The organism is Dysgonomonas massiliensis, from assembly GCF_900240225.1.
GTDB classification, from domain to species: Bacteria; Bacteroidota; Bacteroidia; order Bacteroidales; family Dysgonomonadaceae; genus Dysgonomonas; species Dysgonomonas massiliensis.
In genome coordinates, this window is record NZ_OEPV01000005.1 from 1 (window position 1) to 57,671 (window position 57,671).

51 protein-coding genes, 2 tRNA genes and 1 rRNA gene (1 of these 54 running past the window's edge) are annotated in these 57,671 nt (G+C 37.9%); 33 read left to right on the plus strand and 21 right to left on the minus strand.

Annotated elements, in window-relative coordinates:
- From rrf to C1A06_RS06090, 5 genes are all read left to right on the plus strand, one after another.
- Window positions 1–88, plus strand: a 5S ribosomal RNA gene (rrf, locus tag C1A06_RS06070); the annotation flags it as partial.
- Window positions 89–226: 138 nt separating this feature from the next.
- Window positions 227–631 (plus strand): hypothetical protein, encoded by a 405-nt coding sequence (locus C1A06_RS06075; RefSeq protein WP_101689362.1) that lies wholly within the window; start codon window positions 227–229, stop codon window positions 629–631.
- A gap of 141 nt (window positions 632–772) precedes the next feature.
- Window positions 773–1,282 carry a ferritin gene (locus C1A06_RS06080; RefSeq protein WP_101689363.1) on the plus strand — a complete coding sequence of 170 codons (510 nt, stop codon included), beginning with the start codon at window positions 773–775 and terminating at the stop codon, window positions 1,280–1,282.
- A 98-nt stretch (window positions 1,283–1,380) separates the two neighbouring features.
- Window positions 1,381–2,493, plus strand: coding sequence for a 4-phosphoerythronate dehydrogenase PdxB (gene pdxB, locus C1A06_RS06085; protein WP_101689364.1), 1,113 nt, complete (start codon window positions 1,381–1,383; stop codon window positions 2,491–2,493).
- 184 nt (window positions 2,494–2,677) lie between these two features.
- Window positions 2,678–3,601, plus strand: a complete 924-nt coding sequence (locus tag C1A06_RS06090; protein ID WP_101689365.1) for a PepSY-like domain-containing protein — start codon at window positions 2,678–2,680, stop codon at window positions 3,599–3,601.
- Window positions 3,602–3,675: 74 nt separating this feature from the next.
- Here C1A06_RS06090 and C1A06_RS06095 read toward each other — a convergent pair whose 3' ends face one another.
- Window positions 3,676–5,316, minus strand: coding sequence for a fumarate hydratase (locus C1A06_RS06095; protein WP_101689366.1), 1,641 nt, complete (start codon window positions 5,314–5,316; stop codon window positions 3,676–3,678).
- Between the two features lie 262 nt (window positions 5,317–5,578).
- Between C1A06_RS06095 and C1A06_RS06100 the strand changes: the two genes are divergently transcribed.
- Both C1A06_RS06100 and C1A06_RS06105 read left to right on the plus strand, forming a co-directional pair.
- The gene (locus C1A06_RS06100; protein ID WP_101689367.1) at window positions 5,579–6,106 is read left to right on the plus strand and encodes a hypothetical protein; all 528 of its coding nucleotides are present in this window, start codon (window positions 5,579–5,581) and stop codon (window positions 6,104–6,106) included.
- A 119-nt stretch (window positions 6,107–6,225) separates the two neighbouring features.
- A complete protein-coding gene (locus tag C1A06_RS06105) occupies window positions 6,226–6,912 on the plus strand; it encodes a hypothetical protein (protein ID WP_101689368.1) in 687 nt (228 codons plus the stop codon).
- A 77-nt stretch (window positions 6,913–6,989) separates the two neighbouring features.
- Here the strand turns inward: C1A06_RS06105 and purN are convergent, their stop codons facing one another.
- Window positions 6,990–7,562 carry a phosphoribosylglycinamide formyltransferase gene (gene purN, locus C1A06_RS06110; protein ID WP_101689369.1) on the minus strand — a complete coding sequence of 191 codons (573 nt, stop codon included), beginning with the start codon at window positions 7,560–7,562 and terminating at the stop codon, window positions 6,990–6,992.
- 158 nt (window positions 7,563–7,720) lie between these two features.
- On the opposite strand from purN, the gene C1A06_RS06115 reads away from it, so the two are divergent.
- The 3 genes from C1A06_RS06115 to rnc are packed head-to-tail and all read left to right on the plus strand — an operon-like array spanning window position 7,721 to window position 10,072.
- A complete protein-coding gene (locus C1A06_RS06115; RefSeq protein ID WP_101689370.1) occupies window positions 7,721–7,954 on the plus strand; it encodes an acyl carrier protein in 234 nt (77 codons plus the stop codon).
- Window positions 7,955–7,976: 22 nt separating this feature from the next.
- Window positions 7,977–9,239: a beta-ketoacyl-ACP synthase II gene (fabF, locus tag C1A06_RS06120; protein WP_101689371.1), complete on the plus strand. Its 1,263-nt coding sequence runs from the start codon at window positions 7,977–7,979 to the stop codon at window positions 9,237–9,239.
- 14 nt (window positions 9,240–9,253) lie between these two features.
- A complete protein-coding gene (gene rnc, locus C1A06_RS06125; protein WP_101689372.1) occupies window positions 9,254–10,072 on the plus strand; it encodes a ribonuclease III in 819 nt (272 codons plus the stop codon).
- Window positions 10,073–10,102: 30 nt separating this feature from the next.
- Here rnc and C1A06_RS06130 read toward each other — a convergent pair whose 3' ends face one another.
- From C1A06_RS06130 to lpdA, 6 genes are all read right to left on the minus strand, one after another.
- Window positions 10,103–11,773, minus strand: a complete 1,671-nt coding sequence (locus C1A06_RS06130; protein WP_101689373.1) for a nucleoside kinase — start codon at window positions 11,771–11,773, stop codon at window positions 10,103–10,105.
- Between the two features lie 89 nt (window positions 11,774–11,862).
- Window positions 11,863–14,733 (minus strand): aminomethyl-transferring glycine dehydrogenase, encoded by a 2,871-nt coding sequence (gcvP, locus tag C1A06_RS06135; RefSeq protein ID WP_101689374.1) that lies wholly within the window; start codon window positions 14,731–14,733, stop codon window positions 11,863–11,865.
- A gap of 36 nt (window positions 14,734–14,769) precedes the next feature.
- On the minus strand, window positions 14,770–15,408 hold the full coding sequence (locus tag C1A06_RS06140) for an MBL fold metallo-hydrolase (protein ID WP_101689375.1): 639 nt from the start codon (window positions 15,406–15,408) through the stop codon (window positions 14,770–14,772).
- Between the two features lie 95 nt (window positions 15,409–15,503).
- The gene (gene rsmG / locus C1A06_RS06145; RefSeq protein ID WP_101689376.1) at window positions 15,504–16,133 is read right to left on the minus strand and encodes a 16S rRNA (guanine(527)-N(7))-methyltransferase RsmG; all 630 of its coding nucleotides are present in this window, start codon (window positions 16,131–16,133) and stop codon (window positions 15,504–15,506) included.
- 20 nt (window positions 16,134–16,153) lie between these two features.
- The gene (locus tag C1A06_RS06150; protein WP_101689377.1) at window positions 16,154–17,017 is read right to left on the minus strand and encodes an RsiV family protein; all 864 of its coding nucleotides are present in this window, start codon (window positions 17,015–17,017) and stop codon (window positions 16,154–16,156) included.
- Between the two features lie 28 nt (window positions 17,018–17,045).
- Entirely contained in the window at window positions 17,046–18,398 is a 1,353-nt protein-coding gene (lpdA, locus tag C1A06_RS06155) for a dihydrolipoyl dehydrogenase (RefSeq protein ID WP_101689378.1), read from the minus strand.
- Between the two features lie 134 nt (window positions 18,399–18,532).
- On the opposite strand from lpdA, the gene C1A06_RS06160 reads away from it, so the two are divergent.
- Window positions 18,533–19,375, plus strand: coding sequence for a hypothetical protein (locus C1A06_RS06160; protein ID WP_145996354.1), 843 nt, complete (start codon window positions 18,533–18,535; stop codon window positions 19,373–19,375).
- Between the two features lie 90 nt (window positions 19,376–19,465).
- On the opposite strand, the gene C1A06_RS06165 is transcribed toward C1A06_RS06160, so the two are convergent.
- Window positions 19,466–20,458, minus strand: coding sequence for an adenosine kinase (locus C1A06_RS06165; RefSeq protein WP_101689380.1), 993 nt, complete (start codon window positions 20,456–20,458; stop codon window positions 19,466–19,468).
- 79 nt (window positions 20,459–20,537) lie between these two features.
- Between C1A06_RS06165 and C1A06_RS06170 the strand changes: the two genes are divergently transcribed.
- From C1A06_RS06170 to C1A06_RS06185, 4 genes are all read left to right on the plus strand, one after another.
- A tRNA-Asn gene (locus tag C1A06_RS06170) sits at window positions 20,538–20,611 on the plus strand.
- A gap of 31 nt (window positions 20,612–20,642) precedes the next feature.
- Window positions 20,643–20,716: transfer RNA gene (locus tag C1A06_RS06175), tRNA-Asn, on the plus strand.
- Window positions 20,717–20,999: 283 nt separating this feature from the next.
- Window positions 21,000–21,422 (plus strand): hypothetical protein, encoded by a 423-nt coding sequence (locus C1A06_RS06180; protein WP_221405677.1) that lies wholly within the window; start codon window positions 21,000–21,002, stop codon window positions 21,420–21,422.
- A gap of 19 nt (window positions 21,423–21,441) precedes the next feature.
- Window positions 21,442–22,071 (plus strand): pentapeptide repeat-containing protein, encoded by a 630-nt coding sequence (locus C1A06_RS06185; protein ID WP_101689381.1) that lies wholly within the window; start codon window positions 21,442–21,444, stop codon window positions 22,069–22,071.
- Window positions 22,072–22,085: 14 nt separating this feature from the next.
- On the opposite strand, the gene C1A06_RS06190 is transcribed toward C1A06_RS06185, so the two are convergent.
- The 3 genes from C1A06_RS06190 to C1A06_RS06200 form a co-directional block, all read right to left on the minus strand.
- Window positions 22,086–24,557, minus strand: a complete 2,472-nt coding sequence (locus C1A06_RS06190) for a bifunctional UDP-N-acetylmuramoyl-tripeptide:D-alanyl-D-alanine ligase/alanine racemase (protein ID WP_101689382.1) — start codon at window positions 24,555–24,557, stop codon at window positions 22,086–22,088.
- The gene (locus tag C1A06_RS06195; protein ID WP_101689383.1) at window positions 24,554–25,546 is read right to left on the minus strand and encodes a GSCFA domain-containing protein; all 993 of its coding nucleotides are present in this window, start codon (window positions 25,544–25,546) and stop codon (window positions 24,554–24,556) included. Before C1A06_RS06195 ends, C1A06_RS06190 begins: the two co-directional genes overlap by 4 nt.
- A gap of 99 nt (window positions 25,547–25,645) precedes the next feature.
- Window positions 25,646–26,140, minus strand: coding sequence for an outer membrane protein (locus C1A06_RS06200; RefSeq protein WP_101689384.1), 495 nt, complete (start codon window positions 26,138–26,140; stop codon window positions 25,646–25,648).
- A gap of 378 nt (window positions 26,141–26,518) precedes the next feature.
- Between C1A06_RS06200 and mutS the strand changes: the two genes are divergently transcribed.
- The 12 genes from mutS (at window position 26,519) to C1A06_RS06260 (ending at window position 41,544) form a co-directional block, all read left to right on the plus strand.
- A complete protein-coding gene (gene mutS / locus C1A06_RS06205) occupies window positions 26,519–29,104 on the plus strand; it encodes a DNA mismatch repair protein MutS (protein WP_101689521.1) in 2,586 nt (861 codons plus the stop codon).
- A 62-nt stretch (window positions 29,105–29,166) separates the two neighbouring features.
- Window positions 29,167–30,093 (plus strand): glycosyltransferase family 2 protein, encoded by a 927-nt coding sequence (locus tag C1A06_RS06210; protein ID WP_101689385.1) that lies wholly within the window; start codon window positions 29,167–29,169, stop codon window positions 30,091–30,093.
- Window positions 30,090–30,614: a GNAT family N-acetyltransferase gene (locus C1A06_RS06215; protein WP_101689386.1), complete on the plus strand. Its 525-nt coding sequence runs from the start codon at window positions 30,090–30,092 to the stop codon at window positions 30,612–30,614. The genes C1A06_RS06210 and C1A06_RS06215 overlap by 4 nt, the downstream gene beginning before the upstream one ends.
- Window positions 30,615–30,626: 12 nt before the next feature.
- Complete coding sequence (locus tag C1A06_RS06220) at window positions 30,627–30,854, plus strand: acyl carrier protein (protein ID WP_101689387.1); 228 nt, start codon at window positions 30,627–30,629, stop codon at window positions 30,852–30,854.
- 7 nt (window positions 30,855–30,861) lie between these two features.
- Window positions 30,862–31,914, plus strand: a complete 1,053-nt coding sequence (locus C1A06_RS06225) for a ketoacyl-ACP synthase III (RefSeq protein WP_101689388.1) — start codon at window positions 30,862–30,864, stop codon at window positions 31,912–31,914.
- Between the two features lie 8 nt (window positions 31,915–31,922).
- The gene (locus tag C1A06_RS06230) at window positions 31,923–32,678 is read left to right on the plus strand and encodes an SDR family NAD(P)-dependent oxidoreductase (protein WP_101689389.1); all 756 of its coding nucleotides are present in this window, start codon (window positions 31,923–31,925) and stop codon (window positions 32,676–32,678) included.
- 6 nt (window positions 32,679–32,684) lie between these two features.
- Complete coding sequence (locus C1A06_RS06235; protein WP_101689390.1) at window positions 32,685–33,686, plus strand: 3-oxoacyl-ACP synthase III family protein; 1,002 nt, start codon at window positions 32,685–32,687, stop codon at window positions 33,684–33,686.
- Window positions 33,687–33,793: 107 nt separating this feature from the next.
- Window positions 33,794–35,356 carry a hypothetical protein gene (locus C1A06_RS06240; protein ID WP_101689391.1) on the plus strand — a complete coding sequence of 521 codons (1,563 nt, stop codon included), beginning with the start codon at window positions 33,794–33,796 and terminating at the stop codon, window positions 35,354–35,356.
- Between the two features lie 71 nt (window positions 35,357–35,427).
- Window positions 35,428–37,050, plus strand: coding sequence for a hypothetical protein (locus tag C1A06_RS06245; protein ID WP_101689392.1), 1,623 nt, complete (start codon window positions 35,428–35,430; stop codon window positions 37,048–37,050).
- Window positions 37,037–38,170 carry a dTDP-4-amino-4,6-dideoxygalactose transaminase gene (gene rffA, locus C1A06_RS06250; protein WP_101689393.1) on the plus strand — a complete coding sequence of 378 codons (1,134 nt, stop codon included), beginning with the start codon at window positions 37,037–37,039 and terminating at the stop codon, window positions 38,168–38,170. The genes C1A06_RS06245 and rffA overlap by 14 nt, the downstream gene beginning before the upstream one ends.
- Window positions 38,171–39,841, plus strand: coding sequence for a DUF6044 family protein (locus C1A06_RS06255; RefSeq protein WP_101689394.1), 1,671 nt, complete (start codon window positions 38,171–38,173; stop codon window positions 39,839–39,841). It begins immediately after the preceding gene.
- 5 nt (window positions 39,842–39,846) lie between these two features.
- Window positions 39,847–41,544, plus strand: a complete 1,698-nt coding sequence (locus tag C1A06_RS06260) for a DUF6044 family protein (RefSeq protein WP_101689395.1) — start codon at window positions 39,847–39,849, stop codon at window positions 41,542–41,544.
- Between the two features lie 8 nt (window positions 41,545–41,552).
- Here C1A06_RS06260 and C1A06_RS06265 read toward each other — a convergent pair whose 3' ends face one another.
- Entirely contained in the window at window positions 41,553–42,776 is a 1,224-nt protein-coding gene (locus C1A06_RS06265) for an MFS transporter (RefSeq protein WP_245872015.1), read from the minus strand.
- A gap of 182 nt (window positions 42,777–42,958) precedes the next feature.
- Between C1A06_RS06265 and C1A06_RS06270 the strand changes: the two genes are divergently transcribed.
- The 6 genes from C1A06_RS06270 (at window position 42,959) to C1A06_RS06295 (ending at window position 48,718) form a co-directional block, all read left to right on the plus strand.
- Window positions 42,959–43,966, plus strand: coding sequence for a pirin family protein (locus C1A06_RS06270; protein ID WP_101689396.1), 1,008 nt, complete (start codon window positions 42,959–42,961; stop codon window positions 43,964–43,966).
- A gap of 24 nt (window positions 43,967–43,990) precedes the next feature.
- Complete coding sequence (locus C1A06_RS06275; RefSeq protein WP_101689397.1) at window positions 43,991–44,272, plus strand: GNAT family N-acetyltransferase; 282 nt, start codon at window positions 43,991–43,993, stop codon at window positions 44,270–44,272.
- Between the two features lie 22 nt (window positions 44,273–44,294).
- Window positions 44,295–44,525, plus strand: coding sequence for a (4Fe-4S)-binding protein (locus C1A06_RS06280; RefSeq protein ID WP_101689398.1), 231 nt, complete (start codon window positions 44,295–44,297; stop codon window positions 44,523–44,525).
- Window positions 44,526–44,593: 68 nt separating this feature from the next.
- On the plus strand, window positions 44,594–46,651 hold the full coding sequence (locus C1A06_RS06285; RefSeq protein WP_101689399.1) for a dipeptidyl-peptidase 3 family protein: 2,058 nt from the start codon (window positions 44,594–44,596) through the stop codon (window positions 46,649–46,651).
- Window positions 46,652–46,769: 118 nt separating this feature from the next.
- A complete protein-coding gene (locus tag C1A06_RS06290; protein ID WP_101689400.1) occupies window positions 46,770–47,591 on the plus strand; it encodes a DUF3943 domain-containing protein in 822 nt (273 codons plus the stop codon).
- 26 nt (window positions 47,592–47,617) lie between these two features.
- Window positions 47,618–48,718: a tetratricopeptide repeat protein gene (locus C1A06_RS06295; RefSeq protein WP_101689401.1), complete on the plus strand. Its 1,101-nt coding sequence runs from the start codon at window positions 47,618–47,620 to the stop codon at window positions 48,716–48,718.
- 75 nt (window positions 48,719–48,793) lie between these two features.
- Here the strand turns inward: C1A06_RS06295 and C1A06_RS06300 are convergent, their stop codons facing one another.
- The 8 genes from C1A06_RS06300 to C1A06_RS06335 all read right to left on the minus strand — a co-directional run.
- Window positions 48,794–49,111 (minus strand): heavy-metal-associated domain-containing protein, encoded by a 318-nt coding sequence (locus C1A06_RS06300; protein ID WP_245872016.1) that lies wholly within the window; start codon window positions 49,109–49,111, stop codon window positions 48,794–48,796.
- Between the two features lie 11 nt (window positions 49,112–49,122).
- Entirely contained in the window at window positions 49,123–51,393 is a 2,271-nt protein-coding gene (locus C1A06_RS06305; RefSeq protein ID WP_159461384.1) for a TonB-dependent receptor, read from the minus strand.
- A 236-nt stretch (window positions 51,394–51,629) separates the two neighbouring features.
- On the minus strand, window positions 51,630–52,448 hold the full coding sequence (locus tag C1A06_RS06310; protein ID WP_101689403.1) for an SH3 domain-containing protein: 819 nt from the start codon (window positions 52,446–52,448) through the stop codon (window positions 51,630–51,632).
- A gap of 4 nt (window positions 52,449–52,452) precedes the next feature.
- Window positions 52,453–54,315 (minus strand): BatD family protein, encoded by a 1,863-nt coding sequence (locus tag C1A06_RS06315; RefSeq protein WP_101689404.1) that lies wholly within the window; start codon window positions 54,313–54,315, stop codon window positions 52,453–52,455.
- A gap of 35 nt (window positions 54,316–54,350) precedes the next feature.
- On the minus strand, window positions 54,351–55,184 hold the full coding sequence (locus C1A06_RS06320; RefSeq protein ID WP_159461385.1) for a BatD family protein: 834 nt from the start codon (window positions 55,182–55,184) through the stop codon (window positions 54,351–54,353).
- Window positions 55,185–55,234: 50 nt separating this feature from the next.
- Complete coding sequence (locus tag C1A06_RS06325) at window positions 55,235–56,086, minus strand: tetratricopeptide repeat protein (RefSeq protein ID WP_101689406.1); 852 nt, start codon at window positions 56,084–56,086, stop codon at window positions 55,235–55,237.
- 6 nt (window positions 56,087–56,092) lie between these two features.
- Window positions 56,093–57,118 (minus strand): vWA domain-containing protein, encoded by a 1,026-nt coding sequence (locus C1A06_RS06330; RefSeq protein ID WP_101689407.1) that lies wholly within the window; start codon window positions 57,116–57,118, stop codon window positions 56,093–56,095.
- Window positions 57,119–57,153: 35 nt separating this feature from the next.
- Window positions 57,154–57,671, minus strand: partial view of a vWA domain-containing protein gene (locus C1A06_RS06335; protein ID WP_101689408.1) — the 3' portion only. Its footprint extends 460 nt past the window's final position; the window shows 518 of its 978 coding nt (coding positions 461–978); its start codon lies beyond the right edge, outside the window; the stop codon is at window positions 57,154–57,156.

Consider the following 57,671-nt stretch of genomic DNA (forward strand, 5'->3'; position numbering starts at 1 on the left):
CCACCTCTTCCCATTCCGAACAGAGAAGTTAAGCCCAATAGCGTCGATGGTACTGCCCTACAGGTGGGAGAGTAGATAGCCGCCAATTTTACCTGAGGAGGTCATTAGTTTATACTAGTGACCTCCTCTTTTTTTGCTAAGAAACATACGATTTTTATTCATATTTTGATAATATATTCCCTAATAAATTATCTTTATACCTTAAATATAAACCTAATGCTATTATATGATTCAAAGAGACTATATTATAAGGCTAATACAGCAACTTATCGATTCATTGTTTATGTTGTTTGATAAGAAGGATTTGAGCGAAGAAGAGCTTTCAAATCAATTAGAAAATATGTATATAGATTATTTAGATGAGTCAAAGATATTTTATCGAGAATCCTCTATGGATGATGTTATTTCTTTTTTACAAAATAGATATGGAGACGATGAATATTTATATAGAATAGAAATGCTCACAGAAATAATGTACCAAGATGGAATGCATGATAATGATAAATCAGAAAAACAGGAAACTTTATTAAAGGCATTAGAGCTACTAGTGTATCTAGATAATTATAGTAACGTGTATTCTCTTGTTAGAGAAGGTAAAATGGAAGCTATAAAAAAAGAATTAAAGCAATAGATAATACTCTGCGATCTGATTTCACACATTATATACATACTCTATTCCCATTATTAAATTTTTATCACATGTATATATATAGATAAAAAAGCGTATATTTGTTATACTTTAATCGACATAAAACATCAAAAAATATATATTATGCTAAGCGAAAAAATGGAAAGTGCATTGAATGCACAAGTTAATGCGGAATTTTGGTCTGCATACCTTTATTTGTCTATGTCTGTTCATTTTGCAGCAGATGGAAAACCTGGTTTTGCGCATTGGTTTAGACAACAATTTGATGAAGAACAACTTCATGCTCTTAAAATAGTTGATTACATCAACGAAAGAGGCGGTAAGGTAGTTTTGAAACCTATTGAAGAAGTTACTCAGTCATGGGAATCACCATTAGCTGCTTTCGAAGACACATTGAAGCATGAAAAAATAGTTACAGGTATGATAAACAAACTTGTAACATTAGCCAGAGAGGAAGGTGACTATGCTACAGAAAGTATGCTTACTTGGTTTGTTGACGAACAAGTAGAAGAAGAGTCTACTGCTCAAGGTTATATTGATGCTCTTAAGATGATCAATGGAAATGGATTCGGAATCTATACATTAGATAAAGAGCTAGCTGGAAGACAAACCGATACAGCTACAGAAGCTTAATCGATGGAGTAAGAAAAATAGTGATAAATCACTTTAGAAATTTTCTAAAGTGATTTATTTTGTTTAACTAGCATCATAGAACAGATTTAGACAATTTAATGAAGATTATAGCAGATAAAAATATACCTTTTTTGAAAGGAGTAGCTGAAGAATTTGGAGATGTAGAATACTTAGCCGGATCAGAATTTACGAATGAGCGCATTAAAGATGCAGAAGTTCTCATAATCCGAACGGTTGCCAAAATGGATGAGCAAATGTTGCATAATACTTCGGTGAAGTTGATATGTACTGCAACTATAGGTTACGATCATATTGATACTGCGTATTGCGAAGCTAATGGTATATTATGGAAGAATGCTCCAGGTTGTAATTCATCATCAGTACAGCAATATATTACATCAGCATTGCTACTTATGGCAGATAAAAAAGGGCTTAATCTCGCAAATACAACAATCGGTATTGTCGGTGTGGGGAATGTAGGTAAGAAAGTAGCTCGAGCATGTGAAGCTTTGGGGATGCGAGTCCTATTGAATGACCCTATACGCGAGAAAGAGGAAAATTCATGTGATTTCGTCTCGATTGATATAATCAAAGAAGAAGCGGATATCATAACATTCCACACGCCTTTGACTAAAGATGGTATCTATAAAACATATCATTTGGCTGATGATAATTTCTTTGCGTCGTTAGCTAAGAAACCTATTATAATTAATTCGGCACGTGGAGCTATTATTGATACCGAAGCGATAAAAAGTGCTATAAGAACGAATAAAATCAGCGGAGCAGTGATTGATTGTTGGGAGAAAGAACCTGATATCGATTTGGAATATATGGAAATGGTTGATATTGCAACACCACATATAGCAGGATATTCAGCTGATGGTAAGGCTAACGCTACACGAATGTCTCTCGAAACGATTGCTCGTTTTTACGATCTCGATAGAAAACCGATTGACTATATAAATCCTCCAGCACCAGCTGAATCGATAATAGATCTAAACAAGTTTGATTCAAGTAAACGGTTTGTTTCGGCTATGTTAGCTACTTATAATCCGATGACAGATTTCGAAGCTCTAAAGAGTATGCCTGCTACATTTAAAAACCTAAGAAACGAATATCCTTTACGTCGTGAATATTTAGCGTATACAGTGTTGAATGCTACTGAGGATGAACGACGTTTACTTAATAAGTTTGACTTTAATTTAGCTTAAGCTTGTATATTACCTTATATTATAAAGGCAAATCAGATATTTTTTTGATTTGCCTTTTCTCTTTTATTAGCCAATGAAAAATCAATGGTTGCTCAAAATTGCCAATTCTTTCCAGATTTGCTCTCCTATATTTGCTTTATATAATCATAATACAAATTTAACTAACACAATCAATTAGAAAAGTATGAGAAAAATAGTTTTTATTTTAGCAGTAGTTATGTCTTCATTTATTATTGCTTCTTGTAGTGATGATGATAATGATAACAGTAAAGCAATTGAATTTTCAGAAATGCCAGCCGATTCTCAGGATTTTATAAAAAAGCATTTTGGTAATGAAGGAGCTTTTGATGAATCAGAAATTCGAAGAGTGGAAGTTGAGTCAAATGGCGAATATGAAGTTCTTTTTGTAAACGGCATTGAAGTGGATTTTTATGCAAATGGAGTGTGGAAAGAAATAGACCTGAATGGTAAACAACTTCCTAATTCTATTGCAATGTTACTTCCATCTAACGCATTGAATTATATTAGTTCAAAGTACCCAAATTCTCAGATTGAGGAGATTGAAAAGCAAGGTGTGTATTCTGAAACACAAGGTTTTAAAATTGAGCTAAGAGGTGATAGAGACATTTATTTTGATTATTTGGGTAATGTGTTGAAAGATAAGGGAGAAACTAGCCAAGGCGAAAATAACGTGGCGAAAGAAGATCTTCCTGAGTCAATACAGCTGTTTTTGTCAACCTATTTCGCAGATCAGCAACCTAGTAAAATAAAATTAGAGTGGGATAAATATGAAATCGTTTATAACGAGGATAAAGCTGACGAGATTGAAGTGGAATTCTTTAAAGACGGATCATTCAAGAGTGTAGATCTAGAGTCTGAAAATGCAGTAGTAAAAGACATTATCAAAGGAGTAACTAAATCCAATTTGATCCTTGAGTATCTTGATGCAAATCATGCAGGATTGCGAATCGAAGAATTCAGCATGGCTCCGGCAATTCTAGGTGCTAAATATAAAGATGGTTACATCGTAGAACTTGATGGCGGTAAGACTGATTATAAAGTGTATTTCAATGCAAGCAGCGCGCACATAACAACAATCATCGATTAAGAAGTTTATAAGTATTCAAAGTAAAAGCCGGACTCAACGAGTCCGGCTTGTTTATGCTTATATAAATAAGAGCTTTAGAAGCAAGTGCAATTTAATGGTTTCAATTGTTTGAAGAAATCATTTCCTTTGTCATCCACCAGGATGAATGCAGGGAAATCAACTACCTCAATCTTCCAGATTGCCTCCATACCCAATTCAGGATATTCTAAGCACTCGAGGCTCTTGATACTGTCTTGAGCAAGAATTGCTGCAGGACCACCAATGCTACCAAGGTAGAAGCCCCCATGTTTCTTGCAAGCATCTGTTACTTGTTGGCTGCGGTTACCTTTTGCAATCATAATCATGCTGCCTCCGTGCGATTGGAATGAATCAACATACGAGTCCATACGGCCTGCTGTAGTTGGTCCCATCGATCCTGAAGCATATCCTTTCGGAGTTTTTGCAGGGCCTGCATAATAGATCGGATGATCTTTGATGTATTGAGGTAGACCTTCGCCGCGGTCGATTCTTTCTTGTAGTTTAGCGTGAGCTATGTCACGGCCTACAATGATTGTACCAGTAAGCGATAGGCGAGTAGAAACCGGATATTTAGACAATTCGGCAAGGATTTCCGGCATCGGACGATTCAAATCAATCTTTACTCCGCCACCTTCACCGGCTTGACGATATTCTTCTGGGATAAGACGTCCTGGATTGTCTTCCATTTTTTCTAACCAGATGCCTTCTTTGTTGATCTTTCCTTTGATATTACGGTCAGCCGAACAAGAAACACCCATTCCTACCGGACAAGATGCTCCGTGGCGAGGTAGACGAACCACACGAATGTCGTGTACAAAGAATTTACCTCCAAATTGAGCTCCAAGGCCTAGGTCGTAGGCAGCTTTAGTTAGTTTTTTCTCCATCTCAAGGTCGCGGAAAGCTTGACCGCCTTCGTTACCTTCAGTCGGTAAATTGTCGTAATATTTAGTTGAAGCAAGCTTCACTGTCTTAAGATTTGTTTCGGCAGAAGTACCACCAACTACAAATGCCAAGTGATAAGGAGGGCAGGCAGCTGTTCCCAATGATTTCATTTTGTCGATCAAGAAAGCCTCCAGTTTCTCAGGATTAAGTAATGCTTTAGTTTCTTGATATAGGTATGTTTTGTTGGCCGAGCCACCACCTTTTGCTACGAAAAGGAATTTGTATTCGTTGCCCTGAGTTGCATATAGATCGATCTGCGCTGGAAGGTTACATCCGGTATTCACTTCATCGTACATATTCAATGCAGCATTTTGCGAATAGCGCAAATTATCGGTTGTAAAGGTATTGTAAACACCTCTCGATAGAGCTTCTTCGTCATTAGATCCAGTCCAAACGTTTTGTCCTTTTTTACCTACAATGATCGCTGTACCTGTATCTTGGCAGAAAGGAAGAATACCTTTTGCCGATATTTCAGCGTTGCGCAGGAATGTTAGAGCCACAAATTTGTCATTATCCGAAGCTTCAGGATCAGACAAAATTTTAGCAACTTGCTGTTGGTGTTCAGGGCGAAGTAGGAATTCTACATCGTGAAAAGCTTTTTCAGCAAGTAAAGTAAGTCCTTCAGGAGCAACTTTAAGTACTTCCTGACCATCGAACTCTACTGTCGAAACATAATCTTTTGATAGTAAATAGTACTCAGTAGTGTCTTTTCCCATAGGGAACATTTCCTGGTACTTGAATGGAGGTGTTGCCATAATCTTATATTCTTAGTGTATAATAAATGATATTTTTAGATAGTATCTACAAATTTACAAAAAATACAACGGTTTAGTAAGATAAAACGGCAAAACCTTGGTGTCGATTTCTCTTTTGTTAAAAAGTAACACTTGTGTACACATTTTCTATTAATTTATTCTGTAACTCGTTCTTTTCGGAATATAGCTTTTCTATTATAGATAAAGTAGTTATCTTTTGATCAGATATTTTACTATTCGTCTAAACTTATATAAATCGGATATGAAAAAGCTCTTAATACTGTTTGTGTTACTTTGTATTGTTAAGTATTCTTTCTGCCAGCAGACTAAGGATTATAAAGCAATTGCTGATAGTATTGAGTATGTGCAAGAAGTTCCGTATATGGATAATTGTACTGATTCTGTATTGTGGCGTATTGTTGGAGAAGGCCTCGACATTATTCCATATTTAATAGATAAAATACATGACTCGCAAGAAACAGAGGTTAATGTTTTGTTTTTTGGAGGTAATTATACAATTGGAGACTTGGCATATCTTGCCATTCAAGGGATAATCAGAGGGATTCCGACATTCGACTTATTATGTGTCGAATTTGATGCATTAGGATGTGGTTATTGTTCTTATTGGTATCATTTGAGAAAAGATACGGCTAATCGGCTAAGATTTCAAGAAAAATTACGAAGCTGGTATGAAGAGAATAAAGATTCCTTAGTATGGGTTGAGAGCAGATTGTCAGCAATAGGAGATTGTGTCTCTCCAATCAGTGGCTATTACGAAGTTGCAAAATGAATGTGCTAAATTGTTTGATGTTGTTAAATGTATTGGCAATCATCTGCTTTATTCTGAAAAACATTTATCTTTGTGCTTTGATAACATGAATTTTATAAATTAATTGGTTCATTACCTGTATGAGATTATCTGTAAAACATATTCTTCTATTTATTATACTTCTTCTCCCTTTTGGGCTGTCAGCTCAGACGAAAGAGGACTTTCAGCGCATTTATGAAGAATTGAAGGCAAAGGGTTATGATATAGATGAAGATAAAGCCAGGTCTTTCTTTGAAGAAAATATAGAAGATATCTCGGTGAATGATTCCATTTCTAAAATAATGTTGATTTTAGATAAAGAACGTACTAAGTATAAGACGATGGAAGAAGCTGAGATGGAGGTGGAACAACTTCTGAGTAAAGTAGCTAAAGATCGAAATTCTTATCAGCGTCGTAATGGTGCGTTAGCGGTTCGTATCGGCGAAAATGCTATTATAAGAAATAAGGAACGTGATCGTGTAGCCCGCGATGCGTGGACCGATTTGGTGAAGAAGAAAGAAGCAAGTACTGAGGATTTTGTTGCTCTTTACGAGAAATTTGGGGATCGTCCGACATACTATGTTAATGGTATAGAAGTGGATCAGCATATCTTAAATAAACTGCGTGATTCGGATGTGATGGAACGCGAATATCGTGTGAAAAATACAGCATCAGGGAATCCAAATGGAGAAGTATGGTATACTATTACGAAAAAAGCAATGAAACGAATCGGGCTTTATACAGAGGAAGAGTTACCTGTCGAAAAGGGAAAAGAAAATATCGGCTAAGTATCGTCATATAGATAAAACAAAAGGAGCAAATATTTGCTCCTTTTGTTATTTTGTTAATATTGAAGCACTTATTCTTAAGAATGTTTCTTGAGTATATCATCGATTACTTTAGGAAAATATTCGTATTCCAATGCATGAACTTTAGCCGCAACATCTTCGTAAGTGTCACTTGGTAATACTTCGCATTTCGCCTGAAATATGATTGCCCCTTCGTCATAGTTTTCATTGATGTAATGAATCGTAATGCCCGATTCATTTTCTCCACTAGCCACAACGGCCTTGTGAACATTGTCCCCATACATACCTTTTCCTCCAAATTTTGGGAGTAAAGCCGGATGAATATTGATGATTTTGTCGGGATATGTTGCCAATAAATTGTCCGGAACTTTCAGCAAAAAACCGGCCAATATAATAAAATCGATATCCTTATTTTCCAGATACTCTAAGACATCAGATGTCGAATCGAACTGCTTTTTTGTAAATGTTTTCGACTCAATATTTAGTTTTTTTGCACGTTCGTGCACAAAAGCATCAGCTTTATTCGATATAATTGAAGCTATTTTAACATTCGGATTGCCTTCGAAATATTTGCTGATATTTTCAGCATTGGAACCCGATCCAGAGGCGAAGATGGCTAAGTTTATCATTTTTTATTATGGTCTTTCAAATGCACACAAAATTCGAAAATGTGCAGTTTTTGTGATTTTATATGTAAAATATTTTTTTTATCTGAATAAAAAGCTTTTACTTTGCACCGACAAAAATAAAAAGAATAATTTAACATTATTAATTAAAACCTAAAATTATGTCTGAAGTAGCATCAAAAGTAAAAGCAATTATCGTTGAGAAATTAGGAGTAGACGCATCTGAAGTAACAGATACTGCTAGCTTCACAAACGATCTAGGAGCTGACTCGCTTGATACAGTAGAATTGATTATGGAATTTGAAAAAGAATTCAGCATCTCAATTCCAGATGATCAAACAGAAAAAATCGCTACAGTAGGAGACGCTATCTCTTACATCGAAGCAAATAAATAATTTTTATTCCACACGAACATTTATGGAATTAAAAAGAGTTGTTGTAACAGGTCTAGGTGCAGTTACACCTCTTGGCAACGATGTCGCTACGACATGGGAAAATGCTAAGATGGGGGTAAGTGGAGCTGGGCCTATTACTCTTTTCGATGCCTCAAAATTTAAAACACGTTTTGCGTGCGAGGTTAAAGATTTTGATATAAGCAAATATCTTGACCGTAAAGAGTCGCGCAAAAGTGATAGATATACACACTTGGCTATTGCAGCTGCACAAGAAGCGATGGAAGATACTCAATTCGACCTTGAAAAGGTTGATACCGATCGTATCGGAGTTATTTTCTCATCAGGAATTGGTGGCCTCAAAAGTTTTGAGGACGAAATCGGAAGCTATTTTACGCACGAAGAACTAGGCCCTAAGTTTAATCCTTTCTTCATCCCTAAAATGATATCGGATATTGCCGCAGGGCATATCTCGATGCGTTATGGTTTGAGAGGACCTAACTTTGGAACAGTATCGGCTTGTGCTTCATCAACGCACAGTGCGATTGTAGCATTCGACCTTATTCGTCTAGGTAAAGCTGACGCAATAGTTGTAGGAGGATCAGAGGCATCTGTAACAATATCAGGAGTTGGAGGTTTCAATGCTCTGACTGCATTATCTACTCGTAACGATTCACCAGAAACAGCATCACGTCCATTCAGCGCAAGTCGCGACGGCTTCGTTGTAGGAGAAGGAGCAGCATGTCTTATTTTCGAAGACTTGGATCATGCTTTAGCGCGTGGAGCTAAAATCTATGCTGAAGTAGTAGGCGGGGGAATGTCAGCAGATGCATATCACTTAACAGCATCTCATCCCGAAGGATTAGGAGCCAAGTTAGTGATGGCAAGTGCATTGAAAGATGCCAATATGAAACCTGAAGAAATTGATTATATCAATGTTCATGGTACATCGACTCCGGTTGGTGACCCTTCAGAATTGAAGGCTATCAAAGAAGTCTTTGGCGAGCACGCATATAATATGAACATCAGTTCGACCAAATCGATGACTGGTCATCTACTGGGAGCTACAGGAGCGTTAGAAGCTCTATTCTGTATAAAATCTATTACAGACAGTATAGTTCCACCAACAATTAACTTTACAGAAGGTGACGAAGATGAAAACATTGATTATAAACTGAACCTAACTTTCAATAAAGCACAACAGCGAGAAGTAAGAGCAGCCTTGTCAAATACATTCGGATTTGGCGGTCACAATGCTTGTCTTATCGTTAAAAAGTACGAGAAATAGGAAAGGAACGAAAAGTGTTTAAAAAACTATATCGCAAAATAAGGCTACTTCCCAGATATGGGAAAGAGCCTTATTTTTCTTTTTACAAGATATTAGGTTTTTATCCGTACAATATAACTTTGTACGAGCAGGCTCTATTGCACAAGTCTTCATCCATTAAATTGAAAAATGGTAAATGGATCAATAATGAAAGACTTGAGTTCCTTGGTGATGCAATTCTGGATGCTGCAGTAGCAGATATAGTATTTAAGGGTTTCGAGTACAAGAAAGAAGGTTTCTTGACAAATATTAGAGCACGTATTGTTCAACGCGAAACTCTGAATAGACTTGCTTTGGATCTTGGGGTAGATAAACTTGTAAAGTCATCGGCAAGAACTTCGCATAATACCCATATGTATGGAAATGCACTGGAGGCGTTGATCGGAGCAATTTATCTTGATCAAGGTTATCGTGTAACGAAACACTTTGTATATGATAAGCTGATCAAAGAACATCTTGATATTGAAGAAGTAGCGCAAAGTGATCAAAACTATAAATCACGATTGATAGAGTGGGGACAGAAAATGAAAATTCCTGTTACTTTCGATTTGATTGATAGTAGTATTGATAAAAATAACAGCCCTTTCTTCCGTTCGGCTGTAAATATTTACGATTTACAACTAGGTATAGGAGAAGGATATTCTAAAAAAGAATCACAGCAGAAAGCGGCATCTGAGGCTTTGAAACGAATAGATAATGATGCTGAATTGTATGACTCTATTATGCAACGAAAAAAGAAAGAAGTTGCTGAAGAGGCTGAAAGGAAAAAGAAATCGGAAGAAGAGAAAATATAAAAGGGGATTGATGAAATCCCCTTTATTGTTTTAGTATCTGAAACTACTGCCACCTAAAAATTCACGAAGTAAAGATGTAGGAGGAAGTTCTTCGTCCTTGATGGGAACGAAATAGCGCAAAAATTTAAGCAGCCTGTATGCTTCCGAATATTCAGGAGCATTGTTCGGAACTTGTGCCAATATGGGTTCGGCATGACTTCTTAAAGTGGCTAATTCGTATAGCATGGCCGAGTTGAACATAACATCTGCATTTTCCTGATATGGGAATATCCATTTTTCTTCACCTTCACGAACTTTAGGCCAACGCGATAGAGTATCTATCGGAGAATAGTTGCGGAAATTGTAATCGCGCACCAAACGGCGCAGAAGTCTGTTGTCGGATGCAGGTATCCAGTTGTGATCGTCTAAAGAAATAGCAGTCAATGCAGATACATAGATTCTGAATTTTTGATTTGCAGGAATGTGCGGAGTTAGGTTAGGATTTAGACCATGAATACCTTCGATAATCAAAATACCGTTTTCTCCGATCTGGAGTTCTTCTCCATTATATTCTCTTTTTCCGGTTGTGAAGTTGTAAGTAGGGAGTTTTATTCTTTCTCCTCTCAGAATCTTCTCCAGGTCATTGTTGAATAATTCCAGATCAAGCGCATAGAGTGATTCGTAATCATAGTCTCCGTTTTCATCCAATGGAGTATTTTCTCTTTCTACGAAATAGTTATCAAGAGACAGACCTATTGGTTTTAATAGATTTACCATTAGCTGAACTTCCAGTCGCATACGACTGGTTGTCTTGCCCGATGATGATGGACCCGATATCAGTACCACTCTTGTTCCGTCTTCGCGGTATCGTTTGGCTATCTGTATTGCTGTTTCTGCTATGACTTTTTCTTGCCAAGCTTCGGAGACTTTGATAACATCCGAAACGTTGCCTGTTAGATTAGCCAGATTTAGATCTCCTACATTATCCAAGCCGATAACGTTCAAGAATTTGAGCTGATCTTTGTAAACCTGAAACATTTTAGGCTGTGGTATTACGGGCTCTAGTTCTTTGGGGTTATCAATTCGCGGAATACGAAGTAGCAAGCCATTTTCGTATGGCAGAAGATCAAATAGTTTTATATATCCGGTTGAAAGGACCAGGCTGCCGTAAAAGTAATCGATAGATCCGTTTAGGGAGTAATATTTAGAATATAATTGGCCAGATGTCTCTAAAAGGAGAGCTTTATCTTCAAATCCTTGTTCGCGAAACATAGCCACGACTTTTGTTGTTTCCTCCTCTTTGTGAGTAAAAGGAAGGTCAGCATCTATAATCTCTTGCATGCGAGATTTAATGCGATTGACGCTCTCCTGATCTACTGATTCGCGTTGTTGAAATTTACAGAAATATCCTTTCGATACTGCATGTTCCAGATTCATCCTTTCGTTAGGAAACACATCAGCAACAGCTTTGGCTAGTATGAAACATAGCGAACGCAGATAGGTACGTAATCCCGATTTTGAACTTATATCAAGAAACTCGACATTCTTGTTGTTGTAAATCTCGAAATCGAGTGATTCAACTTTATTATTGACTTTTGCCGATACTATTGTATTTCCAGTATCGATTTTTAGTGTATCCAGAATTGTTTTCAGATCAGTTCCGCGAGGAAAATCTGTGTATGTGTCGTTGTTTAAACAATGTACAGTAACTATACTACTCATATATAAACTTGTTTTGTTAAATGAATACTCCTCCTGATATGATGATATAGCAGGAGGAGTAATATCTTAAAAAGGGTTCGTTTCAATTTTTATTTGTTCCAATCTCCTGTCGGAAGTTCGCACAAACAGCTGATTAAGTTACGATCTCCGTATGCATCGTCAACGCGTGCTACATTTATCCAGAATTTGTTCTCTTTTAGGAATTCAAGTGGATAAGCAGCTTTCGAACGAGGATAGCTATGTGCCCATTCGTCATCACAGATTTCATACTCTGGGTGAGGTGCATTTGTCAATACGTTATCTTCTTTGCTGTATTTGCCATTCTGAACTTCTAAGATTTCTTCCCAGATTTGGTTTAGTGTTGCAATGAAGCGATCAAGTTCTGCAAGGCTTTCACTTTCAGTAGGCTCAATCATTAATGTTCCATGAACCGGGAATGAAAGAGTAGGAGCGTGATAACCATAATCCATCAACCGTTTTGCAATATCACCTTCGCTTATACCCGATGCGTTTTTAAGATTGCGGCATTCAAGAATCATTTCGTGTCCTACACGACCAGTTACACCGCGATAAGTAATGCCGTAGGTGTCTTTAAATGCTTCAGCCAGATAGTTTGCACTCAAGATAGCGATGCTTGTAGCGCGAGTCAATCCTTCTGTACCCATCATGCGGATGTATGCATAGGTAATAGGAAGAATTCCAGCACTTCCGTATGGAGCAGCAGCAACAGTGTTCAAAGAACTGCCATCTTTCATCGGGTGGTGAGGTAAGAATGGAATCAAATGTTCTGCTACACAGATAGGACCTTGACCCGGTCCGCCACCTCCGTGAGGTATTGCAAATGTTTTATGCAGATTCAAGTGGCAAACGTCAGCTCCAATATAGCCAGGGCTTGTAAGGCCTACTTGTCCATTCATGTTTGCACCATCCATGTATACCTGACCTCCGTTGTCGTGGATAATATCACAGATCTTGCGGATTTCTTTTTCGAAGATACCATGTGTTGATGGATATGTAATCATCAGCCCAGCTAAGTTGTCTTTATTAGCTTCAGCTTTTGCTAAAATATCTTCTACTACAACGTTTCCGTTTTCATCGCAAGCTGTAATTATGATATCAAAACCTGCTTGAACTGCTGATGCTGGGTTTGTTCCGTGTGCCGATGAAGGAATCAGAATAATATTTCTGTGCCCTTGACCTATGCTCTTTTGATATTCGCGAATAGTCATCAATCCGGCATATTCGCCAGCAGCACCCGAGTTTGGTTGGAAGCTTACTCCTGCAAAACCAGTGATTTCAGCAAGATATTGTCCCAATTCATTGATCAGTTCCTGATATCCCAATACTTGATCGGTCGGTGCGTATGGATGTATGTTTTGTAAACCGGCCAAATTGAGTGGAAGCATTGAGCTAGCCGAGTTCAATTTCATTGTACATGACCCTAGCGAGATCATTGAGTGTGCCAACGAAATATCTTTGCGGTCTAGGCGTTTGATGTAACGCATCAATTCGGTCTCGGTATGATATAATTTGAAAACATCATGTTGTAAGAATTCGCTCTTACGGATGAATTTCGGATCGATAATACATTTTTCGTCCAAATCATCAATCATGAATACTTTCGATGATCCTTTAGCCAAAGCAAATACAGCTAACAGCTCATGAGCTTTGAAATCGGTGATCGTTTCGTCGATACTGATTCCAACTTCTCCCGTAGCGAAATAGCGTAGGTTGATATCGCGCATTTCAGCAATATCGCGTAAGAAATCGACTTCTACACCGTCAGCAAGTTTAACTTTCAGTGTATCGAAGAATTGTTCGTTTTCTACCACGTAACCCATTTCTTTCAATTCGTCAGCTATTAAGGCTGTTGCAGAGTGGATGTTACGCGCTATTTTGATCAAACCTTCTGCTCCATGATATACAGCATAGAATCCAGCCATTGTAGCAAGCAATGCTTGTGCTGTACAGATGTTTGATGTTGCTTTTTCGCGTTTAATATGTTGTTCGCGAGTTTGCAGAGCCATACGAAGTGCAGGCTTGCCGTTTCTGTCTTTCGAGATACCGATGATACGTCCCGGAACCTGACGCTTGTATTCTTCCCTTGTTGCGAAGAATCCTGCTGAAGGACCTCCATAGAACATCGGAATACCGAAGCGTTGGCTGCTACCGAAAGCTACATCAGCTCCCCATTCTCCTGGAGGAGTGATTAGTGTCAATGCCATTAAGTCCGTAGCTACAGCTACCTTGCAATTTGCAGCGTGAGCCTTTTCAGTGAATTCGCGATAATCTTCGATACTTCCGTTCGAGTTAGGATATTGTACAATAGCACCAAAGAATGAAGATTCGAATTCGAATGTTTTGTAATCGCCAATAACGACCTCAATACCTTGCGGAGCCATACGTGTGTTGATTACGGCAATCGTTTGAGGAAATATATGTTGATCTAAGAATAGTTTATTTGCATTTGCTTTTATCTGATCGCGTGATCGCAGATTGAACATCATAGTCGCAGCTTCAGCTCCACCTGTCGCTTCATCTAGCAACGAGCAGTTTGATAGTGGCAGGCCAGTCAGCTCGCTTACCATTGTCTGATAGTTAAGCAGGGCCTCAAGGCGACCTTGCGATACTTCAGCCTGATATGGAGTATATGATGTGTACCAAACCGGATTCTCGAAAACATTGCGGATAATCACAGATGGTGCTACGGTGTCGTACCAACCCATTCCGATGTACGACGAGTATGCTCGGTTTTTAGCAGCAAGTGCTGTTATTTCTTCCAGATATTCATGTTCGCTAAGTGCCGGAGGTAGATTCATTGGTTTTGGCAGACGAATGTCAGCCGGGATAGTTTGGTCAATTAGTTCATCTAATGACTTAACTCCGATTTTTTTTAGCATGATTTGTTCGTCGGCTTCATTTATGCCTATATGACGAAGGTGAAATTTTTCAGTCTCCATATTGATTTTGTATCTGATGGTTAAACAATGATCTGATTAAAAAAATGGGTTTGTCTGTTTCTCTTTTCCGATAGTGGTTGCCGGACCATGACCGGGATATACAACCGTATCGTTGGGCAGAGAAAACAATTTAGTGCGTATACCGTTTAGCAACTGATTCATGTCGCCACCCGGCAGGTCGGTGCGTCCAATGCTTCCGCTGAATAGAACATCGCCTACGACAGCGTATTTATCGGCTTCGTTGTAGAATACGATACTTCCTGGCGAGTGTCCCGGAACGTGAAATATCTTCAATTTTTGATTGCCGAATTCGACAGTGTCATTTTCTGTCAGATATTTTCCTATTTCGGGAATCGGTTCGGTGTATTCGCCAAAGCCAAATGCTATATACTGATTCGGTAATTGTTTGAGTAAATACTCATCTCCCTGATGTGCTTCGGTCTTGAATCCTAGTTCGTCAGCCAAATAGTTCAGGCCAAACGTATGGTCGAAGTGTAGATGTGTGTTGATTATCTTTTTAACAACCAGATTGTTGTCTTTGATAAAATTCATCAACTCTTTCTTTTCTTCAGGGAAAAAGCATCCCGGGTCAACTATCACACACTCCTTTGTGTCGTCATATAAAACAAAAGTGTGCTCTTGAACGGGATTAAATGTAAATATTTTGATGCTCATTTATGGATTTTTGTAATGTTTTACTTACATAAAGATACAATCTTTTCTTTCAGCAAACTAGGTTTAAATTATTTTTAAGAAATAGTTTGCAAACTTTATATAAGTACATAGACAATCTTCTTTGTCTTGAAGAATTCTTCCTCGAAATACATTGACAAATCATCAGCTTCTGCCGATTTTTTGAATGGTTTCAGTTCGGCATCCAAGTTGCCTCCTTTCAGGCATATTAAACCATTTGGTAATGCGTTCTTTTTGTCGGGAGAAATGTTCTTACGAATAATTTTCACCAAATCAGGTAATGGCATTACAGCACGACTGACTACAAAATCGAATTTGTCTTTTATATCTTCCGCACGGCTGTGTATGCAAGTTACATTTTTAAGACCCAATTCTTCGGCTATTCCTCCTGCAACTTTTATTACTTTCTTGCCAATGCTGTCTACAAGGGTAAACTTACAATTCGGGAAAAGTATTGCTAGCGGTATGCCCGGAAAACCTCCGCCTGTACCCATATCCATAATATGCGAGCCATCTTTGAATTTGATGAGTTTGGCGATGGCTAGCGAATGAAGCACGTGATGTACGTAAAGATTTTCGATATCCTTGCGCGAGATTACGTTGATTTTAGAATTCCAATCTGTATAAAGAGGTTCCAGAGCAATGAACTGTTGTTTTTGCTCCTCAGTAAGATCGGGGAAATACTTGAAAATAATTTCTACTCCCATTAAATAAATTTGATAAGCGTTTACTGTTTTTGATATAAATGTGAAATAGGTGAATTATCTTTTAGAATCATAAATAGACTCTCGAATGGGATAAACACCTTTGTAGCTCCTACTGTTGGAGGTGCAATTTCACTACTATTGAATATGTAAGTCAAGCCTTTGCTATCGACCGAAAAATTGCTGTTGTCTGGCAATTCTTCGATTCCGAAATATCCGTTGATAAGACGGAGTTCTTCGATGTCTTTAGCATCGTTCTGTTTTAGAATGTCGTCTACCATCAACTGACTCAGGGTTTTGTAATAACCATCTTTCAGGATATCCTCGTTGTAAAGGCGTTTGCCGGTTTTCAGGTCGAATACAAAATTGATGTAGTAAGTCGTCGAATTGGCTCCACCGCGATAATCCCATGTCTTAGCTTGGTAGGATAAGATATTGCCCTGATCGAACAAAATTTCACTATTCAGTTTCTTGTAATATGAATAGTAATCTGCCGATTCGTGTGTTTTATCCCAAGCTGGAATTAGTGAGTCAATGTCTTTTTTGTAGTTTTTAATATACAATTCAGCAAATTTCTCACTGGCTTCTTTTGGTGGCAATGCAGCTAACCCTTCGTTTTCGAAGAATACATAGTTTAGCTCGTTTTGCACTTTAGCCAGAACTTCTTTGTTGTCGAAACCAATTGGTGCAATGTAGTTGATTTGCAGTGAGCACGAAGGTTTCGTCGAATCATTATCCAAATGATAAATATCGACAATGTTGATGGTGTCGTATTTGATATTATTTGGTTTATCAACGTTTACTTTTTCTTGGCATGAGCTGAATATGATCATGCTTGCGAAGAAGAAGTAGATGAATCCTGGGTACTTAAATCTATTAGTTTTCATAAGAGGGTCTCAATTAGTGTATAATCTTTCAGAAAGCAAATAAGCCTTCGTGTATAATTTCACCTACTGTAGGATGAGGAAATACGATTTTTCTGAATTCATCGATCGTATAGCCTTTTTCAATTGCGATACCAGCAATGATAATTAATTCTGATGCCGGATTGCCTAGCATATGACAGCCAATGATCACATCGTTCTCGTTGGCAATGAGTTTGCAGATGCCATTTGTCATTTCGTTTTCGGCAACAAATCGCCCCGAATATGCCATCGGTAGCTTGCTTACTTTGTATTTTATGCCTTTGGCTGTCAAGTCTGCTTCAGTAGCACCAACACCTGCTATTTCAGGATTGGTATATACAACACCCGGAATAGCTTTGTAACTCATGTGGTCTTCTATACCGAGAAGATTGTTTATAGCTACTTCACCTTCGCGAACGGCTGTGTGCGCAAGAAGTGAATAGCCCGTAACGTCGCCACAAGCGTAAACATTAAGATTTGATGTCTGCATTTTTTCGTTTACCTGCAGTCCGCGACCGAACATTTCGAGGTTTAGATTTTCCAATCCGAAACCTTGAGTAACAGGTCGGCGACCTGTACTAAGAAGTATTTGTTTAGCTGGAATAGTTACTTGCTCACCATCTTTCTCTATAATCACGCCTTCGGTGTTAACTTCGGTTACTTTCACTTCCATGTAGAAGTCTATTCCTGCTTTCGTATATTCAGCTTTCAGTGTTTCAGAAAGCTCGTTGTCCATATTCCCTAGTATTTGAGGAAGCATTTCTATGACACTTACTTTCACACCGAGTGTGTTGAAGAAATAAGCGAATTCCATCCCTATGACCCCACCGCCGATGATAGCTAGTGATTCCGGTAGTTCTTTCGCGCTTAGTGCTTCGCGTGATGTCCAATAGGGAACGTCTTGCAGTCCTTTGATTGGAGGGATAGATGTCTCGGAACCAGTGCATAACAATAGTTTTTTACATGCAAATTTTTCGTCGTTGCAAGCAATTTCTATTTGTTCGTTGTTTTCTCCTATTATTTCAGCTTGTCCGTTGATGATTGTTACTTCGTGAGCAGCAAGTTTCTGTTTGATGCCTGCTACAAGCTTGCGAACTACTTTGTTCTTTCTCGAAATGATTTTAGCTATATCAGCCGATACTGTGCCTTCGGTGTTTACTCCGTATTTTGCCGAATTATTTATACTTGCAAGAGTTTTTGCCGAGTATAATAAAGTCTTTGTAGGTATACAGCCTTCGTTGAGGCAAACTCCACCTAAAGCGTTGCACTCGAATAAGATCGTTTTTAATCCGCCAGCGGCAGCTCTTTCAGCAGCAGTATATCCTGCAGGGCCTCCCCCGATTATAGCCAAATCGTAAATCATAGCATTTGTTTTTAGAGTTAGTAGTCTAATACAAAATTAAACATTTAAACGAATCCGTCTAATTTAGGACAGACTTTATTTTGTGCGGTAGAATTAGATGAATGTTATATCTTTGTGTTCTAAATATGTTAGTTATGAAATATAGCATATATAAATTTTTTATAATTGTTTTTCTTGTTCTTGTAAGTGACAATATTGATGCTCAAAATAGACAAGAATTGAGTAAAATTGCTCTTGAGATAGAGCAAGAAGGTAAAGAGTTGTTCATACTCGAAAAAACGGCTTGGCTAGGTAGTGATATTCTTCGGGAAGTTCATAAAAATCCAGAGAAAGTAGGAGGGTACTTTTCTTATCTGAAAGATGGCGGTTCTGTGTGCGTGTTCTTTTCACGTGATAAGAATCCGAATGTAATAGCTTCTGTTAGTTTTGATCCGCTTTTTACTGAATCGAATACTGTTGTAAATTTGACAGAGCGCACTCTGTATCGTGAAGAAAAAGAGTTGTATCAGATTCGTAAAAAAGCGCTTGAGATGGTAAATACCGATTCGCTTTTTAAGACTTACTCTAACTCGAATCTGAATATCATTCCAATGGTTTATAAAGGAACACCGAAGGTTTATGTGCTGACTAGTCCCGAACAAGCAGGTGTTATTTTGTTTGGAAATGATTATGAAATTATATTCAATCAAAACTCGGAAATGGTTTCGAAAAGAGCTTTACATAAAGGCTTGATACCGATCTATTATGAAGGACGTAATGGGTTGGCGAAAGCTTCGGTACATTCGCACGTATCAGGTAAAGACGAATTTATCACTCCGACCGATATTTGTAGTTTGATGCTTTATCAGGATTTTATTCCTTGGGAACGTCATTATGTGATGACTCCGAAGTTTGTCAGTGTATGGAATTGTAAGCAGAATAAACTGAATATACTTACTCGTGAAGAATTTGATAAAAGTGTAAATTCTGGTAAATAGAAAGAAAAAGTAGATTCTGTATTAAAATAGCAGGAGTTTTGATGACTTTTTTATCAAAACTCCTGCTCTCCTTATATGATTTTGTGTTACTTATACTTTTACTGTCGCTGGTTTTAGAGTTTCTTTGATGGTTGCCCATTGTTGTTCCTCTATTTTGGGACCGATAACTTGTATTACATGTTCGGCAAGAAGAGTTCCTATATTGCCACACTCGAGCAAAGGCATGTTGTGTGTCAATCCGTAGATGAATCCAGCGGCATACAAGTCGCCAGCTCCGGTTGAATCGATTCTCTTAACAGGATTGGCAGAGACTAATACCTTGTTGTCTCCTTTCTGAATCCATGATCCACAGTTGCCTGCTTTGACAATTGCTATTTCGGTGATAGCTGCCAGTTTCGATACGGCTTCTTCGGGTGTTATATCTTGATGATACATGGCCTTGGCTTCTTCTTCGTTGGCAAAAATAATGTCGACTAATTCGGGGATAATTTCGAGTAGGAAATCGCGGCTGCCTTCTACTACATTGTAGCTTGCGAAGTCTAGAATTACTTTCAAACCTGCTTTTTTAGCCAGTTTCATTGCTGTGCGTATAAGGTCATAGTTTTGCACAAGATAGCCTTCGATGTAGAAATAATCATAGCCTTCGAACATGCCTTCTTGCAGATCTTCTGGTGTCAGCAATGCTGCTGCTCCTAGATATGTTCCGAATGTGCGTTCTCCGTCTTTCGAAATAAATGTAGTTGCAACTCCAGAAGTCTCTTCTACTGTCGATAATAGTGGATTTACGCCATAGCGAATGAGGTCTTGACGATATAAGTCACCAAATGAATCGTTGCCGACTCTTCCGATAAATCCCGTTTCGACTTCCACGCAAGCAAGACCAACTATTGTGTTTGCAGCCGATCCTCCGGATACAATTGTTGTGTTAAGCTTATTTATTTCTTTCGATAGCTCATGAAATCTTTTTTCATCAATTAATTGCATACTCCCTTTCGGAAGATTCAGTCTATCAAGTGTTTCGTCGTTGTCTATGATTGCCAGTACATCGACAAGGGCGTTGCCCATTCCTAATACTTTCATTATTTTTCAAAAATTTTTGACAAAGATATTGTATAATTCAGAAATATGCCCTACTTTTGCATCACTTTTGATAAGAAAATATTCTTCCTTAGCTCAGTTGGTTAGAGCACCTGACTGTTAATCAGGGGGTCCTTGGTTCAAGTCCAAGAGGAAGAGCAGCTGGAAAGCATCTTCGTCAGAAGTAAATTCTTCTTTAGCTCAGTTGGTTAGAGCACCTGACTGTTAATCAGGGGGTCCTTGGTTCAAGTCCAAGAAGAAGAGCTGAAAGCCGTAGAACGAAAGTTTTGCGGCTTTTTTGTTTTTCTCTTTCCTGCCGTTAAAAAGTGACACTTGTGTACAGATTTCTTCCTTTTTGTAGAGTGAGTTTTTTGATAATGTAATCAGTTTACCAATTTACTTTCTTTATAGATAAACTTTCTTAATTTTATCGCTACTACTTCATCGATGTTGAATTGGTTCTATCGATATGGAGTATCTTGGAGTGAAAATGCTTCAAAATGGGCTTGAAGTCCGAAGTTTAGGCGTTCAAAAAATACGTTGTTATATGGCTAAGATGAATGAGTCTATAGGAGATTATAAGTCTCCGGATAAAAATTACGGTATCGATTTTGTCTGGGAAGGTGAAATACGTTTTGGTCCGGCTTATTATAGTATAGTTTTAAATGGCTCTCCTCTTGTTGATAAAATATTCGGATTTGAATTTAAGTGGCGTTCCGACTCCTCATTCTTGGCTTTGCAGCAATGGTTGACTGTCGATTATAGAAAGGGGCCCATTACTGCTTTGTTGTTGGTTGATCTGAAATGTGGTAAAATGGCTCAAGTATCAATTGCTGAAAAGGGTTTTGTAAATCCGCTTAGATTTGAGGGCAATCTTGTTATTTTTGAAAAAGAATATTACTCATCTGGGTTGACGAAAGAATATGAGATTGATCTTAGAACTGTAGATAATTGGGAAAGTATAAGGTGAAATAAAAGTTTGATTATATATGGGGACGCAGCTTTTTTCTGAAAAGATAAGAGAATATGAGAATGTGCAATTTACGAATGAATCGCTGTCGGAGTTAGAAATTGCAAATGTGTATTTTGATGATTGTCGGTTTGAAGGATGCGATTTTAGTTATACCGTTTTCGTCGATTGTACTTTTGTGAATTGTGTTTTTCGTAATTGTAATATGTTATTGGTTAAAATACCAAATACGAATTTCAACGAGGTAGCTTTCGAAAATTGTGATATGATCGGTGTAGACTGGACTGTGGCTCGATGGTTTCGCTCATCGAAGAGGACAAAGCAGAATTTTCCGATTACGTTTCGATCCAGTCGTTTGAATAACTCTATTTTTATAGGCTTGGACTTGACGAATGTTCTTTTTGATGATTGTATAATCAAAGAAGCCTTTTTCAAAGACGCTTCAATGGAAAATGCTGTTTTTGGGAAATGTGATCTGGATGGAGCGATTTTTAATAATACCTATCTCAGAGGGGCCGATTTTTCATCGGCTAGAAATTATACGATAGATATTCGTCAAAATAATATAAGCCGGGCAAAGTTTTCTCTGCCCGAAGCCATGTCGTTGATTTATTCGCTTGATATTGAATTGCAGGATAGTGAAGATTGATCGATGCTGTTTGATTATTCTTTGAAATAAACACGTTTTACGCGATGTGACACAGATGTGAGTATTTCGTATGGAATCGTACCGATCAAGTCGGCTAGAGTAGTTACAGATGGATCTTCACTAAAAATAACAACACTATCGCCCTCTTTGGCTTCAATACCTGTAATATCAATCATTGAAAGGTCCATGCAGACATTGCCTACATAAGGAACTCGGTGTCCGTTAACTACTGCGTAGGCTGTGCCGTTGCCTAAACGGCGATTCAAACCGTCGGCATAGCCAATACGAATGGTTGCTATGGTCGAATCTTTTTCGATTTTGCCACGCCTGCCATATCCTACGGTTTCTCCCTCTTTGATGTGCTTGATTTGTAGAATAGTAGTTTTAAGACTACATACGTTTTTCAATCCTTTCAATCCGCTTGCGCTGATTCCGTACAAGCTGATTCCTAGGCGAGCCATGTCGAATTGTTCGTCGGCGAAACGTTCTATTCCTGCTGAGTTGAGGATATGTTTGTAGATGGGATATTTCAGCCCATCTTCAATAGTCGAAGTTATGGCCTTGAAGGTTTCGATCTGCTGGGTAGTGAAGTCGTCGAATGCCCAACTTTCGCTTGCAGCTAAGTGTGAGAATGCTGATTGTACGCGTAGGCTGTTTTGTTCGTTCAGTAAGCTTATAAGCTGAGGTAGATCCTCTTCGGTGAATCCCAAACGATGCATACCACTGTCTATCTTTATGTGTATAGGGTAATCGGACAGTCCTTGTCGGCGGGCGGCCTTGATGTATGCTTCTAAAATGCGGAAGTTGTAAACTTCGGGTTCGAGGCAATATGTAGCTAGTTCGTCGAAGCTGTTAACTTCAGGATTGAGAATGATGATTGGTACAGTAATGCCCGATTTACGGAGTATTACTCCTTCTTCGGCAACGGCTACCGCCAGATAGTCACATTTGTGATATTGTAGGGTTTTTGCTACTTCTACTGCTCCCGCTCCGTAAGCGTCGGCTTTTACCATACAAACGAGTTTGGTTGATGGTTTTAGACGCGATCGATAAAAATTGTAGTTGTGTACAACTGCATCTAGATCAACTTCTAGTACTGTTTCGTGGGTTTTCATCTCGAGAAGTCGGTCAATGTCTTCGAATGAAAAACTCCGTGCGCCTTTCAGTAATATGATAGAGTCGGATAGATGTTTTATTTCCGGAGAATTGATGAAGTCTTCGGTCGAAAGAAAGAATGTAGCATCTAGATTCGCAAAAATATCTTTCGATTTGTATATCTCAGGGCCGATGGCTATTAGCTGATTAACTTCAGCTCCTTTTATCAGTTGTAAAGCATAAGCGTATAGTTTATCCCTGCCTAATCCCGATTGGGGTATGTCGGAAAGGATGAGCACTTTCTTTAGATTTGTACTAGCTGCCCTTTGTTTCAGAAAATCCAATGCTATGCTTAGTGAATTTATATCAGAGTTGTAGGTATCGTTGATTAGTGTGCAATTGTTCTTGCCAGGTCGTATATCCAGACGCATGGCAACGGGTTCCAGCTGTTTCATGCGCTCGGCAATAACCATTGGAGGAACTCTCATATATAGTGCTGCACAGAAAACGTTCATCGCATTTTCCATTGAGGCATCATCAGTAAACGGAATTTCGAGTTTAAGTGAAATCTCGAGGGCTGTCATATTGATGATTGTTCTATCTTGCAGTTTTTCGATTTTGTAGATCTTTACGGGGCAAGACGCTGCGGCACGACGGGACCAAGTCATTCTTTTCTGAGACAGACAAGCCGAGTCCATACATTCTTCGATGATCTTGTTTTCTTCTTCGCATATGATGATGTCGCAATCGACAAATAATTCGAGTTTCTCGTGACATTTCTGTTTCAAAGAGCTGAAGCCTTCTTGGTGGGCTTGTCCGATGTTTGTTATGATTCCAATACTTGGTTTTATAACCGATTGCAGATTAGACATCTCTTCGGGCTGAGAAATACCGGCTTCAAAAATTCCGACTTCGGTACTTTCGTTTATTTGCCATACGGATAGAGGTACGCCTATCTGTGAATTGTAGCTTCGTGGCGAATGGGTAACATTTTTGTCGGGGCTTAGGATCTGGTAAAGCCACTCTTTGACAATTGTTTTACCATTACTTCCGGTGATTCCTATTACGGGTATGTCGAATTTGCTGCGATGGTATGCCGCTACTTTTTGGAGGGCTGTGAGTGTGTTTTTTACTACAAGAAAATTTGCATCAACCATATCTACCCATTCGGCTTGCATATGAGTAACTACAAAGTTGCGGACGTCTTGCTCGTAAAGGTCTTTTACGAATTTGTGGCCGTCATTGGCGTTAGTTTTCAGGGCGAAAAAAAGAGTCTCGTCGGGGAATAGTACTTTTCTGCTGTCTGTCAGTAGTATGCTGAATGTCGAGTCACGGAAACTTTGGTCTTTAATGCCAAGTATCGGGGCTATTTCTTGTATGGAATATTTCATTGTAATGCTTGCCTCCTTTTATTTAACAGTACAATTTCGTTGTTACAACAAAGGTATGTATATTTCTCCTGAAACTTATTTAATTTATCTATAGTTTGGATTAAAAATTGTTTATATTCTTCGCCTTTATCGTTTAATGGACGATGGTCGATTGCAGCTTGCAATTTACTCCATTCGCTTATGATTGTGCTTGTCTCTTTATTGAAGAATGTTCTCTCGAAAAGTTCCCATATATATTCTATTGCTGTGTTGTTTGGGTGTGTCATATCCTCGGAATAGAAGCGGTAGTCGCGCAAATCATCCAGCACGGTCTCATAGGCAGGAAAGTAATAGCAATTGTCATGCTCAGAGCACAATTTATCAATAGCTAACAATAAAGTCGATTTGCTAAGTTGATTGTCGTGTAGTCCGTCTTTCAGGTGCCGGATTGGGCTTACTGTAAAAACGATTCTTAGTTTTTTATTTGCTTCGCGAAGTTGATCAATCAGCTCTGTCCAGTCGTCAGCTATTGTGTCGACATCCAATCGGTAGCGGTTGAATGCCGATGCTGGTATTTTGTGACAATTACCTACTATTTCGCCGCTTCCTTTGTGTTTAAATACATAGGCTGTCCCAAATGTGATGAAAAGAACAGAGCTAGTAGCCAGATGTTCGCTTGCTTGATTGAATGATTCGTTGATTTTATTTAAGCATAGCTCGGAGTTTGTATCCGAGAATTGGCTGTGATGCCAGAAGCTTTGGAAAATACCTCTATGCTCGAAAAGTTCGTTCTCAACAAAAGTCCGTTTTTCTATCAAGCGACGGATAGCCTTGCTTATCGAGGCTGGATTGTATAGAATACCATAAGGGTTGAGGTTGATGTTGAATTTGCTTTTTTGTAATCGTTCTCCGATGTTTTGAGCAAAGCATGAACCAATCATTGTGATAGTGTCATGATGGTTGAGGTTGAACCCAAATTGAGGCGTTTCTATTTCTGTGCGAAAGTTCATAGGTGTTGTCTATTTGTAACAAATATAGATAAAATATAACTAAAGCGAAAGCAAAAAAGGCATCCACAATGGATGCCTTCTAATTAATTTATTTAAAGCTTAAAATTTAATTCCGTATCCAAAGAATAGATTGAAATTATCCCAATCAGAGAAGGTGTATTTCATTTCCAGATTGAGGTATGTGTTGCTTGTTATTCCATAGTCTATCCCGGCTCCAAGGTTGAATCCCCATTGTGTAAATCCTTTCGATTTGTGTTCGTGATTGCCGCTATATCGTGCATTTTGCATCGAAAGACCTAGTAGCGGGTATAAAGAAAGATCGGGAGTAACTGCATCTAGGTTAAATGCATAGTGTAAGTTTACATCTACGTCTAGTCCAGTTACTTTGTCCTTAGGGAATACAAAGTATATATCCGGAGCAATACGCAGGTTGTCTACAATCGCGTAGCGTCCTTCAGCTCCTAGCATGAAGCGTCCTGGATTTGATTTTACACCTCCCTGAATGATAATTGACTTCTCGCCTTGTGCCGATTGAGCGAAAGCTCCGATTGCAAAACTGGCGATGAATGTGATTAGTAGTAAAGTTCTTTTCATATTAGTCAAATTAGTTAATATTAGCCTTTTATCGCACTGTCTTAGCTGAAATTGTTGTCTAGCAAGCACTCAAAAAGCTTGAAATACGTTTCAAATTTAGAATAAATATGATGTTAAGTCGTGTCTAAGGTTATATAAATTGTATTTTTTATCTAAATGATGTGAAAATTGAATGATGTTGTGTGTCGCTTGTTTGGAGGGCTTGTCGTAAAATGATTCTCGAATCTCGTAAATTTCGCTAATAAATTTTTATCTTTGTGCCTTTTATATTTACAAACTTAGGCTAAATTTGTTTGGGCTCATTCTGAAGGCCTAAAAGCTGACATAACAACAAGTAAGGACGACGTGGCAAAAGGAAATAAGATAGTAGAAACTCCAATGATGAAGCAGTATAACGAGATAAAGGCAAAGCATCCTGATGCAGTGCTGTTGTTTCGCGTTGGTGATTTTTACGAAACGTTCAGTGACGACGCTATTGCTGCATCCGAAATATTAGGGATAACACTTACTCGTCGGGCAAACGGAGCAGCTTCGTTTGTAGAACTTGCAGGATTTCCGCATCATGCATTAGATACTTATTTGCCGAAATTGGTTCGGGCAGGTCGTCGTGTGGCAATATGCGATCAGTTGGAAGATCCGAAACAAACTAAGTCCATTGTAAAAAGAGGTGTTACAGAATTGGTCACTCCTGGTGTATCAATCAATGATAACATACTGAATTATAAAGAAAATAACTTCTTGTGTGCAATCCATTTTGCGAAAAATCAGTTCGGAATAGCATTTACAGACATTTCGACAGGAGAATTTTTCGTGGCCGAGGGCACAAAAGATTATATAGATAAACTGCTGACCAACTTTGCTCCGAAAGAAGTGTTGTTGGAACGTAGTCGCAAGAAACAATTCGAAGAAAACTTCGGATCGCGTTTCTTTATTTTCGAACTTGAAGATTGGGTATTTACCGAAGATACAGCACGTAACAGACTGTTGAGTCATTTCGAGACCAAAAATCTGAAAGGGTTTGGTGTAAATGATATGACAAATGCGATTATTGCAGCAGGGACTGTATTGCATTATCTGGATGCAACACAGCATACGCAATTAGGTCATATAACATCGCTTGCGCGTATCGAAGAAGACACTTACGTGCGTTTGGATCGTTATACGGTTCGCAGTTTGGAGTTGATCGCTCCGATGAACGAAGGAGGAAAGAGCTTGCTGAATATTCTCGACCGTACGGTGTCGCCTATGGGAGCGCGATTGCTGCGTCGTTGGTTGGTTTTTCCTTTGAAGAATATCGATCAGATCAACAAACGCTTGTCGGTTGTTGAATACTTTTTCAAAGATTTGGACTTGAAATCTTTGTTGGAAACACAGCTCTCACTGATTGGCGATATGGAACGTATCGTATCAAAAGTTGCGGTGAATCGTGTAAATCCTCGTGAGTTGGTGCAATTGAAGGTTGCCTTATCTGCTCTTGAACCTATCCGTGCGGCGTTTTTAGCTTCGGGCGAAGCGAACTTGCGTGAGATTGGAGAAAAACTGAATCTCTGTCCCGAGATACGTGATCGTATTGAGCGCGAACTGCAACCCGATCCGCCGTCAATGCTGAACAGAGGAAATGTTATTGCTAAAGGAGTCAATAAGGAACTTGATGAGTTGCGTGAAATTGCATACTCGGGCAAGGATTATTTGATGCATATTCAGCAGCGCGAAAGTGAGAAAACGGGAATCCCTTCTTTGAAGATCAGTTTCAATAATGTTTTTGGCTATTATATCGAAGTTCGCAATACACATAAAGATAAAGTTCCTGCCGAATGGGTGCGCAAGCAGACGCTTGTTAATGCCGAGCGATATATTACGCAGGAATTGAAAGAATATGAAGAAAAAATTCTGGGGGCTGAGGAAAAAATAGGCTCTCTTGAGTTTGCTATATATAACGATCTGGTTACATCTCTATTAGACTATTTGAGCCAAATACAGAAAAATGCCAATCTGATAGCTCAGGTAGATTGTTTGTTATCGTATGCCAAAGTGGCTAAGGAAAACAAATATATCCGACCAGAAGTTAGCGATAGTGATGTGTTGGATATCCAGAATGGACGCCATCCTGTTATCGAAAAACAGTTGCCTATCGGTGAAAGTTATATTGCTAATGATGTGATGTTGGATAGTGATACGCAGCAGATAATTATGATCACCGGTCCGAATATGGCGGGTAAATCAGCATTATTGCGTCAAACAGCTCTCATTACGTTGATGGCTCAGACGGGAAGTTTTGTCCCGGCCGATTCGGCTAAAGTTGGACTGGTTGATAAAATATTTACACGTGTAGGAGCTTCCGATAATATCTCATTAGGCGAGTCAACTTTCATGGTCGAGATGAACGAGGCGGCTGATATATTGAACAATATGTCGCAAAAGAGCTTGATCCTCTTCGATGAATTAGGGCGTGGAACAAGTACTTATGATGGTATATCGATAGCTTGGGCAATAGTGGAATACATACACGAACATCCCAAAGCCAGAGCCAAGACTTTATTCGCTACTCACTATCACGAGCTGAATGAAATGAGCAAATCGTTCAAGCGAATAAAAAACTATAATGTATCTGTAAAAGAAATTGATAATAAAATTATATTTTTGCGTAAACTCGTTCCTGGAGGAAGTGAACACAGCTTTGGAATTCATGTTGCAAAGATGGCGGGTATGCCGCAGAGTATTGTCAAACGGGCAAATACGATTCTGAAACAATTAGAGAGTGATAATCGTAAGCAGGGGATATCGAAACCAATAGCCGATATTCAGGAAAATCGTGAAGGTTATCAACTCAATTTCTTCCAATTGGACGATCCGGTATTGAGTCAAGTTAGAGATGAAATTAAATCGCTGGATATAAATAACCTGACTCCGATGGAAGCATTGAACAAACTTAACGAAATAAAAAAAATAGTGTCGGGAAAATAGATATGTGTCCTGAAACGGAAAACATTGAAAAGTGATCCTACTTTATTATACAAACATCAATTATGAAACTCTCATTTGTAAGTCCGGTATATAGGGCAGAAAAAATAATTCCTACACTTATTAGTCGTATCGAAGCTTCGGCTAAGCAACTAACAGATGATTATGAAATTATTTTAGTTGATGATTTTAGTCCTGATCATTCGTGGACTGTGCTTGAGCAGGAAGCAATGAAAAATGAACGGGTTAAAGCTATTAAGTTAAGCCGTAATTTTGGTCAGCATTATGCTATTACTGCAGGATTGAGTTACGTTACCGGAGATTGGGTTGTAGTCCTAGACTGTGATCTACAAGATCAGCCCGAGGAGGTCGTAAAACTGTATGCTAAAGCAGAGGAAGGATACGATATTGTTTATGCCAGACGTCAAGAACGAAGTGATTCTTTTTTGAAGAAATTATCGTCGACAGTATTCCATAAAGTTTTCTCTTATTTAAGTGGACAGAAAACTGATAAAACAATTGCTAATTTTGGTATATACAACAGAAAGGTGATCGATGAGTATAATAAAATGCCAGAGGTGGCACGATCGTTTACATCATTGATTGCTTATGTCGGTTTTCCTACCACAGCTATCGAGGTAGAACATGCGTTAAGGTTTGATGGAAAAAGCTCTTACTCGTTGAGGAAGCTGCTTAAACTGACATTTGATGTTATTATAGCGAATAGTAATAAACCATTGCGAATAGCTGTCAAATTAGGTTTTAGTCTGAGTGTAATCTCTTTTTTACTAGCGATCTATAATTTAATTGCCTACCTTGTTGGCGCTATAATGGTTCCGGGATATACAACTACAATATTTTCTATCTGGTTTGTAGGCGGACTTATCCTTTTTGTACTTGGTATTATTGGTCTATACATTGGAAAGATATTTGATCAAGTAAAAGGGAGACAGATATTTATTGTTGAAAAAGAAATGAATATTGCTAAATGAAAATATCTGCTTATAATGTAACATTAACCAGATTGACTGAAGATAAGATTGAGCTTATCCGTCAATGGCGGAACGATCCGAAAATATCTCAGTACATGGAATATCGCGAGCATATTACGGCAGAGATGCAACTCAATTGGTTTCGGAAAATCGATAACGAGAATAATTATTATTTTATCATTGAGTTTGAAGGTAAGGAGATTGGTCTGGCTAATCTACGCGATATAGATTATGAAAAGAAAGAAGGCGAAGGTGGAATTTTTATCTATGATGATAGTATGTTGAATTCTACAGTTTCTTTTCAGGCTGTTTTGGCTATCAATGATTTTTCCTTCGAACGATTGAATCTGGATAGAATATTAATACATGTTTTGAAAAATAATAAACGTGCTATTTTATTCAATAAGGCATTGGGCTATGTTCGTGTTGATACTGATGAAGATGTAGAAAACGAACCTTATGTTTTAGAGAAAGAAGTATACTACAAAAAACGAAATAGTTTAATTAATTTAATTCAATAAAATAGATTTACGATGGAAATTAATTCATTTGTGCAAAACTTTGCAAATCAATTTGAGGATACAGATCCAAGTGTTTTTACTCCAACTACTAAGTTCAAAGAGCTGGAAGAATGGTCATCTCTTTCTGCACTATTAATCATTGCTATGATGGATGAAACCTATAATGTGAAAATTAAAGGAGATGATATCCGTAATTCTGTAACAATCGAAGACTTATTCAACGTTGTAAAAACAAAGTAAATAAAGCATGGCTTTTTTTAAAATATCCAATGTCGAAGTAAAGGGAATTGCAGCTTGTGTTCCGTCACATATCGACGAAAATATTAATTACCCTATTCCGGAAGAAGATATTAAGAAATTAATATCTTCAGTTGGAATAGAGCGAAAAAGAGTTGCTGGTAATGATGTTTGTACTTCAGATTTGTGCTGTAAAGCAGCTGAAATGCTATTGGCTGATTTGAAGTGGCAAAAAGAAGATATAGACTGTTTGATTTTCGTTACACAAACACCAGACTATATAATTCCTGCTACATCTTGTATTTTGCAAGAACGATTAGGACTCAAAGAAGAATGTTATGCTCTTGATATATCTTTAGGCTGTTCGGGGTATGTTTATGGGATGAGCACTATTGCTTCGTTAATGACAGGTGGATTTTTCAAAAAAGGTCTGCTCCTAGTAGGAGATACGATTTCTAAAATGTCTTCGGAAGAAGATAAGAGTACCTGGCCTTTGTTCGGAGATGCAGGAACAGCTACAGCTTTTGAGTATAATACTGAAGCGGAAAATATATATTTTCATGTGGCTACAGATGGATCGGGCAAAGATGCCATAATTATAAATGACGGAGGGTACAGAAACATGGTCTCTGATGTTAGTTTTGAGATGAAAGATTATGATGGAGGAATAAAAAGATCTGATCTCAATATCGTTTTAGATGGTATGGATGTCTTTTCATTTGCAGTTTCTAAAGCTCCACAAACGATAAATAAACTTTGCGAGAATTTTGAGATTAATCGTGAGAATATAGATTATTATATATTTCATCAAGCTAACTTATTCTTGAACGAAACTGTTCGAAGAAAAATGAAAATAGATAAGGCAAAGGTGCCATATTCTCTGAAGAACTTTGGTAATACCAGTTCAGCTTCTATACCATTGACAATGGTTACAGAAATCAGAGAACAACTGACAACTCGTAAATTGAACCTGATAGGATGTGGCTTTGGTGTAGGTTTATCATGGGGAAGTGTTGCTTTTTCTACTACAAATATTGTTTGTCCCGAACTAGTGATATACTAAAAAATATTATGAACGAATACAATCCTTTTTCACTTCGTGAGAAGATCATTTTAGTAACAGGTGCTTCGTCCGGAATAGGAAAGTCTGTTGCCATAGAATGTTCGAGGATGGGAGCTAAAGTGATAATTACCGGAAGAAATGAACAACGGCTAAATGAAACTTTTGGCCAACTTACCGGAGATGATCATATAAAAATAACTGCAGACTTGAGTTTGGAAACGGGCTGTGCTAAGCTTGTCGAAGAATTATCAGATAATATCGATGGAATTGTGCATTGTGCAGGAATAACTCATCATAAACCTTTTCAATTTATAGATAAAGAGAGCTTAGATGAGATTTTTGCAATAAACTTTACTGCTCCAACGTTGATGACTAATCTGTTGGTTAGAAAAAAGAAACTGAATAAGGCTAGCTCTATAGTATTTATAGCATCAACAGCAGGTGTTGTAGGTGCTTATGTTTCCGGAAGTTTGTATAGTGCAACTAAAGGTGCTATCAGTGGTCTTGTGAAAGGCATGGCTTTGGATCTTTCTCCTAGAAAAATTAGAGTAAATACTGTTTGTCCGGCAATGATCAATACAAATATCCTCACGGATAATCAAGTAACAGAAGAACAGTTGATAGAAGACGCAAAAAAATACCCTCTTAAAAGATATGGTAATCCCGAAGAGGTTGCACACGCAGTAATATATCTACTATCTGATGCATCACAATGGGTTACCGGAACGAATTTAATAATTGACGGGGGATTGTCCGTCTCATAGATAAGAATGAAAGAAGTATATATAAAGGCATTGTCTTACTACTTACCTGAGAAAGTATTGACGAATGAAGATTTAGTCAGAGATTTTCCGGAATGGTCAGCCGAAAAGGTTGTATCAAAAGTAGGGATCAATAAACGACATATTTCAGCCGATGATGAAACATCGGGCGATATGGCTGTAAGTGCAGCCCGAAACTTATTTTCGGAATGGAGCATTAATCCATCCGATATAGATTTTGTTATACTTTGTACTCAGAGCCCAGATTATTTCTTGCCTACCACGGCATGTATTATCCAAGAACGGTTGAATATTCCGACAAGTGCCGGAGCATTGGACTTTAATCTTGGTTGTTCGGGTTATGTTTATGGATTGGCTGTGGCTAAAGGTTTGATAGCCGGAGGTATAGCAAAAAATGTACTTCTATTGACTGCAGAGCAATATACTAAGTTTATTCATCCTAAAGATAAAGGAAATAGGACCATATTTGGGGATGGAGCTTCGGCATCACTTATATCAGAGACGGGCTTTGCTAAGATTGGAAACTTCAGCCTAGGTACCGATGGCAAGGGGATGAATAATCTTATTGTCGAAACCGGAGGGCTAAGAAATAGAAATCAGATGCCCGAGGAAATTATGGATGGTAACGATGCTGTAAAATATCCCAATAATCTTTATATGAATGGAAGTGATATTTTCACTTTTACGCTCGAGCGTGTTCCTCCTTTGGTTAACGATATTTTAGCAAAGAATAATTTTGAGAAATCGGACATAGATTTACATATATGTCATCAGGCAAATAAATACATGCTCGATTTTTTACGGAAGAAAATGGCGATTGATCCGGATAAGTTCTATTATTATCTATCGGAAGTGGGAAATACAGTATCGTCTACTATCCCGATTGCTATATATGAAGCTCGCAAAGAAAATCGATTGTCAGGGAAAGTCCTGATTGCCGGATTTGGTGTAGGTTACTCTTGGGGAGGTACAATTTTAGAAATTGTATAGTTACTTAAGTGTAAGTTTCAATTTGAATATTATATAGAAAGAACATGCATTTTGTTAGTAAATCCACGTTAAATTATTTAAGCAGTAAATACATAGTTCACTTATTTGTGAATATTGTCGTATTTTCTGCTTTGGCATTTGTTCTTCCTATACGTTTTGAAACAAATGACGATATCGGGATGTTGGCGATAGCCTCGGGTAACTATTTATCGGGCCCTGATGCTCACCTTGTATTTATTAACTATATATATGGACTGCTCGTATCGTCATTGTATAAACTTTATGGTGGGATAGAATGGTACACACTACTATTTGCAATTATTCATATTGTGTCGTGGAGTATTATTTCTTGGAGAATATTTGCTGAAAAGGCAAGACCTATAAGCAAACTTGTAGCTTCGCTTCTTTTTCTAAGCCTCGAAATTTGTTGTATTCTATATTTTCAGTTTACTACTACGGCTGCGGTCTGTGCTACCGGTTCTGTCGTACTTTTTATGGCTTCGCGGGATGACAAACTGCGAATTCTGGCTATTTTATTATTCTTTTTAGGGACATTAATCCGATTCGAAGCTGCTTGCCTTGTTTTATTATTATCTACACCTCTTTTTGTGAAAGAATTATTCGCCGTAGGTAATAAACAACTAGGAAAATATATGATGAGTTGCTGTATTCTAGTTGCTTTGCCAATTGCGGCGAAGATTGCCGATAAGAAAATTTACGATTCGGATGCAGAATGGAAATATTATAAGGAATACAATCTTCTCAGAGGAGGGATAAATGATAATCTGAATGCCTATGTATTAAAGGAACTTCCCCAAGAAGTTACAGAGACAGATTATAACCTGTTTTTACATTTTTTTGCAGATTGCAGTGTGATGACATTAGACGTTATACAAGATATTACCTCGCGTATAGATCGCATTAGTATAAGTGATAAAATGCATAATCTTCTACATAATACGATCCGATATCGGATCCCGATGTCATTCGTATTCTTATTATGCTTAACGGTATTTTTATTACAAAAAGATAAAAAAAACCGTTCTATCGTAGCTCTTATATTCGGACTGCTTGTATTTGTTATAGTATTTGTGTCTCTGGATGCATTATTGAAAGAGAGAGTCTTTATATCCATGCTGATTCCTGTTTGTTGGATGCTCTATTCAATATTCATACATTCGGAGAAGCAATCGAATAGGTGGGTTTGTTTCTTTATGTTAGGATTATCTCTTCTTCTTACGGCAAGTTTGCATTATAAATATATCAATCCAGAAATCAAGAAGAACGAGAGAAAGCAAAATCGTGACGAGCCTCTAACTTTGGAAGTAATAGATTATATGAAAACACTTAATGACGAATACATTATGCAATATCAAGGAGGTGTCAGATTGCAACACTTGTCTCCATTCAAAACATCAGAGTATATAGAAGGGCTTAAATGGGTTAATTCTGGTTGGTATTCTTATATTCCCTTCAATAAAGGAGTATTTGACTCCTATAAAGATATTATAGATAAAAATTATGTGTTGGTTGCTCATGTGGACAAAGATAAATTAGTAGGACCAATCAAAGAAAGCGTTAGATTGCATTATGGAATTTCAGTTGAACCAAAAACTGTTTATGAGTCTAATTTGTACTCCTTGATAAGATTTGTGTCTGTTAATAATTAAAATGAAATTTTATATTGCCTCTGATTATTTTCTTTTTACTATTATCAGAATAGACAGACAAGAAGGAACTTATGCAAAAAATAAATAAATGTAATTTCTTCGAGAAGTATATTGTACATCTCATAATCAATAGCATTGTCATATTATTGATAGCACAGTTATTGCCTATGAATTATGAGTCGAATGATGATACAGCCATGCTACTCTTCAGCTCGGGAGTGTACTCGGGAACGCCAGATGCTCATTTGGTATTTATTAATTATATTTATGGCTTTCTTGTATCTTCGCTCTATCGGATATACTCAGGAATAGAATGGTATACTGTCCTTTTTGTAGTAATCCATGTAGTCTCTTTTAGTATTATTACATGGAGGCTCGCAGTATCGAAATATAATAATGTTTTCAAAATTATATTTTTGTCACTTTTCTGTCTGATAGAAGTATATTGTATTAGTGCTCTTCAATTTACAACAACTGCTGCAGTTTGTGCTTTAGGTTCACTCTTACTCTATGTATCTGGTAACAAAACCTGTACTCAAATCCTAGCAATTCTACTTTTTTTACTAGCCTCTCTGATTCGTTTTGAAGCTGCATTTTTGATCTTCATAATTTATAGCCCTTTGATTGGTTATCATATTTTGCAGTCTGATTCATCTCGTAAAAAAATAATCGTCTTCTTAGTTCTGTTAGTCAGTCTTCCTGTATTGGCAAAACAAATAGACGGTTGTATATACGATTCGGATGAATCTTGGAAAAAATATAAAGAATATAACCTTTATAGGGGAATGATAAATGATAATCTAACAGTGCTGGATGAGGATCAATTGCCTGCAAATATTACAGAATCCGATTATAGGCTATTAGGTAACTTCTTCCCTGATACAGACGTCTTTAATGTCGAAGTATTAAAAGAAATATCGGAGAAGAATAAAGGAACTACATCTCATGATAAATTTTATAGAGTCGTATTCAATCTGCTGATATATCAATATCATGTTTGCATTATAATTTTCATTTCCTTTCTATTATTTATACTGCTACCTGCCCGAGGACGGATTATTTTATTCTGTTCTTTATTATTGTTGACAATGTCTTTTATTTATATGTCGATAATAGGAACTCTTAAGCCCAGAGTATTCGTATCAACAATATTAGCTTTGTGTTGGGTGCTATTTGCTCTGTCAGGGATGGTCAAAGTCGAAAGAAAAACAATCGTTTCTATTTTTATTATATCGCTTTTGGCACTATTTATATCTCTGTCGGTAGATATCAGTAAATGGTACAATGGTTTGAAAGGTTTAAATAGGGCCTTTATACCGGCACAAGAAACATTAAGAGAATACGTAAAGAGTAGACCGCAAGAGGAAATAATTGTTCCTTATCAGTCGGCTTTGCGTTTCGAAATATACTCGCCTTGGGAAATAAGTAAAGAAGCACAGCAATATAAATTTAGATGCCTAGGCTGGTTGTCTACCATTCCGCTAAATGATGGCGAAGTAGATTCGTTTTTGGATATTATAGATCAAAAAACAATACTGATAGGGAAGAATAATTATAGATTGTTTATGAAAAATATAAAAAAAAGTATATCTCATCATTACGGGATAGAAATTCAAGATAATATTATCTTTGAGAATGAATTGTATTATCTTTTGAAATTAACTAAAAAGAACGACGCAAATGATACCATTTAATAAACCTTACTTTACAGGCAAAGAGACAGAATATATAAAGCATGCTGTCGAATTAGGAAAAATTTCGGGAAATGGATACTATACCAAAAAATGTCAAAGTTTTTTGGAAGAAAAATACGGCTTCAAAAAAGCTCTGTTAACGACATCAGGTACCGATGCCTTGGAAATGACGGCTATTTTGGCTGATCTTGCTCCCGGAGACGAGGTTATCATGCCTTCATATACATTTGTGAGTACGGCAAATGCTTTTGTATTGCGAGGTGCTAAAATCGTTTTTGCCGACTCAATGGAAGACAATCCCAATATTGATGCTTCAAAAATTGAAAGTCTGGTTACTCCCAAAACGAAAGCTATTGTAGTAGTACATTATGCTGGCTTTGCTTGCGATATGGATACTGTTATGGATATTGCAAAAAGATATAATCTGTTGGTGATCGAAGATGCTGCTCAGGCTATTGATAATTACTATATCGATAGAAATGGAAATAAAAAACCTCTGGGGACGATTGGGCATCTAGGTGCATTCTCGTTTCACGAAACTAAAAATATCATTTCGGGTGAGGGCGGTTTATTGACTGTTAATGATCCGAAGTATATTCTGAGATCAGAGATAATCTGGGAAAAAGGAACTAACAGAACTGCATTCTTCCGTGGAGAAGTTGATAAATATGGCTGGGTAGATATGGGCAGTTCATTTCTACCTTCTGAAGTAACAGCTGCATTTCTATGGGCTCAATTAGAGCATATGGACGAGATTCAGGCAAAACGTATTTCGCTGTGGAATAGATATAATGAGAAGCTTAAGCCTGTAGCTGAAAAAAAAGGTTTCAGATTACCTGATACTCCTTCTTATTCGACCAATAATGCACATATGTTCTATCTCGTATGTAAAGGTATTGAGCAACAAACACAAATAATAGACACTCTGAAAACGCACGATATATTGAGCGTATTCCACTACTCAAGCCTTCATAAGAGCGATTTTTACAAATCGAAACACGATGGACGTCAATTAGAATATAGTGATAAGTATACCGAGTCGTTGGTGCGTTTACCTCTGTACTACGAATTGACAGAGCAGGATGTAGATAATATTGTTCGTATAATTGACGGAATTTAAATGCAGATTTCAAGAAGCAATGTGTACTTACTTGTAGGTATTCTTGTAGTTTCTATTATAACTATATTTCCTTTCTTTTACTATCAGGAAGATATAACTCTCCGTGTTCATGATAATATGGATTCTAATATTGTTTGGGTCAAGATGCTTCTTGATAATAATGCTTGTTGGGTAGCTCCTGATACAATAATAGAACAGATAATGAATGGAGTCCCGCGCTCATCATTGTTATCAACCTATGATTTGGCTCTTCTCGTATTCTGGATATTCGGAATATTCTGGGGTTATGCTATCAACAAGGTATTTCTAGCAATAATTGCATTTGCCGGAATGTATCTATTGCTAAAGAAACATATTTTATCTGATAATACTCCGATATACATATCTGTACTCACGGCGATTTTATTTGCCATTCTCCCTTTCTGGAGCTTTATAGCTTCTGTGGCGGGTGTACCTCTCGTATTTTGGGCATTTCTGAACTTGAGAAATAATGACAAGAGAGTGGTAAACTGGCTAGCACTGATATTATATGCATTTTATTCATCTCTAGTTCTGACAGGTTTATTTGTGTTGATTGCCCTCTCATGTGTTTTCGCTTATGATTTGATTATCAACCGTAAGTTCGGAAAATACTTATTCGCAGGGTTGGCTTTAACAAGCTTTGCATATATCCTTAGCCACTGGCCGATGTTTTATATGCATTTATTCGATTCGTCGGGTTATGTTTCTCATCGTGCCGAAATGAAAGTTTTGGGTAATATCTTTTTAGGATTCTATGCATATTTCTGGGATGCTCTGAAGAATGGAGGCCCTTCGCATTTAATATCGATGCAGGCTCCGATAATATTGGTTTTAGCTTGTGTTATCCCAGTCTTGATGGTTATAACCGGTAAATATGATAAGAAGTTCTTGTTTGTATTGGCTGTACTGCTTTTATCTACACTTACCATATCGTTACTTGGATATGAGAAAATAAGAAATATCGTACAAGTTATTTACGATAATACAATAGCGTTGGATATGGCCCGTGTTCACTGGCTTACACCCGCATTGTGGTATGTTCTTTTGGGGCTCGCATTTGCTTATGTTACAAAATATATCCCTAAAGGAACTTATATTGTAATAGTATTATTTTGCTTGCAATTCTATAATATTCAGCGAGATGATACCAATTTGTTGAAAGATTCTAATTCAAAGTTAACATATAAGGAATTTTATTCAACAGATCAGTACAATGAAATAAAAGAGGTTATCGGAAGTAAACAATCAGATTATCGAGTAATCAGTGTCGGAGTAGTCCCTGCCGTAGCTCAGTTTAATGGATTTTATACATTAGATGGATATTTGGCTGACTATCCGTTAGAATATAAGCACAGATTTGGAGAAGTAATTCATGATGAATTAGAACAATGCCCTTTTGTAAAATGGCTATTTACAACATGGGGTAATTATTGTTATGCTTATTCTTGCGAGCTATGGGGACAGCCTGATCCAAAACAATTACCAGAAGTGAAATTGGATTATAATTTCGAAGCATTAAAGAAGATAGCAATAGAGAAAGATGTTTACATAATTTCAGCAACAAGAATAAAAGATACTCCTATTGAATTGATTCAAGAACTTAAAAGCCAGGATTGGCATTGGAATGTATATCTTTATAAAGTAAATTAATAAGAATGAGATCGGACAATCGATACTTTGAGAAGATAGTTTCGGATAAATATTTAGCTATCTCTATTATTGTAATTGCAATAATAACTTTATTCCCATTCTTCTATTACCAAGAAGATATAACACTTCGTATTCATGATAATATGGATTCTAATATTGTTTGGGTTAAGATGCTTCTTGATAATAATGCATGCTGGGTAGCGCCTGATACAATTGTTGAACAGGTAATGAATGGAGTTCCACGTTCCTCGCTATCTTCAACCTATGATTTAGCATTACTTATATTCTGGATTTTCGGAATATTTTGGGGGTATGCAATCAATAAGTTATTATTGGCCATTATAGGGCTTGTAGGTATGTATCTCTTGCTGAAAAAGCATATTTTACCATCCAATACACCTGACTATATATCTTTATCAGTAGCATTTCTTTTCGGGTCATTACCCTTTTGGAGTTTTCCCGCAACAGTAGCAGGAGTTCCTCTTGCATTTTGGGCATTTCTCAATCTTCGTAAACAAGATACAAGGCTCGTTAACTGGCTAGCATTGATTCTGTATGGAGTCAATTCATCATTGATATTGACCGGTTTCTTCGTCTTACTGGCAATGACTTTGATTTTTTTGTTCGACTGGATTGGTAGGCAGAAGTTCAATATCTATTTATTTGCAGGTCTGGCGTTGCTGAGCATAACATATATTCTTACTCACTTCCCGGTTTTTTATGCACATCTGGTGCCAACTGTCGGCTACGTATCGCATCGGACAGAGATGCACATGATGGGAAATCAGGAAATGGGATGGTATTACTTCGTGTACGCCTTGCAAAGAGGTGGCCCTTCTCACCTTATCATTATGCAGATCCCAATAATATTACCTTTGGCTTGTTTTACAGTCGGACTAATGCTCTTCAAAAGGCAAATTAACCGTAATTTTATCATCATATTCTCGGCTATATTGTTTTCTACAGTATTAGTTACCATCCTTAATCTTACTGTCGTAAACGAGATTATGACCGAGGTATATGCTAGAACCATTCCTTTGGATTTAGCTCGTGTACAATGGCTAACGCCAACCTTGTGGTATGTGTTGTTTGCTTTATCACTAACATTATTGATAAAATATTATCCTAAAAGTAAATATTTTGTTCTGGTGCTTGTGGCTCTACAATTTGCAAATATTAAAAGGCCAACTAGCAGTTATAGGAAAGATTCGAATTCACCGATGACATATAATCAGTATTATTCGCCACAGCAGTTTAGTAAGATAAAGGAGTGTATTGGAAAAGGCCAGAAAGATTATAAGGTGATAAGTGTTGGCTTGGCCCCGGCCGTATCGCAATTTAATGGATTTTACACGATAGATGGTTATCTTGCCGATTATCCATTGCAGCATAAGCATGCATTTCAAGAAGTCATACAAGGCGAGATCAATAGATCGGGCTATATCCGTCATTTGTTTGTAGACTGGGGGTCGTGCTGTTACGCATATTCATCGGAACTGATGAAAGTAAGTAAAACAGGGGTGGAAAATAGTTTACCTACGATAAACCTGGACTACAATTTCGAAAAGCTTAAACAAATGGCAAAAGGTAAAGAAGTCTATGTTATTTCAGCTGCTGAAATAAGTAATACAGAACTTGAACTTGTTGATACATTCATTCAGGATGAGTGGTATTGGAAAATCCGTCTCTATAAAGTTAAATAGCAGATAAATTACTGCTTGTATTTAGGCTTGTCTGCGAGTAATATATGGATGACTAGTCCTATAACACCAAATATCATTCCAGCTATAACTGCTGCACTCCAACCATTGATAGCCCATACTCGGCCACCAATAAAGGTTCCGAGTGAGCCTCCTATGAAATATGAAACCATGTAAATGGTATTCATTCGGTTACTAGCTTCTGGGTGAGCTGCTAGGGCAATTGTCTGATTCGTTACGTGCATAGACTGTAATCCCATATCGAGAAGAATAATGCCGACAATTAGACCGGCATAAGAGGCTCCCCATATTCCAAAAATAATCCACGATATAACGATAAGAGAAGAACCTATCATTATAAGCTTGTTCTTCGATATACGTTTCGATATAGCTCCAACACGAGAGGCTGCTAACGCACCTCCGATTCCGAAAATACCAAGAAGTCCGGCTACATCACTTCCTTGAAAGAATGGAGCACGTTCGAGATGAAAAGTCAGAACAGTCCAAAATACAGAAAAAGATGCCAATCCCATTGCTCCACGCACAGCAGCCAGCCGTAGAACTGGAGTTGTACGAGCATAGTGGACCATTGATTTCATCAGTTGCCCATAAGATCCTTTGAAAGTTGGTATTATATCGGGAATGTTTATTGCTACCAATATTGCCAGTACGAACATTACTCCGGCTGCAATGTAATACATCTCGTGCCAACCTAGATATTCTCCAACCAATCCGCTGACAACGCGTGAACCTAAGATTCCGATAAGAAGCCCACTCATGACAATTCCTACATTCTGATCCTTATCTTCGGGGCGGGATAGTTCGGCTGCAAACGGTACAAATATTTGTGGTACAACAGATGTGAAACCGATGAAAAAGCTCGATATAAGCATTACAGTAAGAGATTGGGCTGTAACAAATATCAATAAAGATATTATGATGAAAATAAAATCGATCAGGATGACTCGTTTTCGGCGAAACATATCTCCTAAAGGAATAAGCAAAAGCAATCCACACGCATATCCCATCTGTGTAACCATCGGTATACGGCTGGTTGCTTCTTCGCTCTGCCCTAATTCGCGCGAAATCATACCTAGCAATGGCAAGTTGTAATAGTTGTTTGCAACTACTAGTCCTGCGCCTACAGTCATGAGCCATAAAGTTGGCTTGCTGAGATACTTTTTGTTTTCGTCGGTCAGAGGCTTCAATATTTTACAGGCAAAATTGTATGACAATAATTGGTATTGTGATGTGAAAACTAAGTTACAAAATAAAAATGATAGGAAATAAGGCAGAGACAAGTAAAACACTTCGAAATGTTTTTTATATATTTATGAAAACATATTTACTTACTCACAAAATGTCAAATGCCATTGTCTGTTGCATGGCTATGGCATATACCCAAAACTAACATATTATGAGTGTTAAGAAAGTTGCTCCGATGGGATTCCAGTTTTATGTATTAGACCCATACATAATAGCGATGCATCATCGAGACTTATTCCCTAAAGGGAACGGAAAAATGGGTCCAATAGAAATGCCTCTAGGTAAGAATAATGGCAATGATTTTGATATGAATGCCTCTTGGAGAATGTATCACGGAAATACTATTTCCGGATTTCCGGTGCATCCGCATCGAGGCTTCGAAACAGTGACAGTTATGGTCGAAGGTTTTGCCGATCATTTCGACTCGAAAGGATCAAAAGGACGATATGGTCAAGGCGATGTGCAGTGGATGACTGCTGGTGCAGGTGTACAGCATTCGGAAATGTTCCCGATGTTGAAAGATGATACCGAGAATCCGATGGAGTTGTTTCAGATATGGTTGAATCTGCCAAAGAAAAACAAATTCGCGAACCCTGATTATAAGATGTTTTGGTCGGAGGATATCCCGACTGTTACTGAAAGGGGAGTCGAAGTGAAAATTATTGCTGGCGAATATAAAGGAGTTAAATCTTTAGATCCATTACCTGATTCGTGGGCTTATGATCGAAATAATCATGTCGGTATCTGGATTATAACGCTTGAACCGAAAGCCGAAATGACGATTCCGGCTGTATCGTCTACATTGAATCGTGTATTGTACAACTACGAAGGTGGTGGTGTAATTGATATTGACGGCAATAAAGTAGAAAAAAGGTACTATGCAGAATTAGAAGGAGATAAGGATATCCGAATTGTCAATGGAGAAGAAGCAACAAAACTTTTGCTACTTGAAGGCGAGCCAATCAATGAACCATTGGTTTCGTACGGACCATTTGTCATGAATAATCAAGCAGAGATTAAACAAGCGTTACTTGATTATCAAAAAACGCAATTCGGAGGGTGGCCTTGGGAACGTGAAGATCCTGTAAATACGAAAGAACAAGAACGTTTTGCGAGTTATAATAATGGAGAACGTGTAGAATATCCAAACAAAAAATAATAATAAACCTAAAGTATTAAGAAGATGGAAGAGAGAAGATTTGTAAACAACGAAGAGAAAAGCCGTTACGAACTGCATGTAGGAAAATATGTAGCATTGGCAGAGTATATAATCAATATTGAAAATACAGTTTATATGACTCATACCGAGGTTCCAAAGGATTTGGAAGGGCAAGGAGTAGCATCAGATATAATAAAAAGATCGCTTGAAGATATAAAGGCTAAAGGCTTCAAGGTATATCCACTTTGCCCGTTTGTAATTGCTTATATCAGAAAATATCCAGAGTGGAGAGAGCTTGTTAGATAATTAATAAACCAATCATAAAGTTATGGAATCTAAAACACTGTATTATAAAACTAAAGATTTAACTATTATCTGGAAACCCGAGTTGTGTGCTCATGCAGGAGTTTGTGTGCATACGCTCCCCAAAGTCTATAATCCGAAAGATAGACCTTGGGTAAAACCCGAATTTGCATCGACTGCTGAGTTGATAAAGCAAATAGATGCATGTCCGTCAGGAGCATTGACTTATAAACTGAATGACGAAGATGAAAAATAGAATATTTTTCATCTGAAAATTGTAACTTCGTTACCTGAATTACTTAACTGTAACAAAAATAAAATTAAATGAGTAAAACAGTATTAACCGTTGCTATGATTGCTGCAGCCAGTCTTTGTATGAGCTGCAATGGCACAAAGCAACAAGAGACAACGAACCAAAATTTTACGTACGAAGTGGACGAATTTGCAGATATTCAGATCTTACGGTACCAGGTACCCGGATTTGACGAATTGACATTACAACAAAAAACAATGTTGTATTATTTATCTCAAGCAGCATTGGAAGGACGTGATATCCTTTTCGATCAGAATAATAAGTATAATCTAGCTATCCGCCGTACATTGGAAGCTATTTATGCGAATTATAAGGGAGATAAGTCAACAGCTGACTATAAAGGTTTCGAAGAGTATTTGAAACGTGTTTGGTTCTCGAATGGAATTCATCATCACTATGGTGAAGAAAAATTCTTACCTGCATTTTCGAAAGAGTTTTTTGCAGAGCAAGTAAAAGCTATTCCTACTGAACAGGTACCAACCAAAGAAGGTCAGTCGGTAGATCAATTTGTAGAAATGATCACTCCGGTAATTTTCGATCCTGCAGTGATGTCTAAGAAAGTAAATAAAGCTGCTGCAGATAAAATTCTTGAATCGGCAAATAATTATTACGGCGATGGTGTAACACAGAAAGAGGTCATTGCTTTTTATGATGCAATGAAAGACCCGAAAGATCAGCAGCCAATTTCTTATGGACTGAACAGCCGTTTAGTTAAAGAGAACGGCAAGTTGGTAGAGAAAGTTTGGAAAATTGACGGCCTATATTCTGATGCAATAAAACGTGTTGTTTATTGGCTGGAAAAAGCTCTGCCATTGGTCGACGCAAATGATACTAAGCAAAAAGAGTCTCTGACTAAACTTATTGAATTCTACAAAACTGGCGACCTGAAAACTTACGATGATTATGCCGTAGCTTGGGTTCACGATCATGCTCTGATTGACTTCGTAAATGGTTTTACCGAAGTATATGGCGATCCTCTTGGATACAAAGCTAGCTGGGAATCGGTTGTAAACTTCAAAAACGTAGAGGCGACTAAACGTACTGAGATTATCAGTTCGAATGCTAAATGGTTCGAAGATAATTCTCCGATCGATGACCGTTTTAAGAAAGAAGAAGTAAAAGGTGTATCAGCAAAAGTTATTACAGTAGCTCAATTGGGTGGAGACTGTTACCCTGCTACTCCGATAGGAATCAACTTGCCGAATGCAGATTGGATCAGAAAAGATCATGGATCGAAATCGGTAACTATCGAAAATATAATGGAAGCATACGATCAGGCATCATTGCATACAGGATTCGGCGATGAGTTTATCTGGAGCGATGTAGAGAAAGAATCGAATAAAAAGTATGGTTTCATCACGGATGTATTGCATACCGATTTACACGAATGTTTAGGTCATGGATCTGGTAAATTACTTCCTGGCGTTGATCCTAATGCTTTGGGAGAGTACAGCTCGGAAATAGAAGAAACTCGTGCCGATTTGTTCGGTCTTTATTATGTGGCCGATCCTAAACTTGTAGAACTAGGCATCATACCTAATGCCGAAGCATACAGAGCTGAATATTATAAATTCATGATGAATGGATTGATGACTCAGTTGGTACGTATCGAGCCGGGTAAAGATATCGAAGAAGCTCATATGGTTAATCGTCAGTTGATAGCTAAATGGGTATACGAAAAAGGTCAGGCCGATAATGTAGTCGAATTGAAAGTACGTGATGGTAAAACATTTGTTGTGATCAATGATTACGAAAAATTACGTACGCTGTTCGGTCAACTATTGGGCGAAGTACAACGCATCAAATCGGAAGGCGATTTTAAAGCCGGAGAAGCATTGGTTAAGGATTATGGTGTGAAAGTAGATCAAAAACTACATGCAGAAGTTCTAGAACGTTACAAAGGATTGAATATGAAGCCTTACAAAGGTTTTGTAAATCCTAATTATGTTGTGACTACTGATGATGCGGGTAACATTACAGATGTGAAACTAACTTTCGACGAAGGTTATGCTGATCAGATGATGCGTTATTCGAAAGAATATTCGACATTACCTACTTATAACGACTAATTTTGAATCACTATATGAGAGAGCGAAGTTCCATTTGGAACTTCGCTTTTTTGTATTAATGTATTCTCCATATAGTTCTATTAAGTAAAATATTCTAACTTGCATAAAAAATGTGAATATGACCCCAAAGTTACGATTGATAATTCTATTATTGATATTACCCCTATTTGTGTCAAATGTTTATGCACTTGATAATGGCTGTATGTATACAGATTCGATATTGCCTTCCCCTTCACTGCTTTTGGAAGAAGAAGTGATTATGCAAACTAAAGATTTGTCCGATCTTCTTAAAATTAATATCTATGATCAGCCTTATTCATTATCGGCTAGCTATGGCGACAAAAAGCAGTTGTGGGAAAATACTGGAGGAATTGTAGGAGGTATGTTGATTGCTACGGGAGTCATGATGATGCTGCCAGACGATGTTACTAACTGGACGGGTAACGAAGGAAATACTATTTTTACTAAATGGTACTATAATGTCAAGAAAGGTCCCGTTCACGATAAGGATGGTTTTATAGTCAATTATATTCTACATCCCTATTCAGGTGCGGTTTACTATATGAATGCCCGCTCGGCGGGTTATAATGCGTGGCAATCGCTGTTGTATGTAAGCTTCGTATCGAATGTCGTCTGGGAATATGGATTAGAAGCTTTTGCAGAGCCACCATCGTTGCAAGATTTACTTTGTACTCCCACTATTGGGGCACTGATGGGAGAGGGGTTTTATCTGGCTAAACGACAAATCGTAGCAAATGACTATCATATATTAGGCTCGCGTGCAGTGGGTAAGGTGATTGTTTTTGTGATTGATCCTGTATCAGAAGTGATGGATGCTGTATTGAAACGTAATAAAAAACGCTCAAAAGATTATTCACTGCATGTATCTTACCCTACATTCGGACGAAAATCACTATTTTCGTTAAGATTGACTTTTTAATCCGATAAAACTTAAATTGATATATTATGAAAAAACTTGTTGTATTGTTAACTCTAGTATTGATATTCTGTATCAATGTGCAAGCTCAAACGGATAAGGAGATAGCTCTTCAAAAAGGTAGAGAAGCGGTCAAACTTATGGACAGTGGAAAGATTGATGAAAGCATTAAGCTTTTGGAAGAGGCTATGAAGTTAGATCCAGAAGAATCGGAATTCCCATACGAAATGGGATTTGCTTATTATCTGAAAGAAGATTATAAGACAGCGATCAAGTATCTAAAAAGGTTAGAGAAACATAAAGATAAAAAGCCCATACATTTCCAGCTTTTAGGCAATGCATATGATATGGATGGTAATCAGAAAAAAGCTTTTGAAGCATATGATAAAGGTTTGAAATTAGATCCTAAAGCTGGGATAATATATCTTAGTAAGGGCATTGTGTATATGAAATTGGGAAAGATACAGGAAGCTTTGGATTCTTTTGAGAAAGGAATAGAAGTAAATCCGGAATTTCCATCTAATTACTTTTGGGCAGCTAAGTTATTTTGCGAAAATACTGAAGAAGAAGTGTGGGGTATGATTTATGGTGAGATATTCTTAAACTTAGAACGCAACACAAGGCGAACCCAAGAAATAAGTAAACTTCTTTATGATACTTACAAAAATGAAATTCAGTTTAAGGGAGATACGGCTGCATCTATCAGTTTCAGTAAGATGAATGTAATCAATCTTGATACATCGAAAGAGGGCGATATCGAAGCCTTGGTGAATAGTTTCAAGCCTCCATATGGAATGTTCGTTTATGAAGGAACTTTATTGAAGTCTATCTTGGATGAGAGAGAAATTAATATGGAGACTCTTAGCAGAATCCGTGCCCGTTTTGCTAAGATGTACGACGAAGAACATGCGAAGCGATATCCTAATGTTTTATTTTATTACCAGAATGAATTGGATAAATTAGGATTTTCTGATGCATACAATCATTGGATACTCAAGTCCGGAGATGTTGATCAGTTCGATAAATGGGTAAATGATAATCCTGATAAATGGAAAGAATTTGAAGCTTGGTTTCCTATTAATTATTTACAGACAAGTGATGATCTGAAATTCTATCGTTTGCAATACTAGCCCTTCCTAGAAGATAATAAAAAAAGAGATAAGCAATTTATGCTTATCTCTTTTTTATATATCGGTGACTGACCGTTAATCTTGAACTTTCTCTTCTGCTGGTTGATCTTTTATATCGCAAGTAAACTCCAACTTTTCGATTGCAGCTTTTAGCTTCTCAGGCGAAGTCTTCTTTGTATCATACTCAATGCAAACTGTTTTATCTTCCAAGTTTACTTTCAGATCTTTTACACCTTTTTCCCAAGGAATATTTTTTTCGATCTTAGCTTGACAGCCATGGCAGCTCAGACTAACGTCAAAGCATACTGTGTCAGTTTTCTTTTTTTTGTCTTGTGCACTGATTGTTGTTACACAAACCAGCATCATTACTAATAAGATTTTAAATGCTTTCATATGTTCTATTTTTATAGTTTTCCAATTCTCCATCTGATACCCGCATATATCTTACGTCCCATCAAAGGACCCCATATTAGCGATGAATCAAAATTCTGTCCGAAAGGATTTTCGTAATCTATTATCGGGTTCTTCTGTTTATAATCGAAAATGTTTTCAGCTCCTAAATATACATCAAAACGTTTTGAGTTTTTTGTTATTTGTGCAAAATAAATTGGGAAAGAACTTGATTCGCGTTTTGGCGAATCGTATCCATTCATACCCGGTAAGCGCGAAGGACCATTGAATTGAGCAGTAACATCGAATACCCATTTCCTGAATTTGGTAGCATAAGCCAGATTAACCAATCCGCGATAGCGCGATGTAAGTGGTTTTTCCATCTTGTATTTATTGATGCCATCAGTATAAGTTACTTTCGAGTCATTCAGACGGAATGCGGCAAACAGATCAAATCCTTCAAAAAGATTCATTGATAAGTCTACCTGAAATGCATTAGCATGAGAACTTCCTTGCAAGTTGTAGAAATATACCTGTCCTTTATTTCGTTCAATGTCCGTAATCGCCTGATTCCTGAAATCGGAACGGAAGTAATCAACGCTCAGAGTAGCTTTTTCGCCATTCCAAATCGGAATGTAGAATGTTATGTTTGCCCCGTAGTTCCAAGCATCTTCGATATCCAGATTATTGATACTCTCTACATTGACATTACGCGATGAAGCAAGTAGGCCAATATTCTCGGCAATTACGTTAGGAGATCTATACCCGCGTCCTGCGGATGCTCGGAATATGATATCGTCAGTTATGCTGTAACGTAGATTTGTCCGAGGAGTGTATAACCAACCGAATTTGCTGTTATAATCGGCACGCATACCCACGATGAAAGTCAGTTTATCGTTCGGAGCAAATGTATATTCCCCGAATGCACCCACGACAGCTTCACGGCGATTGATCTGCGTTAGCGGAGTATTGTTGAACGGCAATCTGTCTTCGTAGTTTGTCTTATAATCGTCATAAATAAAGCTCATTCCGGCTGTGTATTTATGAGCTGGGCTACCGAAATCAGAAGTAAATAGAGCATTACTGTGGAATGAGTTTTGTTTCCCGTTATAAGATTTGTCGCCGAAGCTGGAATTCTGATCGTGATGCGTATAACTATTGATCAGGCCGATACTTTGTCCCTCTTTATTGCCGATAGCTATTCCGGTCTTGTTATAAACATTGAAATTTTTGTTGCGGATATTCGTCTGGTATAGCCTCATACCTTCGGTCATGTGCTTGATATGATCGGCATCTTGTCCTCCTTCACGCGTTTCATATAAGAACTTAAGTCCGAATCTTGATTGTACTCCATTTTCTTCATCCAGATAGAACCATCTGTTATAGAAATTTGCCAATTCGGTCTTTGGCATATCCAAGAATGTATCGTCATTTCCATCATGACCTTTCTTTTCCATCGATCCGTGAGCCAGTAAACCTACCCACCATTTTTTGCTCAGTTGAGTAGCTGTTGTAACATTCGCCTCGAAACGTTGAGCATCGTCTGCAAACAGATTGATGAATAATTGCTCAGTCTGATTGGGCTTTTTATGCTCAACATTGATCTGTCCGGTCAATGACTCGTATCCGTTAACAACCGATGAAGCACCTTTCGATACCTGTACAGATTCCAACCAAGGACCCGGAATATAGCTCCATCCATATGTCGACGCCAATCCTCGAAGCATCGGTACATTCTCGTCAGTCATCTGACTGTAAATGCCAGATAAACCAAGTAATTGTACTTGTTTTGCTCCCGATACGGCATCAGTGAAGCCTACAGTAATACTTGCACTATTCTCGAAACTCTCAGACAGATTACAACATGCCATTTTCATCAGTCCGGTAGTCGTTATAAGCTCTGTTTTCTGAGCGGTAAGTCTCGATAGTACTGTTCCCCGCTGATTGACGGTGACTTCAGCTGCAGCAAGTTCTATTCCTTCCTTCAGCGTGAAATTTATTTTATTGTGCTTGATATCCGAAACGCGTATACTATCCGAAATATATCCGGTAAAGCTGGCAACAATATATCCATTCGTATTATTAACACCGCTCAGGCTGAAAGTTCCATCCGATTCGGTAAAAGTTCCTTTGTCAGTTCCCGAAAGATAGACGCTAACTCCAACTAGAGATTCTTTTTTAGCATCGCTATTTATAGCAGAAACCGAGCCCGTTATCGTTTGGGCTTTGAGCGCTGCTACTAATAGAATGAGAGCCAATATAGATAATATAAAACGTAAATTCATAATCATTTTTTGATACCTTAATTAGTTACTTTTCGAATTTGATACGGATGACTAGCTTGGTTTATTTTAATGAAACAAAGATCGTATCTAGACAGAAAAAAAAGTTATATAATTATGGATATAGTTTATAAGATTTTGATATCAATGAATAAATCTATTCGTCTGAATTCGTTTTGTGTATAAGGTTATATAAATAATATGCCCCTATGAGAGAGGGGCATAAACAGATATTGCAGTTATATTTTTTCGATACGCTTATTTTCTATCCAGCCAACATTACCTGCAGCTGTTTCTATTTCGCTCCAATCGCGATCTTCTTTCGTTATTTTAATCTTAGTCCCGGCATGGAGCGTAAACACTTCTTTGCCATTTGTATTTGGCGAACTGCGCACAATTGCCGAAGGTGTCATTATGATTGCCGAATCACGATTCAGAATATCACTTCGTTGTCGGAAGGCAAAGACATTGCCTAAAATGACCAATACGACAAGGACGATTCCTGCATAGAAAGTAATTTGTTTTGCTAATACAGTTTTACTGAAGAAGAATACAAATGTGCAAACAATCAGCAGGACAAAACTTACAACCGCAAACCATGCCCAGGCATTTGAACTCATTGTTTCCTGAAAGCTGTTGATCCATTTTGTAAGGAAGAAGCTCCCGCTATTTTCTATTTTGTCTTCAATGCGTGTATTTGCGAATTTGATATTATGACGAATGTCTTTATCCCCAGGATTCAGAAGTAATGCCCGTTCGTAATTAAGGATTGCCTTAGCTATTTCCCCATCTCGAAAATAAGCATTCCCAAGATTGTAATACAAATCTGCCGAGACTTCAGATTTGGCATTATGTTCCGAAATAAGCTTCTCATATATCTCTGCTGCTTCGCTGAATTTGCCGTTATCGAAGGCTTCCACAGCTTGCTGTTCTTCGGCTACGACTGATACTTCTTGCTCTGTCGGTTTTGCATCCGTTACCTGAGTGCTGTCAGCCTGAGCATTAGCAGTTAAAATATATGATGATATAATAAGTAGTGATAATAATACTCTTTTCATAATCTTACGATTTCTTTATTACATTTTCCATTTTGCCGATAGCATCTACCGTCTGATCATAAACTTTGTCCATTGCATCGTTCGACTCGGATGGAGCGTAGCGCGCAAATTCACAAGTATCAAGTATGCCGATATAATCACGTATCAGGGCTTCGTCAACGCCATACTTGCCAAGCTCGTTTTCGATATTTTCACGATTCAGGTCGGCAACCGGTATCGTTAATTTATCGCTCAGATAACCCCATACAGCGCGCAATACTTCTTCGTAGAAGCTGTCTTTTTTCTGTTCAGCCAAATAACGCTTAGCTAGTTTCAGACGCTTGGTTGCAACTTTATTTGCTTTCTTGGTACGTATACGAGCCACATCTGCATTCGCTTTAATCTGATTGCGATAGTAGACTGATAACCCGATAAGCAACAATAAAGGAATTATATATGCCAAGACATAGCCAGTTGACCCGATAAAGAAGTCATCTGTTTGACGGAAATTCAATGTGCCGGTTTTCAAATATCGTATATCTTGCTCTACCTCTACTGCACGCTGACTTCCGTAGCTGGTAGCCGAAGTGTTGGCTGATGCATTCGGATCTTTATCGACTGTAATTTTATACTCTTCCGATTTGATCGTGTGATATTTATTATCCTTAGTATCGAAATAACTGAAGTTGACAGCCGGAATAGTGTATTCGCCGGCATAACGTGGAATGAACATATATTCAATCGTACGCGAGCCGCTTAGCCCATTCTCGGTAGTGCGGACATCATTCGTGGTTTTAGGATCATAAACTTCAAAATCTTTCGGAAATTCAACCTGAGGATCTTTTATCAGTTTTATATTACCCGTACCATTTATAATATATTTCAGTGTGATTGCTTCGTTTGCCTTCACATGATTTTTCGAAATTGACGAGAAGAAGCCAAAATCACGACCTACTGCACCTGAAAAGTCATAAGGCTTGTTATCGCTTGGTAAAGAAGAAATGTCTATCGTTACGGGCGTTGTCTTCATCGTATGGAGCACTTCGTCATATACTGTGACTGGTAGGCCCATAAATCCTCTCGATTGTCCAACAGGCAATCGGAAGAAGAGTTCTACTTTTCCCGAAGGAATCGTTAGTTTTCCCGAACGTTGAGGGAATAACAAGTATTTTTGAATATCAGCTGCACTATAGTTCTTACCATTGTATTTTTCGAGACGGAATTGGGCATTCTGCGACATGTTGAATTCTTCTTTCACGAAACCTTCGAAGTCGGGGAATACAATGTTATTTACACCTACGATGTCCAAGACGCTGTACAGACGGAATGTGACAACAAGTGCTTCTTGTTCTTTTACTTTTGTTTTAGAGAAAATAGCGCGTATGAAAGCATCTTTCGGATCAATATGTTTAGCCGTTGAAGATGAAGTCGTTTCCGGGATCGATTGCCCCGGACGTTGCTGTTGCTTTTGTTGTGCATCTTTGTCAGGGGTAAGAATTTCGATGTCTACTGTGTTTGATTTGTATGTTTTCGATCCTACTTGGATGCTGGCAGCTGGAATTGTATATTTTCCCTTTGTTTTAGCCATTAAAGTGTAGGTGTAAGTCCAACTCGATTCGGAACTTACTTTACCGTTGATGATTGATGTACTTTGAGCACGTGAAACGCCCGGTCCGTATATGACGTCGAATCCCGGCATATTTTCGGTTACATCAGGAGATTTTGGATTTTCGATACTCGACCCGTTAGCCGAAAGAATGTATTGAATTTGTATCTGAGCGCCTTCTACGGTCGAGTTCGGAGCTCTGAGTACAAACTTCACATCCTGAGCCATCAGGCTTCCCAGCGAAATGAGTAATAATGTAAATACAATTAAATATCTCTTCATCGTTAATTTGTTATAACTAATCTTGTTTTATCTTTTCAGATTGCTATCAGGTCCATTACGCTGATGGCAATATCTTCTATTTTCAATTCTTTCTTCAAATATACTACTTCGTCAACAATCCGTCCGTATCTGTCACGGATCTTACGACCAGTATCTTCTGTATATATCAGTTCTACGCTACCTCCATAGATATTTTTGCGTCCATCACCTCTAGGTTGTAATATCAATACGCGTATATCTTTTACGAAATATTCTTTTCCTTCATATACCTCCGTCTTTTCGTACTGACGATAGTTTGTCAGATCATCGAAATAGAAATCGTAGCGAGGCAGAGGAAATCTGTGAATCCCTTCGATACCGTATATCGGAACTTTTGAATAGAGACGGTAAGTGACAGACAGCGTATCGGATGGAGAAACCAGTTTGCGTGAAACAATAGTGCGAATAAATGCATCTTCATCGCTCAGCTCTTTGTGCTTTCGAGACTTTGACGAATTGTTTATAACATTTATCTTTTTCTTTTCCGATCTATATGTTTTTCCTCTTAGTTTATAACTGATCATCGGGAGACTACACGTGCCGGATTTCTTAGCTCGTAGTTGATATGTTGTTTTCAGTTTGATAGCTTGAGGCTCACCAAAGAAATTTCTAAGAACAGAGACTTTGTTGTCGGGACCGGCTACAACCTCAAAATCGGTAAATTTATCAACTTCCGGAACTTCATTATTATCTGGTTGTTCATTCAATATTATATTATAAATAATGATAAATTCTTCGTCAGAAAGCACTTCTGAGGGTGCTTCTGTTTCAATACGTACCGGAACTTGATTGTTGTTCCCAAAAACACTAGCCGACAATACTAAAAGCATTGTCAGCAAAAGTGTTCGTTGTATGTATCGACAGATTATCATCGCTGAACTTACCAGTCTTTATTTTGTTGTTTATTTCTCTGTTGAGCTTTTTTACGTTCCTGATTTTTCTGATCCTGAACTTTAGCACTTGTTTCTTTTTCTTCTTGTTCCATCGCTTTCAGTATCTGCTGCATACTTTCTTGCGACATTTGATCTTGATTCTGCTGCTGATCTTTTTTATCGTCTTTATTTTCGTTCTGATCTTTCTGATCTTGTTTTTGTTCTTCTTTTTTATCGTCTTTCTTGTCCTGATCCTTCTTGTTGTCTTTATTATCCTTATTCTTGTCCTCCTGATCTTTGATCATCTTCTGTACGGTTGCCAGATTGTGTCGTGTTTCTTCGTCGGTAGGATTCATGCGCAAAGCATTTTTATATGCCTCCATCGAATTCTTCAGATCTTCCATCCTTGGAAGTGGATCTTGCTGAGGCATTTGTTGAGGTTGTTGCTGTCCGTATTGTCCACCTTGAGCAGCAACATCCGGAGCTTTCTCTGTAATAGCTTTTCTCAGATATGAATCACCTACATTTCGGTGTGATTTACCCAATTGTAGTTGATCTGTTTCTAATTTCTGATAGTTTCTGTATTGCTCAATAGCTTCATCATAACGACCCTGACGGTAATATGTATTGCCCAGATTGTAAAAAGCTTCTTTTGTCTGTTCTACTTTTTTGTCTGTTTTCGCTTTCTCTGCATCTTTCGAATACATTTCTATCGCTTTCTTGTAATTTTCTTCGGCAGCACCATAGCGTTGCTCACGATAGTTTGTGTCTCCTTTATGAGTTTCTTTACGTACTTTTCGTTGTGCCGAAACACCGATTGTAAGTAAAGCCAAAAGACTTATAAATAATATTTTCTTCATTTCACCTTAACGTTTAAACAATCTGACATTACGGAATAAACGGTTTTTCTTGTCGAAGACACATACTTCGAGCAATAACAGAATCAGCATTGGCCATGCAAACCACATAAACTTTTCGTCGTACTGTGCATATACAACACCTTCTACTTCTCCTTTTTCCAGTTTCTCCAATTCGTCTTGTAAGCTTTTCAGAGCGCTATTCGAATTGTCAGCATGAACATAAAGACCTTTTCCTGCTTCAGCAATTTTGCGACACATTTCTTCGTTCAGTTTCGTTACAACAGGATTGCCTTCGTTGTCTTTTTTCACTGAATTTGATCCTCGGCTCAATGGAATAAATGTTCCTTCGGGAGAACCGATACCTACAACACTGATATAAATACCTTTTTCGGCAGCAGCCGCAGCAGCTTCTTCAGCTCCGCCTTCGTGTGCTTCTCCGTCTGTAATCAGTACGATTGCACGATCGACATCTTCTGCATCACTAAAGCAGTTCATACTCATCTGTATTGCACTGCCTATGGCTGTTCCTTGTACCGGAACTAATGAAGGATCGATGCTACTAAGGAACAATTTAGCTGACATATTATCTGCTGTAAGAGGCAGCTGAACAAATGCTTCGCCGGCAAATACTACTAGAGCAACTTTATCGTTCTTGCGCTCGTCAATAATTCGTGAAAGCATTTGTTTTGCTTTCTCCAGACGACTTGGTCTGATATCTTCGGCAAGCATCGAGTTCGATACGTCAATTGCGACTACCAATTCGATACCTTTGCGCTCAATCTTTTCGGGCTTTGACCCGAATTGAGGTCGAGACAATACGATGATGCCAAAGCAAAGAATTGCTATTGTCAGCCAAAACTTCAAGTACGAACGTTTAAGTGACAATTCGGGCATCATACGTTTTACCAATTTCAAGTCTCCAAGTTTCAGTACACTGCGTTTCTTGTAGATATTGAGCATGATAAATCCGACAACTAGTATCGGGATGATGAGAAAGAAGTATAAATATTCGGGGTTTCCAAATCTAAACATATCTCTTTATTTTTTCAGTCTTTATTCTATTACGATCAAGGAATACTGCGGAATACTGTACGACGAAGTATCAGTTCTATTCCTATCAGACAAAATGCCAGCAATGCGAATGGCAGGTAACGTTCCTGACGGCGAGTGATGGTTGTTGTACTGATTTTATATGTTTCCATCTGATCGATTTGTTCGTATACTTCTTTTAGCTTTTTAGCATTGGTTGCTTCGAAGAATTTACCTCCCGTAGCATCTGCTATCTTGATCAATGTTTCAGCATCCATCTCATAATCCAATGTTCCTACACGTCCGGTCATCGGATCGCGATACGGAAGCGATTGTTTCGATCCAACAGCGATAGTATAAACGCGTATTCCGTACGATTCAGCCAATTCGGCTGCAGTCAGAGGAGCAATGATACCTCGGTTGTTCGATCCGTCGGTAAGCAGAATCACTACGCGTGATTGCGATGGACTGTCTTTCAGTCGGTTTACTGCATTTGCCAATCCCATACCGATGGCTGTACCATCTTCTATCAATCCGTTACGGACTTCGTTTAGTA

What these genes read in the sequence shown, in the direction of transcription:
- C1A06_RS06075 (WP_101689362.1), top strand. Translation starts at nt 227, where the DNA reads ATGATTCAAAGAGACTATATTATAAGGCTAATACAGCAACTTATCGAT.
- C1A06_RS06080 (WP_101689363.1), top strand. Translation starts at nt 773, where the DNA reads ATGCTAAGCGAAAAAATGGAAAGTGCATTGAATGCACAAGTTAATGCG.
- pdxB (WP_101689364.1), top strand. Translation starts at nt 1,381, where the DNA reads ATGAAGATTATAGCAGATAAAAATATACCTTTTTTGAAAGGAGTAGCT.
- C1A06_RS06090 (WP_101689365.1), top strand. Translation starts at nt 2,678, where the DNA reads ATGAGAAAAATAGTTTTTATTTTAGCAGTAGTTATGTCTTCATTTATT.
- C1A06_RS06095 (WP_101689366.1), bottom strand. Translation starts at nt 5,316, where the DNA reads ATGGCAACACCTCCATTCAAGTACCAGGAAATGTTCCCTATGGGAAAA.
- C1A06_RS06100 (WP_101689367.1), top strand. Translation starts at nt 5,579, where the DNA reads ATGAAAAAGCTCTTAATACTGTTTGTGTTACTTTGTATTGTTAAGTAT.
- C1A06_RS06105 (WP_101689368.1), top strand. Translation starts at nt 6,226, where the DNA reads ATGAGATTATCTGTAAAACATATTCTTCTATTTATTATACTTCTTCTC.
- purN (WP_101689369.1), bottom strand. Translation starts at nt 7,562, where the DNA reads ATGATAAACTTAGCCATCTTCGCCTCTGGATCGGGTTCCAATGCTGAA.
- C1A06_RS06115 (WP_101689370.1), top strand. Translation starts at nt 7,721, where the DNA reads ATGTCTGAAGTAGCATCAAAAGTAAAAGCAATTATCGTTGAGAAATTA.
- fabF (WP_101689371.1), top strand. Translation starts at nt 7,977, where the DNA reads ATGGAATTAAAAAGAGTTGTTGTAACAGGTCTAGGTGCAGTTACACCT.
- C1A06_RS06130 (WP_101689373.1), bottom strand. Translation starts at nt 11,773, where the DNA reads ATGAGTAGTATAGTTACTGTACATTGTTTAAACAACGACACATACACA.
- gcvP (WP_101689374.1), bottom strand. Translation starts at nt 14,733, where the DNA reads ATGGAGACTGAAAAATTTCACCTTCGTCATATAGGCATAAATGAAGCC.
- C1A06_RS06140 (WP_101689375.1), bottom strand. Translation starts at nt 15,408, where the DNA reads ATGAGCATCAAAATATTTACATTTAATCCCGTTCAAGAGCACACTTTT.
- rsmG (WP_101689376.1), bottom strand. Translation starts at nt 16,133, where the DNA reads ATGGGAGTAGAAATTATTTTCAAGTATTTCCCCGATCTTACTGAGGAG.
- C1A06_RS06150 (WP_101689377.1), bottom strand. Translation starts at nt 17,017, where the DNA reads ATGAAAACTAATAGATTTAAGTACCCAGGATTCATCTACTTCTTCTTC.
- lpdA (WP_101689378.1), bottom strand. Translation starts at nt 18,398, where the DNA reads ATGATTTACGATTTGGCTATAATCGGGGGAGGCCCTGCAGGATATACT.
- C1A06_RS06160 (WP_145996354.1), top strand. Translation starts at nt 18,533, where the DNA reads ATGAAATATAGCATATATAAATTTTTTATAATTGTTTTTCTTGTTCTT.
- C1A06_RS06180 (WP_221405677.1), top strand. Translation starts at nt 21,000, where the DNA reads ATGGCTAAGATGAATGAGTCTATAGGAGATTATAAGTCTCCGGATAAA.
- C1A06_RS06185 (WP_101689381.1), top strand. Translation starts at nt 21,442, where the DNA reads ATGGGGACGCAGCTTTTTTCTGAAAAGATAAGAGAATATGAGAATGTG.
- C1A06_RS06190 (WP_101689382.1), bottom strand. Translation starts at nt 24,557, where the DNA reads ATGAAATATTCCATACAAGAAATAGCCCCGATACTTGGCATTAAAGAC.
- C1A06_RS06195 (WP_101689383.1), bottom strand. Translation starts at nt 25,546, where the DNA reads ATGAACTTTCGCACAGAAATAGAAACGCCTCAATTTGGGTTCAACCTC.
- C1A06_RS06200 (WP_101689384.1), bottom strand. Translation starts at nt 26,140, where the DNA reads ATGAAAAGAACTTTACTACTAATCACATTCATCGCCAGTTTTGCAATC.
- mutS (WP_101689521.1), top strand. Translation starts at nt 26,519, where the DNA reads ATGATGAAGCAGTATAACGAGATAAAGGCAAAGCATCCTGATGCAGTG.
- C1A06_RS06210 (WP_101689385.1), top strand. Translation starts at nt 29,167, where the DNA reads ATGAAACTCTCATTTGTAAGTCCGGTATATAGGGCAGAAAAAATAATT.
- C1A06_RS06215 (WP_101689386.1), top strand. Translation starts at nt 30,090, where the DNA reads ATGAAAATATCTGCTTATAATGTAACATTAACCAGATTGACTGAAGAT.
- C1A06_RS06220 (WP_101689387.1), top strand. Translation starts at nt 30,627, where the DNA reads ATGGAAATTAATTCATTTGTGCAAAACTTTGCAAATCAATTTGAGGAT.
- C1A06_RS06225 (WP_101689388.1), top strand. Translation starts at nt 30,862, where the DNA reads ATGGCTTTTTTTAAAATATCCAATGTCGAAGTAAAGGGAATTGCAGCT.
- C1A06_RS06230 (WP_101689389.1), top strand. Translation starts at nt 31,923, where the DNA reads ATGAACGAATACAATCCTTTTTCACTTCGTGAGAAGATCATTTTAGTA.
- C1A06_RS06235 (WP_101689390.1), top strand. Translation starts at nt 32,685, where the DNA reads ATGAAAGAAGTATATATAAAGGCATTGTCTTACTACTTACCTGAGAAA.
- C1A06_RS06245 (WP_101689392.1), top strand. Translation starts at nt 35,428, where the DNA reads ATGCAAAAAATAAATAAATGTAATTTCTTCGAGAAGTATATTGTACAT.
- rffA (WP_101689393.1), top strand. Translation starts at nt 37,037, where the DNA reads ATGATACCATTTAATAAACCTTACTTTACAGGCAAAGAGACAGAATAT.
- C1A06_RS06255 (WP_101689394.1), top strand. Translation starts at nt 38,171, where the DNA reads ATGCAGATTTCAAGAAGCAATGTGTACTTACTTGTAGGTATTCTTGTA.
- C1A06_RS06260 (WP_101689395.1), top strand. Translation starts at nt 39,847, where the DNA reads ATGAGATCGGACAATCGATACTTTGAGAAGATAGTTTCGGATAAATAT.
- C1A06_RS06270 (WP_101689396.1), top strand. Translation starts at nt 42,959, where the DNA reads ATGAGTGTTAAGAAAGTTGCTCCGATGGGATTCCAGTTTTATGTATTA.
- C1A06_RS06275 (WP_101689397.1), top strand. Translation starts at nt 43,991, where the DNA reads ATGGAAGAGAGAAGATTTGTAAACAACGAAGAGAAAAGCCGTTACGAA.
- C1A06_RS06280 (WP_101689398.1), top strand. Translation starts at nt 44,295, where the DNA reads ATGGAATCTAAAACACTGTATTATAAAACTAAAGATTTAACTATTATC.
- C1A06_RS06285 (WP_101689399.1), top strand. Translation starts at nt 44,594, where the DNA reads ATGAGTAAAACAGTATTAACCGTTGCTATGATTGCTGCAGCCAGTCTT.
- C1A06_RS06290 (WP_101689400.1), top strand. Translation starts at nt 46,770, where the DNA reads ATGACCCCAAAGTTACGATTGATAATTCTATTATTGATATTACCCCTA.
- C1A06_RS06295 (WP_101689401.1), top strand. Translation starts at nt 47,618, where the DNA reads ATGAAAAAACTTGTTGTATTGTTAACTCTAGTATTGATATTCTGTATC.
- C1A06_RS06300 (WP_245872016.1), bottom strand. Translation starts at nt 49,111, where the DNA reads ATGAAAGCATTTAAAATCTTATTAGTAATGATGCTGGTTTGTGTAACA.
- C1A06_RS06305 (WP_159461384.1), bottom strand. Translation starts at nt 51,393, where the DNA reads ATGAATTTACGTTTTATATTATCTATATTGGCTCTCATTCTATTAGTA.
- C1A06_RS06310 (WP_101689403.1), bottom strand. Translation starts at nt 52,448, where the DNA reads ATGAAAAGAGTATTATTATCACTACTTATTATATCATCATATATTTTA.
- C1A06_RS06315 (WP_101689404.1), bottom strand. Translation starts at nt 54,315, where the DNA reads ATGAAGAGATATTTAATTGTATTTACATTATTACTCATTTCGCTGGGA.
- C1A06_RS06320 (WP_159461385.1), bottom strand. Translation starts at nt 55,184, where the DNA reads ATGCTTTTAGTATTGTCGGCTAGTGTTTTTGGGAACAACAATCAAGTT.
- C1A06_RS06325 (WP_101689406.1), bottom strand. Translation starts at nt 56,086, where the DNA reads ATGAAGAAAATATTATTTATAAGTCTTTTGGCTTTACTTACAATCGGT.
- C1A06_RS06330 (WP_101689407.1), bottom strand. Translation starts at nt 57,118, where the DNA reads ATGTTTAGATTTGGAAACCCCGAATATTTATACTTCTTTCTCATCATC.